The 56,111-nt window shown below is 68.9% G+C and carries 55 protein-coding genes and 2 pseudogenes; 13 read left to right on the forward strand and 44 right to left on the reverse strand.

Annotated features, from left to right (window positions below):
• Positions 1-144 precede the first annotated feature (144 nt).
• The 8 genes from ACFWP7_RS29880 to ACFWP7_RS29915 all read right to left on the reverse strand — a co-directional run bounded on the left by ACFWP7_RS29880 (position 145) and on the right by ACFWP7_RS29915 (position 9,949).
• Positions 145-678: an alkyl hydroperoxide reductase gene (locus ACFWP7_RS29880; RefSeq protein WP_384387453.1), complete on the reverse strand. Its 534-nt coding sequence runs from the start codon at positions 676-678 to the stop codon at positions 145-147.
• Between the two features lie 176 nt (positions 679-854).
• Positions 855-3,200 (reverse strand): ABC transporter permease, encoded by a 2,346-nt coding sequence (locus ACFWP7_RS29885; RefSeq protein WP_384387455.1) that lies wholly within the window; start codon positions 3,198-3,200, stop codon positions 855-857.
• Positions 3,197-3,895: an ABC transporter ATP-binding protein gene (locus ACFWP7_RS29890; RefSeq protein ID WP_384387458.1), complete on the reverse strand. Its 699-nt coding sequence runs from the start codon at positions 3,893-3,895 to the stop codon at positions 3,197-3,199. The genes ACFWP7_RS29885 and ACFWP7_RS29890 overlap by 4 nt, the downstream gene beginning before the upstream one ends.
• Before the next feature lie 41 nt (positions 3,896-3,936).
• Positions 3,937-4,464, reverse strand: coding sequence for a PadR family transcriptional regulator (locus tag ACFWP7_RS29895; RefSeq protein WP_384387461.1), 528 nt, complete (start codon positions 4,462-4,464; stop codon positions 3,937-3,939).
• 275 nt (positions 4,465-4,739) lie between these two features.
• Positions 4,740-6,263, reverse strand: a complete 1,524-nt coding sequence (locus ACFWP7_RS29900; protein ID WP_384387464.1) for an AI-2E family transporter — start codon at positions 6,261-6,263, stop codon at positions 4,740-4,742.
• A gap of 143 nt (positions 6,264-6,406) precedes the next feature.
• Positions 6,407-7,105: a transglycosylase SLT domain-containing protein gene (locus ACFWP7_RS29905; RefSeq protein WP_384387468.1), complete on the reverse strand. Its 699-nt coding sequence runs from the start codon at positions 7,103-7,105 to the stop codon at positions 6,407-6,409.
• Positions 7,106-7,539: 434 nt separating this feature from the next.
• Entirely contained in the window at positions 7,540-8,865 is a 1,326-nt protein-coding gene (locus ACFWP7_RS29910; RefSeq protein ID WP_384387471.1) for a PhoH family protein, read from the reverse strand.
• Positions 8,866-9,175: 310 nt separating this feature from the next.
• Positions 9,176-9,949 (reverse strand): isoprenyl transferase, encoded by a 774-nt coding sequence (locus tag ACFWP7_RS29915; protein WP_384387474.1) that lies wholly within the window; start codon positions 9,947-9,949, stop codon positions 9,176-9,178.
• A gap of 153 nt (positions 9,950-10,102) precedes the next feature.
• On the opposite strand from ACFWP7_RS29915, the gene mgrA reads away from it, so the two are divergent.
• The 3 genes from mgrA to ACFWP7_RS29930 all read left to right on the forward strand — a co-directional run bounded on the left by mgrA (position 10,103) and on the right by ACFWP7_RS29930 (position 13,472).
• A complete protein-coding gene (mgrA, locus tag ACFWP7_RS29920) occupies positions 10,103-11,143 on the forward strand; it encodes an L-glyceraldehyde 3-phosphate reductase (protein ID WP_384387477.1) in 1,041 nt (346 codons plus the stop codon).
• A 408-nt stretch (positions 11,144-11,551) separates the two neighbouring features.
• Positions 11,552-11,887: a DUF192 domain-containing protein gene (locus tag ACFWP7_RS29925; RefSeq protein ID WP_384387480.1), complete on the forward strand. Its 336-nt coding sequence runs from the start codon at positions 11,552-11,554 to the stop codon at positions 11,885-11,887.
• A 433-nt stretch (positions 11,888-12,320) separates the two neighbouring features.
• Entirely contained in the window at positions 12,321-13,472 is a 1,152-nt protein-coding gene (locus tag ACFWP7_RS29930; RefSeq protein WP_384387483.1) for a winged helix DNA-binding domain-containing protein, read from the forward strand.
• Between the two features lie 61 nt (positions 13,473-13,533).
• Here ACFWP7_RS29930 and ACFWP7_RS29935 read toward each other — a convergent pair.
• From ACFWP7_RS29935 to ACFWP7_RS29960, 6 genes and pseudogenes are all read right to left on the reverse strand, one after another.
• Positions 13,534-13,778 (reverse strand): annotated as a pseudogene (locus tag ACFWP7_RS29935) (SAM-dependent methyltransferase); the annotation flags it as partial.
• A 29-nt stretch (positions 13,779-13,807) separates the two neighbouring features.
• Positions 13,808-14,329, reverse strand: coding sequence for a GNAT family N-acetyltransferase (locus tag ACFWP7_RS29940; protein ID WP_384387487.1), 522 nt, complete (start codon positions 14,327-14,329; stop codon positions 13,808-13,810).
• A 52-nt stretch (positions 14,330-14,381) separates the two neighbouring features.
• Positions 14,382-15,254, reverse strand: a complete 873-nt coding sequence (locus tag ACFWP7_RS29945) for an LLM class flavin-dependent oxidoreductase (protein WP_384387489.1) — start codon at positions 15,252-15,254, stop codon at positions 14,382-14,384.
• Between the two features lie 255 nt (positions 15,255-15,509).
• Positions 15,510-15,734, reverse strand: coding sequence for a DUF397 domain-containing protein (locus ACFWP7_RS29950; protein WP_384387492.1), 225 nt, complete (start codon positions 15,732-15,734; stop codon positions 15,510-15,512).
• The gene (locus tag ACFWP7_RS29955) at positions 15,731-16,378 is read right to left on the reverse strand and encodes a DUF5753 domain-containing protein (RefSeq protein ID WP_384387643.1); all 648 of its coding nucleotides are present in this window, start codon (positions 16,376-16,378) and stop codon (positions 15,731-15,733) included. Before ACFWP7_RS29955 ends, ACFWP7_RS29950 begins: the two co-directional genes overlap by 4 nt.
• Positions 16,379-16,387: 9 nt before the next feature.
• Positions 16,388-16,573, reverse strand: a pseudogene (locus tag ACFWP7_RS29960) (helix-turn-helix transcriptional regulator); the annotation flags it as partial.
• A gap of 288 nt (positions 16,574-16,861) precedes the next feature.
• Here ACFWP7_RS29960 and ACFWP7_RS29965 point away from each other — a divergent pair.
• The gene (locus ACFWP7_RS29965; RefSeq protein ID WP_384387495.1) at positions 16,862-17,188 is read left to right on the forward strand and encodes a hypothetical protein; all 327 of its coding nucleotides are present in this window, start codon (positions 16,862-16,864) and stop codon (positions 17,186-17,188) included.
• Positions 17,188-18,045: an ATP-binding protein gene (locus ACFWP7_RS29970; RefSeq protein WP_384387498.1), complete on the forward strand. Its 858-nt coding sequence runs from the start codon at positions 17,188-17,190 to the stop codon at positions 18,043-18,045. Before ACFWP7_RS29965 ends, ACFWP7_RS29970 begins: the two co-directional genes overlap by 1 nt.
• A gap of 181 nt (positions 18,046-18,226) precedes the next feature.
• Here the strand turns inward: ACFWP7_RS29970 and ACFWP7_RS29975 are convergent, their stop codons facing one another.
• The 7 genes from ACFWP7_RS29975 to ACFWP7_RS30005 are packed head-to-tail and all read right to left on the reverse strand — an operon-like array spanning position 18,227 to position 23,433.
• Positions 18,227-18,802 (reverse strand): hypothetical protein, encoded by a 576-nt coding sequence (locus tag ACFWP7_RS29975; protein ID WP_384387501.1) that lies wholly within the window; start codon positions 18,800-18,802, stop codon positions 18,227-18,229.
• On the reverse strand, positions 18,799-19,497 hold the full coding sequence (locus ACFWP7_RS29980) for a hypothetical protein (RefSeq protein ID WP_384387504.1): 699 nt from the start codon (positions 19,495-19,497) through the stop codon (positions 18,799-18,801). Before ACFWP7_RS29980 ends, ACFWP7_RS29975 begins: the two co-directional genes overlap by 4 nt.
• A complete protein-coding gene (locus tag ACFWP7_RS29985; RefSeq protein ID WP_384387507.1) occupies positions 19,497-20,069 on the reverse strand; it encodes a hypothetical protein in 573 nt (190 codons plus the stop codon). The genes ACFWP7_RS29980 and ACFWP7_RS29985 overlap by 1 nt, the downstream gene beginning before the upstream one ends.
• Positions 20,070-20,080: 11 nt before the next feature.
• Positions 20,081-21,361, reverse strand: a complete 1,281-nt coding sequence (locus ACFWP7_RS29990; RefSeq protein ID WP_384387510.1) for a putative T7SS-secreted protein — start codon at positions 21,359-21,361, stop codon at positions 20,081-20,083.
• 2 nt (positions 21,362-21,363) lie between these two features.
• Positions 21,364-21,675 (reverse strand): hypothetical protein, encoded by a 312-nt coding sequence (locus tag ACFWP7_RS29995; RefSeq protein WP_384387513.1) that lies wholly within the window; start codon positions 21,673-21,675, stop codon positions 21,364-21,366.
• Between the two features lie 43 nt (positions 21,676-21,718).
• On the reverse strand, positions 21,719-22,804 hold the full coding sequence (locus tag ACFWP7_RS30000) for a hypothetical protein (protein ID WP_384387516.1): 1,086 nt from the start codon (positions 22,802-22,804) through the stop codon (positions 21,719-21,721).
• Complete coding sequence (locus ACFWP7_RS30005) at positions 22,795-23,433, reverse strand: hypothetical protein (RefSeq protein ID WP_384387519.1); 639 nt, start codon at positions 23,431-23,433, stop codon at positions 22,795-22,797. The genes ACFWP7_RS30000 and ACFWP7_RS30005 overlap by 10 nt, the downstream gene beginning before the upstream one ends.
• Before the next feature lie 677 nt (positions 23,434-24,110).
• Between ACFWP7_RS30005 and ACFWP7_RS30010 the strand changes: the two genes are divergently transcribed.
• Together ACFWP7_RS30010 and ACFWP7_RS30015 are read left to right on the forward strand one after the other, a co-directional pair.
• Positions 24,111-24,446 (forward strand): hypothetical protein, encoded by a 336-nt coding sequence (locus ACFWP7_RS30010; RefSeq protein ID WP_384387522.1) that lies wholly within the window; start codon positions 24,111-24,113, stop codon positions 24,444-24,446.
• Positions 24,422-24,838, forward strand: a complete 417-nt coding sequence (locus tag ACFWP7_RS30015; RefSeq protein ID WP_384387524.1) for a PIN domain-containing protein — start codon at positions 24,422-24,424, stop codon at positions 24,836-24,838. Before ACFWP7_RS30010 ends, ACFWP7_RS30015 begins: the two co-directional genes overlap by 25 nt.
• Positions 24,839-24,869: 31 nt before the next feature.
• On the opposite strand, the gene ACFWP7_RS30020 is transcribed toward ACFWP7_RS30015, so the two are convergent.
• From ACFWP7_RS30020 to ACFWP7_RS30080, 13 genes are all read right to left on the reverse strand, one after another.
• The gene (locus ACFWP7_RS30020) at positions 24,870-25,526 is read right to left on the reverse strand and encodes an OmpA family protein (protein ID WP_384387527.1); all 657 of its coding nucleotides are present in this window, start codon (positions 25,524-25,526) and stop codon (positions 24,870-24,872) included.
• Between the two features lie 2 nt (positions 25,527-25,528).
• Positions 25,529-26,128, reverse strand: a complete 600-nt coding sequence (locus tag ACFWP7_RS30025; protein ID WP_384387530.1) for a hypothetical protein — start codon at positions 26,126-26,128, stop codon at positions 25,529-25,531.
• Positions 26,129-26,143: 15 nt separating this feature from the next.
• Positions 26,144-26,752 (reverse strand): pilus assembly protein TadG-related protein, encoded by a 609-nt coding sequence (locus ACFWP7_RS30030; protein WP_384387646.1) that lies wholly within the window; start codon positions 26,750-26,752, stop codon positions 26,144-26,146.
• The gene (locus ACFWP7_RS30035) at positions 26,749-27,033 is read right to left on the reverse strand and encodes a hypothetical protein (protein WP_384387652.1); all 285 of its coding nucleotides are present in this window, start codon (positions 27,031-27,033) and stop codon (positions 26,749-26,751) included. The genes ACFWP7_RS30030 and ACFWP7_RS30035 overlap by 4 nt, the downstream gene beginning before the upstream one ends.
• Positions 27,034-27,069: 36 nt before the next feature.
• Positions 27,070-27,804, reverse strand: a complete 735-nt coding sequence (locus ACFWP7_RS30040) for a response regulator (RefSeq protein WP_384387533.1) — start codon at positions 27,802-27,804, stop codon at positions 27,070-27,072.
• Positions 27,797-29,371, reverse strand: a complete 1,575-nt coding sequence (locus ACFWP7_RS30045) for a sensor histidine kinase (RefSeq protein ID WP_384387535.1) — start codon at positions 29,369-29,371, stop codon at positions 27,797-27,799. The genes ACFWP7_RS30040 and ACFWP7_RS30045 overlap by 8 nt, the downstream gene beginning before the upstream one ends.
• Entirely contained in the window at positions 29,371-30,267 is an 897-nt protein-coding gene (locus tag ACFWP7_RS30050; RefSeq protein WP_384387538.1) for a DUF5936 domain-containing protein, read from the reverse strand. Before ACFWP7_RS30050 ends, ACFWP7_RS30045 begins: the two co-directional genes overlap by 1 nt.
• Positions 30,268-30,274: 7 nt before the next feature.
• Positions 30,275-31,216, reverse strand: a complete 942-nt coding sequence (locus ACFWP7_RS30055) for a type II secretion system F family protein (RefSeq protein WP_384387541.1) — start codon at positions 31,214-31,216, stop codon at positions 30,275-30,277.
• A gap of 49 nt (positions 31,217-31,265) precedes the next feature.
• Complete coding sequence (locus ACFWP7_RS30060) at positions 31,266-32,609, reverse strand: CpaF family protein (RefSeq protein ID WP_384387544.1); 1,344 nt, start codon at positions 32,607-32,609, stop codon at positions 31,266-31,268.
• 26 nt (positions 32,610-32,635) lie between these two features.
• A complete protein-coding gene (locus tag ACFWP7_RS30065; RefSeq protein ID WP_384387547.1) occupies positions 32,636-33,031 on the reverse strand; it encodes a TadE/TadG family type IV pilus assembly protein in 396 nt (131 codons plus the stop codon).
• Positions 33,028-34,647 carry a CpaE family protein gene (locus ACFWP7_RS30070; RefSeq protein ID WP_384387550.1) on the reverse strand — a complete coding sequence of 540 codons (1,620 nt, stop codon included), beginning with the start codon at positions 34,645-34,647 and terminating at the stop codon, positions 33,028-33,030. Before ACFWP7_RS30070 ends, ACFWP7_RS30065 begins: the two co-directional genes overlap by 4 nt.
• 372 nt (positions 34,648-35,019) lie before the next feature.
• On the reverse strand, positions 35,020-35,733 hold the full coding sequence (gene cpaB, locus ACFWP7_RS30075; RefSeq protein WP_384387553.1) for a Flp pilus assembly protein CpaB: 714 nt from the start codon (positions 35,731-35,733) through the stop codon (positions 35,020-35,022).
• Positions 35,734-35,877: 144 nt separating this feature from the next.
• On the reverse strand, positions 35,878-36,822 hold the full coding sequence (locus ACFWP7_RS30080; protein WP_384387556.1) for a hypothetical protein: 945 nt from the start codon (positions 36,820-36,822) through the stop codon (positions 35,878-35,880).
• Between the two features lie 411 nt (positions 36,823-37,233).
• Between ACFWP7_RS30080 and ACFWP7_RS30085 the strand changes: the two genes are divergently transcribed.
• Complete coding sequence (locus ACFWP7_RS30085; protein ID WP_384387559.1) at positions 37,234-38,928, forward strand: chitinase; 1,695 nt, start codon at positions 37,234-37,236, stop codon at positions 38,926-38,928.
• A 31-nt stretch (positions 38,929-38,959) separates the two neighbouring features.
• Here ACFWP7_RS30085 and ACFWP7_RS30090 read toward each other — a convergent pair whose 3' ends face one another.
• Complete coding sequence (locus tag ACFWP7_RS30090) at positions 38,960-39,418, reverse strand: hypothetical protein (protein WP_384387561.1); 459 nt, start codon at positions 39,416-39,418, stop codon at positions 38,960-38,962.
• Positions 39,419-39,422: 4 nt separating this feature from the next.
• A complete protein-coding gene (locus tag ACFWP7_RS30095; RefSeq protein WP_384387564.1) occupies positions 39,423-40,007 on the reverse strand; it encodes a hypothetical protein in 585 nt (194 codons plus the stop codon).
• A gap of 955 nt (positions 40,008-40,962) precedes the next feature.
• Here ACFWP7_RS30095 and ACFWP7_RS30100 point away from each other — a divergent pair.
• Entirely contained in the window at positions 40,963-42,327 is a 1,365-nt protein-coding gene (locus ACFWP7_RS30100) for a M14 family metallopeptidase (protein WP_384387567.1), read from the forward strand.
• An 81-nt stretch (positions 42,328-42,408) separates the two neighbouring features.
• Here the strand turns inward: ACFWP7_RS30100 and ACFWP7_RS30105 are convergent, their stop codons facing one another.
• From ACFWP7_RS30105 to ACFWP7_RS30125, 5 genes are all read right to left on the reverse strand, one after another.
• The gene (locus ACFWP7_RS30105) at positions 42,409-43,071 is read right to left on the reverse strand and encodes a hypothetical protein (RefSeq protein ID WP_384387570.1); all 663 of its coding nucleotides are present in this window, start codon (positions 43,069-43,071) and stop codon (positions 42,409-42,411) included.
• A gap of 81 nt (positions 43,072-43,152) precedes the next feature.
• The gene (locus ACFWP7_RS30110) at positions 43,153-44,637 is read right to left on the reverse strand and encodes a GntP family permease (RefSeq protein WP_384387573.1); all 1,485 of its coding nucleotides are present in this window, start codon (positions 44,635-44,637) and stop codon (positions 43,153-43,155) included.
• A 124-nt stretch (positions 44,638-44,761) separates the two neighbouring features.
• Positions 44,762-45,181, reverse strand: a complete 420-nt coding sequence (locus ACFWP7_RS30115; protein WP_384387576.1) for a RidA family protein — start codon at positions 45,179-45,181, stop codon at positions 44,762-44,764.
• A gap of 7 nt (positions 45,182-45,188) precedes the next feature.
• Positions 45,189-45,956, reverse strand: coding sequence for an IclR family transcriptional regulator (locus ACFWP7_RS30120; protein ID WP_384387579.1), 768 nt, complete (start codon positions 45,954-45,956; stop codon positions 45,189-45,191).
• Complete coding sequence (locus tag ACFWP7_RS30125; RefSeq protein ID WP_384387582.1) at positions 45,953-47,032, reverse strand: sugar kinase; 1,080 nt, start codon at positions 47,030-47,032, stop codon at positions 45,953-45,955. Before ACFWP7_RS30125 ends, ACFWP7_RS30120 begins: the two co-directional genes overlap by 4 nt.
• 128 nt (positions 47,033-47,160) lie before the next feature.
• On the opposite strand from ACFWP7_RS30125, the gene ACFWP7_RS30130 reads away from it, so the two are divergent.
• Both ACFWP7_RS30130 and ACFWP7_RS30135 read left to right on the forward strand, forming a co-directional pair.
• Positions 47,161-48,438, forward strand: coding sequence for an amino acid deaminase (locus ACFWP7_RS30130; protein WP_384387585.1), 1,278 nt, complete (start codon positions 47,161-47,163; stop codon positions 48,436-48,438).
• 115 nt (positions 48,439-48,553) lie between these two features.
• Entirely contained in the window at positions 48,554-50,161 is a 1,608-nt protein-coding gene (locus ACFWP7_RS30135; RefSeq protein ID WP_384387588.1) for an amidohydrolase family protein, read from the forward strand.
• Positions 50,162-50,180: 19 nt separating this feature from the next.
• Here ACFWP7_RS30135 and ACFWP7_RS30140 read toward each other — a convergent pair whose 3' ends face one another.
• Positions 50,181-51,062: a serine protease gene (locus tag ACFWP7_RS30140; RefSeq protein WP_384387590.1), complete on the reverse strand. Its 882-nt coding sequence runs from the start codon at positions 51,060-51,062 to the stop codon at positions 50,181-50,183.
• A gap of 224 nt (positions 51,063-51,286) precedes the next feature.
• Between ACFWP7_RS30140 and ACFWP7_RS30145 the strand changes: the two genes are divergently transcribed.
• A complete protein-coding gene (locus ACFWP7_RS30145; protein WP_384387593.1) occupies positions 51,287-52,498 on the forward strand; it encodes a pyridoxal phosphate-dependent aminotransferase in 1,212 nt (403 codons plus the stop codon).
• Positions 52,499-52,624: 126 nt separating this feature from the next.
• Complete coding sequence (locus tag ACFWP7_RS30150; RefSeq protein WP_384387595.1) at positions 52,625-53,044, forward strand: hypothetical protein; 420 nt, start codon at positions 52,625-52,627, stop codon at positions 53,042-53,044.
• A 284-nt stretch (positions 53,045-53,328) separates the two neighbouring features.
• Here ACFWP7_RS30150 and ACFWP7_RS30155 read toward each other — a convergent pair whose 3' ends face one another.
• Together ACFWP7_RS30155 and ACFWP7_RS30160 are read right to left on the reverse strand one after the other, a co-directional pair.
• Positions 53,329-53,739, reverse strand: coding sequence for a hypothetical protein (locus ACFWP7_RS30155; protein ID WP_384387598.1), 411 nt, complete (start codon positions 53,737-53,739; stop codon positions 53,329-53,331).
• A 382-nt stretch (positions 53,740-54,121) separates the two neighbouring features.
• Entirely contained in the window at positions 54,122-55,954 is a 1,833-nt protein-coding gene (locus ACFWP7_RS30160) for a phosphoenolpyruvate carboxykinase (GTP) (protein ID WP_384387601.1), read from the reverse strand.
• Positions 55,955-56,111: the final 157 nt, after the last annotated feature.

Consider the following 56,111-nt stretch of genomic DNA (forward strand, 5'->3'; position numbering starts at 1 on the left):
TTTACTTTTTTTTGGCGGGGTAACAGCCGTTTTCCTTGGCGTGGTACCCAAACTCGGGGCGCGGTCGGGCGGGGTGGGGCCGGCGCCCCGGGGGGCAGGGGGCCCACCCCGCGCTGAACATGTCCGCCCCCGCACAACGTGCGACTACTCCGCGAGAACCGCCTCGGCGTCCAGCGTCGTACCCACGGCCTGGAGGACCGACGCGATCTTGAACGCCTCCTGGATCGTCTCGCGGTCCGCCCCGGCCCTGCGGAGCGCCTGCTCGTGGGAGTCGAGGCACGCACCGCAGCCGTTGATGGCGGAGACGGCGACCGACCACAGCTCGAAGTCGACCTTCTCGACACCCGGGTTGCCGATCACGTTCATCCGCAGACCGGCGCGCAGCTTCCCGTACTCCGGGTCGGAGAGCAGATGGCGCGTGCGGTGGAAGACGTTGCTCAGCGCCATGACGGCGGCAGCCGACTTGGCGGCGGTGTACGCCTCCGCGGACAGGTTGGCCCTGGCCTCGGGCGCCAACTCCCGCAGTACGCGAGGGGAACGGGAAGCGATGGCGCACGCCAGCACCGTCCCCCACAGCTGCTGCTGGGTGAGGGCGGAGTTGTCGATGACCAGGTCGAGGTTGAGGCGCAGGTCCTTCGCGTAGTCCGGTACGGCGGACTTCAGTTCATCGAGTGACATGACCGCATGAAGCTCCGTTGCAGCGAAGGAACGCCCGTCTTCGGGGGCGCTTCCCATGGGCTGGACGATGCCGATGCTGCCACAGACTGCTGCCCGGGGCGCTGCGGCCATGGCCCGTACGCGTCCGAGCGGGCCCGTGCGGACCCGCTCGGACGCCTACGGGCCCGCTCCGTGCCCTACTCCGTCCGCAACCCGTCCGCCCGCATCAGCCGCAGCAGCGGTGGCAGGCTGAGCAGCGTCACCAGGACCACGACTCCCGCGCCGATGCCGATCATCGACAGGACACTCGCCCAGTCCACCCGTACCGGAGTGGTCGACATCTTCAGCAGGACCGTTCCCAGGGTCAGGCCCACCGCCGAGGCCAGGGCCAGGCCGAGGGCGATCGGGATCGCGGTCTGCCAGAGGACCGACAGGCTCAGTGTGCGGCGCCGGGTGCCGAAGGCGACCAGGGCCGACAACAGCTTCTTGCGTTCGCGCAGTTGCTCCAGCTGGGAGACCAGCAGGCTCGCGCCGATGAGGAAGAGGACGCAGGTGGCGCCGACGAACAGGCCGGTGCGGATGGAGGTGTACTGCTCGGACTGATCGCTGGACGACCACAGGAAGGGGTTGGAGAACCGGCTGATGCTCGTCGCCGTGTTCCGCACGTACTCGTTCACGTCCGGCACGGACTCGTCGACGCTGAGATAGATCTGCCCGTAGACGACCGGCGCGGCCTTCGCCGGCAGGGCGCTCGGCGTGAACAGGAACCCGCCGCGGTACGAACCGGTCTGGTCCTCGACCGCCTTGGCCTGCTTCAGGTCCTGCGGCACGGTCCAGGCGACCTCCTGGGACCGCGGGAGGTCCGTGAACGACGGGTCGATGTAGAGCGTCTTGCCCGGCTTGGCCAGCTCTTCCGTGTCGGTGTCGTAGTCGGCGCCCTTGACGGCGAAGACGTCGCCGTCATGGCACGAGGGCAGAGTCGCCACCTCGCGCAGGGAAGCGCAGTCGGCGACCGTGATCCCGTTGGAGAACTCGGGGTCCTTCCTGAGGTCGCCGAGGTAGCCCTCGGAGGACGCCGAGACCCTCGTGACGCCTTTGGTCCGCTCGAACTTCTCGGCGGCCGGGTCGAGCGGGACCCCGTTCGGCACGGACACCTGAATCTGTGCCCGCGTCAGATCGTTCTTGGAAGCCTCGGTGTAGTCGCTCTCGACGCCGGCGAACAGCATCTGCAGGGCGATCGCCCCGGCCACCGCCACCGCGATGCCGTTGACCATGCGAGCCGCCGCACCGCTGCTCAACTGGAGCCTGCGGACGGCAAGTTGCCAGGCGACGCCACCGGAGCCGAGCCGCGCGACGACGGCCTCGACGATCCATGGCAGCAGCGCGGTGACGCCGACGAGCAGCAGGATGACGCCGCCGATCACGAGGTACTGGTTGAAGTCCCCGTTCTCCCGGCCCTGCCCGATCATCGGGTAGAGCATCGCGAGCCCGCCCAGCGGCAGCAGCAGCCGCCACCACAGCCGGCGCCGCGCCGACCGTGCCGAGCGCACCACACCGAGCGGCTCGATGACCACACCGCGCAGCGCGAGCAGGGTGACCAGCACCGCCGCCGCCGGGACCACGAGAGCGACCAGCGCGGCCAGGGCGGGCGAGGGGTTCAGATAGCTGGGGAACACGCTGACGTCCAGGACCTCGACGGAGCCCGCGATCTCACGGCCGATCAGGAAGAAGACCATGCCGAAGCCGAGCCCGACCACAGCGCCCGCGAGCGCCTCACCGGCGGCGATCCGCCGGGTCATCCGGCTGTCGGAGCCGACCAGGCGCAGCGCGGCAAGCCTGCGGTCGCGCCGCTCACCGCCGAACCGTACGGCCGCGGCGATGAAGACACCGACCGGCGTCAGCAGCACCACGAACATGACGAGGACCATCAGGATCAGTACGGGATCCATCGCGTCGGACGACGGCTGCGGATTCCCGAATCGGTCGATGCGGGTCACCCGGCCGCTGCCGTCGATCCGCGGTGCCAGCCCCTCTCCGCCCATGTAGAAGGCGAGTTCGGCCGAACCGATGAGACCGGGTTCGGCGATGGTGCCGACGGTGCGCATCGGCAACCGCTCCCGCAGCAGCTTCCCGCTGTCCGACTTCAGCAGTTCGTCGAGCGCCGCGGAGACCACCATCTCGCCGGGCGCCGGGAACTTCTCCACCCCGGGCGGGAGCGGTGCCCCGGGCCCCTCGGGCTCCAACTCCCGCCCTCGGACGTTCTTTTCGCGAAAGGTGGTGCTGACGTTCGCGACAATCAGCGTGTTATCGGCCTTCGGCTTCCGTACGTCGCTGAACGTGATGTCCGTACGCGCGTTCTCGCGGTCGTGCCGGGCGGTCAGCGCGCTCGGTATCGCGGCGGTGAGCAGCAGCAGCGCCACGCCAAGTCCGACGCCGACGGCCGTCAGCAGGACCCGGCCCCACCCCTCGCGTCCGCCGGTGAAAGCGAACCTGGTCCCCATGGCCAGGTCTCTGGCCCACTGACGGGCCCATCGTGCCTTCATACGGCCCGCTCCATGTCCCGGGACTTTCCGTCGCGTACGACGATCTCGCGGTCGGAGTACGCCGCCACCCGTGCCTCGTGCGTGACGAGCACGATGGCCGCGTTGGTGGACCGGGCGGCCTCCGTGAGCAGTTCCATCACGCGCTCGCCGTTGAGCGAGTCGAGCGCGCCGGTCGGCTCGTCGGCGAACAGCACACGGGGGTCGGTGACCAGCGAACGGGCCACCGCCACGCGCTGCCCCTGGCCGCCGGAGACCTCGCCGGGCCGCTTGCCCCTGAGGTCGTCGACCTCCAGCTGCTCCATCCGCGCCAGGGCGGCGCGCTCGGCCTCCTTGCGGCCGGTGCCGTTGAGCCGCAGGGGCAGCGCGACGTTCTCGACGCAGGTCAGCTCGGGTACGAGCTGTCCGAACTGGAAGACGAACCCGAACTCGGTGCGCCGCAGAGCACTGCGCTGCGTGTCGTTCATCGTCGCCATCTCGCGGCCGTTGTACATGATCGATCCCGAGTCGGGCGTCACGATTCCGGCGAGGCAGTGCAGCAGCGTGGACTTGCCGGAGCCGGAGGGACCCATCACCGCGACGACCTCGCCGGGGTGGATGGAGAACTCGGCGCCGTCCAGCGCGGTCGTCGTTCCGTACGTCTTACGAAGGTCCGCCGCGGTCAGCAGGGAACCGGGAGGTGCAGTCGGCTGGCTCATCGCGCTCATCGAAGTCGTAGGGGTGGTCGGAGTGGTCGGGGTCATCGAGTCGTCACCGCCTCGGCGAGTCTGTCGAGGCGCGCGGCGGTCAGCTCCAGCCAGCGCAGGTCGGCCTCCAGATGGAAGAGGGCGTGGTCGCAGATCAGCTGGTCCGCGAGATCACCCCTGCGCTTGCGGTCGGTGAGGATGCGCATCATGCGCAGGTGTTCCGAGCGCTGCGTGTCGAGGATCCCGCTCGCATCGCGGTGGGTGAGCAGCGCGAGGACGATCTTCGTGTAGAGGGTCGACTGCAGATACGGCTCGGGCTTCTCCGGAGTCGCAAGCCACTGCTGTACGTCGGTGATCCCGGCCTCGGTGATCGCGTACCGCTTGCGCTCGGGACCGTCGCCCGCCTCTATCCCGTCGACCTCCACGAGACCGTTCTTCAGGAGGCGCGACATCGTCGAGTAGACCTGGCCGTAGTGCAGCGGCCGGTCGTGACCGAACTTCTCGTCAAAGGCCCGCTTCAGGTCGTAACCATGACGGGGCCCGGACTCAAGGAGTCCCAGGAGGGTGTGACCGATGGACATGGGGAGGACTCTACACACGGCGTATACATGGCGTGTATACCCACTGCGTATAGAGGGGCAGTGGGGAGGGCGGAAGCGCAGGTCAGGCCCCATTGTCACGGTTCTGTCACCGGGGGCAGTGCCCTTCAACTCCGGCCAGGGCCAGGGATCTTCAGCCCGTCCGGCGATTGAGGACGAGCGCGCCCAGCGCGACGCGGGGGTCTGGGGGCGTGCCCCCAGGAACAAGGGACGGGCAGAGGCGGAGGGGGCGAAAAACCCAGACCCGCGCCCACGCGCTACGGCACCGGCCGCCGCACCGGCGCCACTTCCACCGCCGTGGCTCCGCCGGGCTCGTCGGAGGCATAGGACCGGAGATAGCCCACCACCGTGTTGGTGACGGCCACCAGCGGCACGGCCACCACCGCCCCGCCGATCCCGGCGACCATCCCACCCGCGGCGACCGACAGGACGACCGCCAGCGGATGGACCCGTACCGCCCGCCCGAGAATGAACGGCTGCAGGATGTGCCCCTCGATCTGCTGCACGGCGAGCACCACGGCCAGCACCATGACGGCCGTGAAGGGCCCCTGTGTCACCAGCGCGACGACCACCGCCAGCGCCCCCGAGATCACCGCCCCCACGAGCGGGATGAACGCGCCCAGGAAGATGAAGACGGCGAGCGGTACGGCCATCGGGACGTCGAGGAAGTAGATGCCGAGGCCAATGAAGATCGCGTCGATCAACGCCACCACGACCGTGCCCCGGACGTAGGCGGTCAGCGTGCGCCAGGCCCGCGGGCCCGCGCCCGCGACGCCCGGACGGGCCGCCGCCGGCACCAGTTTGAGCGTCCACTCCCAGATCTGCTTGCCGTCGTAGAGAAGGAAGAGCGTCGAGAACATCGTCAGCAGGATGCCGGTCAGGGCCTCGACGATGACGGTGACGCCTTCGAGGCCGGCCGACGTGATCTGATCCGTGTTCGTGCCGATCGCGTCCCGCAGGTTCTTGGCGATCTCGTTGATCTGCTTGTCCGTCACATGGAAGGGGCTGTTGAGGAGCCAGTTCCGCAACTCGTCGACACCGTCCTGGATCTGGTCGGAGAGGGTGTCGATGTTCTCCTGGACCTGCCAGACCACGAACCAGCCGATCAGCCCGATGACGACGAAGCCGAGGATCGCGGTGAGCGCGGTGGCCAGCCCTCGCGGCACCCCGTAGTCCTTCAGACGGGCGACGGCGGGTTGCAGTATCGCGGTGATGAGCAGCGCGGCCACGAAGGCGAACACCACCAGCTGTACGGCGCCGATGACCCGCATCAACACCCAGACGGTGCCCGCGAGTACGAGCAGCCGCCAGCCGGCCTCGGCAGCGACCCGTACGCCCCACGGCACGGCCACGGCGGGGTCGGGGCGGGCGGCCACGGCGGTCACGTAAGCGGGAGGGGCGGGAGCGGGGGCAGAGGCGGGCTCGACAGGGGCGCCGGAGAGATCGGAGACGCCCGATGCACCCGATGCGCCCGAGGTACCTGAAGCCGCTGCCGCGTCGTCGTGGGAACCCCGCGCGTCCGGGCCGGCGTCCGACGAGGACCGAGCACTCGACAGGGGCGGGACATCACCTGGGGCCCCGGGATCGCGCGAGGCCCCGGCCGCTTCGGAAGACGGGGTGTCCGCCGGGGAGGTGCCGCGTGACCCTGCATCCCGTGCCGGCTGTTCGTCCGGTCCGGACTGCGACTCCCGCTCCACCTCCGCCCGCCGCTCGTCCAACCGTCTGCCCAGTTCGGTCAGTCCGGCCCCGGCCCGGCCGATCCATCCTGGTACGCGCGACATGATCCGTCCTCTTCCGCCGCCCCCGTTGCTCCCCACCACTCCCCCCTGGAGTCGTCGGGTCCGACCGTACATGGCCGAAGCCCCTCACCGTAGGACGGGGAGGGGCTCCGAAAGGTTGAGCGGCCGGCGTGCTGAGCGCGGGCTCAGTACCAGTTGTTGGCCTGCCAGAACGACCAGGCCTCACAGGGACTGCCGTAGCGGTCGTTCATGTAGTTGAGGCCCCACTTGATCTGCGTGGCGGGGTTGGTCTGCCAGTCGGAACCGACGGACGACATCTTGGAGCCGGGCAGGGCCTGGAAGAGACCGTAGGCACCGGAGGAGGCGTTGACGGCCGTGTAGTTCCAGCTCGACTCGTGGTCCACGATGTTGCTGAAACACTGGTACTGGCCGCTCGGCACCATGGACTGGGCCATCGCCTGGATCTGCGCGGTGGTGTACGAGGACTGGACGGCGAAGCTGCTGGCGTCACGCGTCGCGTCGCGGCTGGCCGCTTCCTCGGCTTCCTTGCGCTCCTTGGCGTCCTGCTCGGCCTTCTCCGCGGCCTTCTGCTTCGCGACGGCGTCGTCGGCGGCCTTCTTACGGGCAGCCTCCTCGGCGTCCTTCTTGGCGCTCGCGTCGGCCTGGATGGCTTGAGCGGTGGCCTGCTGCGTCAGGGATGCGGTCTGCACCTGGGCCTGCTGGCCGACAGGTATGTCCGCGAGGAGAGTCGCGTCGCTTGCCGTCGCCTCGGCGTCGTTCGAGGGCACAGCGGTGCTGCCCGAGGCAACTCCGACGACGCTTCCGACAGCGGTGACCGCGGTGGCCGAGGCCACTGCGAATCCCCGGACCGAAATCCGGCTCACACGGTTTCCTTCCAGCATCGACCGCTTAGGTGACCCTCGCGGACGCAATCGTGCCCCTCGGCGCTGGCCTCCCAACTGCGGGGTCACGGGAGGCGCGGGCCCGGTGGGCAACTCCCTTGCGGGGATTGCCACGTGGTGCGCGGGCGGCATACGACGGCTCTATGGAGTTCTGAGGTTCCTGTGGTGCCGTACCGCTGGGGGTACAGGTGTGTCGTATGCGGGGCCTGACAGGAGTGAGACTCTGCCGTACCTCGACGCCACAGGGCAATTCCGAGTTGCGTGTGAAAGCTCACACCTTGTTTGCCCCAGGAGTTTTGCGGAAACGAGCGCGCAGCAGGACGCCGCCCGGCTAAGGTTTTCGCCTTCGCCGGACGGCGCCAACTACTGTGCATCCGCCACCCATTGCCGGAACGGGGCCAGGTGGGTCAGACGGTTCAGATCTGCCCTTCCTCCAGCATTTCGGTCACCAGTGCCGCGATCTGGGACCTCTCGGACCGGTTCAGGGTCACGTGCGCGAAGAGCGGATGGCCCTTCAACTTCTCGACCACGGCGACCACACCGTCGTACCGGCCGACTCGCAGATTGTCCCTTTGTGCCACGTCATGGGTCAGAACGACCCGTGAATTGGCGCCGATCCGGGACAGCACGGTCAGCAGCACATTCCGCTCCAGTGACTGCGCCTCGTCGACGATCACGAACGCGTCGTGGAGGGAGCGGCCGCGGATGTGGGTGAGCGGCAGGACCTCCAGCATGCCGCGTGCGGTGACCTCTTCGATGACCTCCCGCGAGGTGACGGCCGACAGGGTGTCGAAGACCGCCTGCGCCCACGGGCTCATCTTCTCCGACTCGGAGCCGGGCAGATAGCCGAGCTCCTGCCCGCCCACCGCGTACAGCGGCCGGAAGACCATCACCTTCTGGTGCTGGCGCCGCTCCAGGACGGCCTCCAGACCCGCGCAGAGCGCGAGTGCGGACTTGCCGGTACCGGCCCGGCCGCCCATCGACACGATCCCGATGTCCGGGTCCAGGAGCAGATCGAGCGCGATGCGCTGCTCGGCGCTGCGGCCCTTGATGCCGAAGGCCTCGCGATCACCGCGGACGAGCCGGACATTGCCCTCGGCCGTGACGCGCCCCAGTGCCTTGCCGCGCTCCGACTGGATCGTCAGGCCCGTGTGCACCGGCAGGTCGGCCGCCTCGGGGACGTAGGCGTGGCCTTCGTCGAAGAGGATGTCCACCTGCTCGCCCGCGAGGGTCAGTTCGGACATTCCGGTCCAGCCGGAGTTGCCCGTGATGGCGAGCTCCGCGCGGTACTCCTCGGCGAGGAGTCCGACGGAGGATGCCTTGATCCTGAGCGGCAGGTCCTTCGACACGACCGTGACGTCGTACCCCTCGGCCTGCAGATTGCGGGCCACCGCGAGGATGCGGGAGTCGTTGTCCCCCAGGCGGTAGCCGCTGGGCAGCACGCTGGGATCCGAGTGGTTGAGCTCGACGCGCAGGGTCCCTCCGAGATCCCCGATCGGGAGAGGGGCGTCGAGGCGGCCGAACCGCACCCGGAACTCGTCGAGCAGGCGCAGGGCCTGCCTGGCGAAGTAGCCGAGTTCGGGATGGTGCCTCTTGGCCTCCAACTCCGTGACCACGACGATCGGCAGCACTACCTCGTGCTCGTCGAAGCGGTTCAGGGCGTTCGGGTCGGCCAGCAGGACGCTGGTGTCGATTACATATGTGCGCCGGTCTGGCATACGGCGCTTTGTGCTGGTCACCACGGAAGGACGTACCCCCTCGGATGAGGTCGGGGAGCGACGAAGGAGATCTGGACCGGTCTGCGGCGCCGATGCGCGGGCCGAAAACCGGCCCTCCGCTTCGTCCGTACTGACCGCACGGTCGGGCTGGTGCAAAGGGCCTCCCGGGCGGACGGCCCCGTGCCGCCCGCTGAGATCCGATGCCCGTGGTTCGGGCATCGACCTGGAAGGCTTATGCCCTCGAACGCGCGATGCCATGCCAAGCCGGATGACGGCGCGTTCGTTAACTCCAGATGACGCGTGTCCCGTACGGCGTCCTGAATGGACCCGCGGGTCAGCCGCCGTAGCGGCGGTGTCGCGCCGCGTAGTCACGCAGGGCGCGCAGGAAGTCGACTTTGCGGAAGGCCGGCCAGAAGACTTCACAGAAGTAGTACTCGGAGTGGGCCGTCTGCCAGAGCATGAATCCGGACAGCCGCTGCTCGCCACTCGTACGGATCACCAGGTCGGGGAAGGGCTGGCCGCTGGTGTAGAGGTGCTTGCCGATGAGGTCGATGTCGACGGACTCGGCGACGTCCTCGATCGAGGAGCCCTTGTCGGCGGCGTCGAGGAGCATCGAGCGCACGGCGTCGGCGATCTCCTGGCGGCCGCCGTAGCCGATGGCGACGTTGACCACTATCCCCTGGACGTGCGCGGTGGACTCCTCGGCCTCCTTGAGGGCGTTCTGCATCTGCCCGGGCAGCAGGTCGGGCGTGCCTACGTGATGGACGCGCCAGCGGCCGTCGGCGGCGAGGGTGCGGACGACGTTCTCGATGATCCCGAGGAGCGGGACCAGCTCGTCCGCGGGACGGTCGAAGTTGTCCGTCGACAGGAGCCACAGGGTGACGACCTCGACGTCGGTCTCGGAGCACCAGCCGAGGAACTCCTCGATCTTCTCGGCTCCGGCCCGGTGCCCGTGGGCGGCCGTGGAACCCGCCGCCTTCGCCCAGCGCCGGTTGCCGTCCATGATGACGCCGATGTGCTTGGGCACCTGATCGTGATCGAGATGACCTTCCACCCTGCGTGCATAGAACCTGACCAGCAGTCGGCGCAGGTTGTCGCGCAGGTTCACGTGTTGTCAGCCCCTCCATGCAGATGACGATCCCCCAGGGCCGACAGCCTACCCCTGTGGGAACGCAGTGTTCCCTTGGGGTACGGGGCTCTCCTGCGACGGGGTGCGAGGCCCTCCGGTGAGTTGTCGGTGGGCTGCCGTAGCTTCGTATTCATGAACGACATTTCTGTATACGGCGCCGCGGCGGAGCGGTACGACTCGATGGAGTACCGGCGTACGGGGCGCAGCGGACTGAAGCTGCCCGCCGTCTCGCTCGGCCTGTGGCACAACTTCGGTGACGACCGGGGCCTGGAATCCCAGCGGGCGATCCTGCGCCGCGCCTTCGATCTGGGCGTCACGCACTTCGACCTGGCGAACAACTACGGGCCGCCGCCCGGCTCGGCCGAGCTCAACTTCGGCAAGCTGCTGAAGCAGGACTTCGCGCCGTACCGGGACGAGCTGGTCCTGTCGACCAAGGCCGGCTACCTCATGCACCCCGGCCCGTACGGCGAGTGGGGTTCCCGCAAGTACCTGCTGTCGTCGCTGGACGCCTCGCTGAAGCGGATGGGTGTCGAGTACGTGGACATCTTCTACTCGCACCGCTTCGATCCGGACACTCCACTGGAGGAGACGATGGGCGCGCTCGCGTCCGCGGTCCAGCAGGGCAAGGCGCTGTATGTGGGGGTGTCCTCGTACACCGCCGAGCAGACGGCCGAGGCGGTCCGCATCCTGACCGGGCTGGGGGTGCGTCCGCTCATCCACCAGCCCTCGTACTCGATGATCAACCGCTGGATCGAGGACGACGGCCTGCTCGACACGCTGGAGTCGGCCGGCATGGGCTGTATCTCCTTCGCGCCGCTCGCGCAGGGCCTGCTGACGGGCAAGTACCTCAAGGGCATCCCGGAGGGCTCGCGCGCCACCCAGGGCAAGTCGCTCGACCCGGGCCTGGCGGGCGACGCGGATGTCGTACGCCGGCTGAACGGACTGAACGACATCGCGGCCCGCCGCGGTCAGTCCCTCGCCCAGCTCGCGCTCACCTGGGTGCTGCGGGACGCGCGGATGACCTCCGCCCTCATCGGTGCGTCCAGCGTGCGGCAGCTGGAGGAGAACCTGGCGGCGCTGTCCGCGCCGGGGCTGACGGCCGAGGAGCTGAAGGAGATCGACGCGTTCGCGGTGTCGACGCCGGGGACGAACATCTGGGCCGGTCGGCGCTGAGTCACCGGGGCTTCGGTTCGCGGAACCGGGGGGCGCACGGGGGCGCCCGTCGGGCGGGCCGGGTGCGGGGACAAAAAACGGGCCGGTCCGTGGGGGGGAGACGGACCGGCCCGAGGGGGGGTTTCCACCATAACCCTTCGTAAGTGATGCTGCGTGCATCGGCGTGCCACAACTACTCTCCGGAGTTGCCCGACGACGCCACGGTGGGTGCGGAAGCCCGGATTCAGGGCGTGATCATGGCCGAATAGCAGCGGAATCAAAGGGATTCTCCGGCTATCGCGGAGGATTCGGAAAGATCCAGTGGATTTACCCACCAGTGTGCCCTTCCCCGGCGACTCACCCGGACGTACCCCGAGAGAGTGACCGCCTCAGGAACGTCCGCTTGACGCCACCGCTAACTTCGCAGCCATGGCCACGTTCACCACCCCTGAGACGTCCGAGCCGGTACCGCTGGAGCGCGCCGAGTCGGCGCGAACCCGTGGGCGCGGACTACTCGGCCGGGACGGGATCGAGGGGGCGCTGCTGCTGAGTCCGGCGAACTCGGTGCACACCTTGGGGATGCGGTTCGCGATCGACGTCGCGCATCTGGACCGGGAGTTCCGGGTTCTGGCGGTACGGACGATGCGTCCGGGACGGGTGGGGCTGCCGCGGCCGCGCGCCAGGCATGTCCTGGAGGCGGAGGCCGGGGCGATGGAGCGGTGGGGCGTACGGCGCGGGGTGCGCCTCGCGATCCAGGCACCGTGACATGAACCGAGGCCTGCCGGTGGTCCATAAACCGAGGACAGTGGCGCTGCCACAGGCCGGTGACATCACGTCAGGTCGCGTCGGGCCATCTCAGGGAGTGGACCCGGCACCGCGCAGCCCCCTCCACTGCGCGGTGCCACACGCGCAGCTTTGCTCACGCGAATTACCTTGGTCTGAACTTACGTGAGGCAAACAGCCGAGGCGAGCCGGTCTCGATAACGATGTGGAAAATCTGTGCGTTGTCCGCCACACCCCGAACACGGGTCGGGCCAGGCAGCGCAGGCCGCCCATCTCCCGCCGCGCGTCCGCCATACGGACGGACATCTCACGCAGACCGGCCCGCATCGGCATGTTTTCGGTCAATCGGCCGGACGGTCGGCCCGTGCCCTCTCAGAGGACAGAATCTGACCTCTTTCGGCTCTACCGTCGGCCCATGACAGTGAAAATCACTTGGGCCGAAGCAAGCGCACGGCGGCTGGAACGGCAGTTCCTCGCCGCGCCGGCGGAGACCGGCACCCCCGTCGCCGAGATCGTCGGCGCGATGCTCGGCGCGCACGCGCAAGTGCTGTCGGCGGCCGAGGTGTCGGTGGGCGTCCGCACGGACGGGGTGACGCGGGCGGACGTACGCGCGGCGCTGTGGGAGCACCGGTCGCTGGTGAAGACGTACGGTCCGCGGGGCACCGTGCATTTGCTGCCCGCCGCCGAACTCCCCTTCTGGACGGCCGCGTTGGCGGCGATGCCGACCGGCCGGAGCCCGTTCGCACGAGACGCAGGACTCGGTGAGGCACGGGCGGAGGAGGTGATCGCGGCGATCGGGGACGCGCTGGACGGGGCGTATCTGACCATCGACGAGCTGGGCGACGCGGTCGTGGCGCGCACCGGGCCGTGGGCCGGGGACCTGGTGATGCCCGCGTTCCAGACCATGTGGCCGCGCTGGCGTCAGGTGATGCACCGGGCGGGGCAGCGGGGTGCGTTGTCCTTCGGACCGAACCGGGGCCGCAAGGTGACGTACACCCGGCCTCCGCGCTTCGAACCGCTCGCGGCGGACGCGGCGCTCTCCACCCTCGTACGACGCTATCTGCGCGCCTACGGACCGGCGACGCCGGTCCACTTCGCCAAGTGGGCCGCGGCGCCACGGGGTTGGGTGGGTGAGCTGTTCGCCTCGCGCGCCTCCGCCGGTGAGATCGAGGAGGTCGGCTTCGCGGGAGGACCGGCCTGGGTGGCGGCGGGCGACACGGAGTTCCCCACGGCGCCCGTGCGCGGGGTGCGGCTGCTCCCGTACTTCGACGCGTACGGCATCGCCGCCCAGCCGCGCGAGACGCTGTTCCCCGGGGCAGCGTACGAGCGTGCCCTCGCGGGCGGTCAGGCCGGGAACTACCCGGTGCTCCTGGTCGACGGCGTGGTCGCCGGGGTCTGGCACCAGCGGCGCCAGGGACGGCGTACGACGGTCGCTGTGGAGCCGCTGGGGCGGCTGACGGCGGCGCGGGAACGGGAGTTGGCGGCGCAGGTGGCGCGGGTGGGGGACGTGCTGGAGGCGAAGGCCGAGTTGGTGATCGGGAGAGTGACGGCGGGGGCGCACGCGTGAGCGCGCTGTCCGCGCTTCCGGGCCGCTGCGCGAGGGCACGCCGACCCGACTTCCGAGCGCGCTACGCCGGCTTCCGGGCCTCGATCAGGAAGCGGGTGCTGTGGGCTACGAACGGGCCCTCGGCCTCGATCTGCTCGTGCAGGGCGTGGAGTTGGGGGCGGCGGTACTGGTCGACTGTGAAGCCGGGGACCATCCAGATCACCTTGCGCAGGAAGTGGACGACGGCTCCGATGTCGTGGAACTCGATACGGAGGCGCGCTCCGAGCGGAGGTCCCCGTGGTCGAGACCGGCGGCCCGGGCGGCGGCGACGGGTGTGGACACCTGCTGAGCCCTGCCTAGTGTCGCCCCCCGAAGATTCCCTCGTGGAGTACGAGCATGGCGTGCTCGTCCTCGCCGTGGTGGACCGTCCCGGTGTGCTGGAAACCGTGCTTCTCCAGGAGGCGTACCGAGGCGGTGTTGCCGACGAAGGGATCGGCATACAGGGGGCGGGTCTTTTCGAGTGCCAGGAAGAGGGCGAGGGCCTGGGTGCCGATGCCGCGGCCCCAGTAGGGGCGACCGAACCAGTAGCCGATGAAGCGCCGTGGGGCGCGGCGTGGGTCCTGTGGCGCCTGGGTCTGGTGGTCCTGTTCGTCCTCCCACCAGGCGACGATGTTGCCGGCCGGTTCGCCGGCGACAGTGATCGTCTGGACGAAGTTGGCGCTGTCGCCGAGAACCTTCGTGGTCCAGTGGGTCATGAAGACCTCCCGTTCCCGGGAGGGGAACCTCGACCGCCGCACCGCCTCCGGGTCCAGCTGCTGCTCGTAGAACAGCTCCAGATCGGCGACCTGTACGTCCCTGATCCCCACGTCGTCGCTCATGCTCAGGGAGTGTGGCACCGGGCACTGACAACCGGGGTGCCCTCAGGACCTCTCAGGGGACCAGCGGCCGTACGTCGCCGGCCACGAACCGTACGAAGCCCTCGGGATCGGGTTCGTCGGCGGTCGGCTGGAGGATCACGGTGTCGGCTCCGGCGTCCGCGAGGCGCTGGACGGCCTTGGCGACCGCACCCGCGTCACCGGCGACTCCGTGCTCGGGCAGCGAAGCCTCGCCATTGGCCTCGATCTCGGCGCGCAGGCGGGCCTCGGCGTCGGGCCCGGTGGCCGCGTGGAGGTAGACGACCACCCGGTGGTGATCGGTCCGCTGGGCTTGTGCCCGCCCCTCGTCGATGAGCAGGCGTGCCTGTCGTACGCCCTCGGGTGTGGTCGTGGCGGTGAGGATGGTGCCGTCCGCCGCCGCACCGGAGAGCCGGAGCGTACGGGGCCCGGTGGCACCGGTGAGAACCTCCGGAACCTCGGTCGGCGGCCAGTCGAGGGCGACACCGTCGAGCTTCACGTACCGCCCGTCCGTGCTGACCCGCTCCCCGCGCAGCAGCGCGCGCAAGGCGTCGAGGTACTCACGCAGCAGGGTCACGGGCGACTCGGCCCGCGCCCCGACCTGTCCCATCCAGTCCTGAACGCCATGGCCGACGCCCAGGATCGCGCGACCCGGGAACAGCCGGTGCAGCGTGGCGGTCTCCATCGCGGTGACGGCGACGTTGCGCAGCGGGACGGGGAGCAGACCGACGCCGACCCGCACCTGGTCGGTCCAGGCGAGTGCGGCCGTCGCGGCCGAGATCCCGCCCTCCAGAAAGCAGTCCTCCCAGAACCAGAGTTCCTCAAGGCCCGCCTCGTCCGCCGTGCGCGCCATGGCACGCAGACGTTCGGGGGGCAGTTGAGGCCGGAACACCGCGCCGAGTCCAGTCATAGGGCCTTCTTACCTGCGGTGGTCACGGCGGACAACCGCTTTACGTGGTGGTGATGTCAACCAGGCCGTCGGGGCGTCGGTCCGGCTCCCTACGGAGTGCGGGCAGCAGGTCGGACCGGCGACGCCCCATTGGCGCTCCCTCCTCCCGTTGCAGCCTCGCGCGATCCCGCAGAATCAACTCTCCTACCTCTCAAGGGGGTTGGAGATGAGACGGATACGAAGACCGCAGTCATTCCCGGCTGTACACGCGCGGACTCAGCGGATGTCTTCGATCCCGTCCATGACCTTCACTCCGCCGACAAATGCAGCGAAGGCATCAGCCCCTACGGTGAGCGCCCCTCGACCGGGGGCCTTGGAGTCGCGGACTCCTACCCACCGCTGGGCGTTGGCGATCTCGACGCATTCGTTGTCAACTGCGCTGTAGCTGCTCTTGAACCAGCCCGCTATCGGGGGCTGCGCGGCGGTCTGCGCCTCGTTCATCCGGTGAGCTCCTGTCGTGCTGCGGCCAGCAGAGCGAGGCTGACCGACGTGTCGGCCGCCTGCGATCGCAGGTAGTCAAACATGAGCTTGTAGCTCTGCACTTCGGCGGGGGCATCGAGATAGAGCCCACGCTTGTGGAGTTCGAGATAGACCACGTTCATGCTGCCGAGCGGGTCACCCTCGTCGTCACGACCGAGGATCAGGAAGTGGCCGCCGGAGCCGGCCGAGTGAGCGCCCGCGGTGAACTGGAGAACCTGAATGTCCACATTGGGGCTCTGCGCAATGGCGTGCAGATGGCCGATCTGTTCCGCCATCACATCCACGCCGCCGACTGACCGCTGGAGTACAGCCTCATCGAGGACCACCCACAGGTGCAACGAAGGGGAGCGGTCCAGGATCGCCTGGCGCTTGACCCGTGCGTCCACCTTACTCGCGATCACGTCCGCCTCTGTGCGGACATCCAGCGCTTCGTGCATCGCGAGTGCATAGCGCGGAGTTTGGAGCAACCCAGGAACCAGTGCGTTCGCGAAAACGTGCTCATACGCGGCAACATCCTCGAACGACAGCAACGGGTCCATGACTTCCGGCACGGCAGGATGATCCATCCACCAGCCGTTCTCCTGGTCCCGGACAAGCTGGATCAAAGTGTCCCGCTCCTGGGTTGTAGCACCGCAGATGTCGGCAAGCGCCCTCACTGTAGGAACTCGGAGCTTGGCACGGTCCTGCCACATCTCGTACCGGTTCACGGTCCCGACGGAAACTCCAGCCCGTTTGGCCACCTCGGCCTGCGTGAGGTCGGCCCGAGCACGAAGGGCCCTGAGTCCACGGGCAATCTGCATGCGCCCAGCGGGTCCCGCTGATCCTCGTACGGTCACCGTCTCGTCTCCAACTCGGCCGCCATTGGCACTCGTCTCTTCCGCAGGGAGCCAGTACGCACGCAGAGCGTACGCAGCACCGGCAGCGTCGGCTCCACCCGTGAAGTTCACCTTGTTGAGGGAGAGTCGAGCCAACCGACTATCAACAATTGAAATTCAATGGCATCGTACTCAATGACCGCGCCACGCGTTGAAGCGATCACCAATCGCAGTGATCTACGGCACGTGTCGGCGCCTTCAGGAGGAGCGGCCATGCGACGACTGATCAGACAACTCGCCAACTGGACAAGGGTGTTCATCGCGCCAATCGGCCGTCACCGTGCGGGATACCCATTACCGCGGGTCCCATCGCAGACATCCCCGCCCGAACCTCACCACACATCCATCGCGGCGACCGTACGCGCCTGGTACGACCCCATCGACGGCGCGGCCACCCAACTCGTCCGCCCCTACCTCCACGCGTACGAGCGCGACGAGAAGGCCCGGCTCCAGCGGCTGCGCCGCGACACACTCTGGTGGGCCACCTACGGGATCGACCTCGACAACCGCGACATCCACGGTTGGTTGGAGGCGGCGTAGTGGACGATGACAACTGCCGACACGTACGCCTGCCCTGGACCGGCGCCGACGGCAAGAGGTGCTATCTACTCGGCGACGGCTCGGGGGCCGGAGTGCTGTCACGGCACGCGGACCGCGTCGAGGCCGTACAGCTCGGATTGGCGGGCAGGTTGCTCGACCGCGCTCGACAGTTGATCGAAGTACCAGACGCAATCACCCAGCCTGATCAACTAGGTCTGCTGGCAGCCCAGTTGACCCTCGCCCTTCATGACGCGCTCCTCATTGCCGAAAGCCGCGGCGCCCGCCTGGCTAACCGGCTTCCGGAGGCCGCGGTCAACGCCGTGGGACGTGGGATGCACGACACAGACGACCCGGCGGCGACAAACCTTACGAGAGGCCTCAACGATCCCGCCGGGGACTCGGACATACCGCAGCTCATCGAGATCGTCCGCCATGCGGCAACGGACAGCCCCGCCGCCCCGCACGCCCTGGGCTTGCTCAGGCTCCCCGGCGGGGACCTCGCCTCGGCCGGAGCCGCCCGCCACTACGTCCGGGACACGGCCCGGTCATGGGGACTGCCCCCGGACACCGTGGACACCCTTGAGACGATCACCGGTGAACTCGCCGCAAACGCACTGGAACACAGCCACAGCAGGTCAGTCACCGTAACCCTGTCCCTCGCCACTCAGACCGCCACGGTCAGCGTGACCGATGAGGGGCGGGGACGGATCACCGTGCCGGAGACGGCAGGGCCCGGACAGGAACGCGGACGGGGCCTGCTGATCGCCGACACGCTCGCCAACCGCTGGGGCCAGCGGCGCACCGGCGCCGGCGTGACCGTCTGGGCCGAGGTCACCACCGACGCGACACCGGGCTGACCCGCCCGCGCACATCACACCAGCCACTCGGTCAGCCCCGCCTGCCTTCTGCGTTCCCCGCGATCGCCCGTAGGCTGCTCCGCTCGCACCAACTCGCCCTGGACAGTGAGTACGAGAGCCGAGAGCTCGTTGCGACGAGGCCCGGGGGACGATCCTCAAGCGCACCAACCGCCCCGTCCGGTCACCCGGTTGACGGGGCGACGGCAACGGTAATCCATCGCAGCGAGTGCGCGATGGCGTCACACAGCTCCCGCATCGGCCCCTCGGTACCGCTCAGCGGTACCGAGAAAGCCAAGTTCAGGTAGCCCACGCCGCCGGGCATGTGTACGTGGAACTCAACGGTGGTCTCGGTGATGGCGCGAACCGCCCGGCCGGCCGGTAGCTCAATCACGTCCACCTCGACGCACCGACCAGTGCGCTGGGCCAGTGCCTGGGCGAACTCACCCGGTATCGGGGCCAGTCCGCGGGGTGTCGGTGCCAGCGAGATGAGGAGCGAAGCGGGCAGGACCGACTCGCCTGGTGACTCCGTCTTGAGGAAGAACTCCAACGCGCCCTGCGCCAAGCCGCTTTCGGCGGTGTTGCGCAAAGTCGTCCAGACGCTTCGGGCCGACTCCGCGGGTACCCCGCTTCCCGCGGACTCCTTGTCCACGAAGGTCTTCAACTGGCGGCGCCAGCGCTCGTGAGTGAGATCGACCCGAAACCAGTCGCGGGGGACGAGGAGGCGGTAGTCCGAGGGCGGGGTCTCGTACGCGGTCACACCGGGGTCCCGGAGGTGATCAGCGGCGATCCGTCGGCGTTGAAGAGGCGGATGCTGCTGACCGTATTGCCGAACATTGTGGAGAAGGTGTCCCAGCCGGCCTCGGTGGGGGTGGCCATCTCCATGACCAGGGTGGTGCCGTTGGGGAGGGGCACGTAGACGCGTATGAACGAGGTCGGGAACGTGAAGCTTTCGCCGGACTCGGTCAGCTCGCCGGTGAACTGCGACTCCCGGACACCGATGTACGACACGGCAGGTCCGCAGGGAAGCTCGATCCTGGAAGCCTCACCGGCGCCCAGGCGGCCGAGGCTCGACGAGATCTCCCGTACCGCTCCCGAAACGCCTCCGTCGACCTCTGGGCTGTCCACCAGAGATGCGAACAGCGTTGCGGTACAGGGTGTCTCCTCAACTGCACTCACACAGATGGCGGCGTACTCGGCGCCGGCGGCCAGCAGGTCGTCGAACCCGAGCGCGCAGACAGCCCCGAACCTGGTCTTGTCGTCCTCGCCCGCTCCCGGGAGGACCTTGTTCGCAAGCTCCTCCAGCAGCCGTATCGCCTCGTCGTCATCGGTCTGGTGAATGGGGAGATCATGGTAGATCTCTGGCATCACCCAACGGACCTGGATGTCGTCGGAGCGGAGGACAGGCGGTGCGGTGTGGGTGGGGACGAACGCTGACAGCTTGAGCTCGGCCATCACGGAGTCTGGTCTCTTTCGGGTATGGGGCGCTCAGGAGCCTCGGGGAAGTACTTCCGGGAGGTGGCATACATTCCGTAGTAGGGGTAAAGGCCGGGGATGTCGGCGCCGCCTTGGCGTGCGATGCCGACGATCTTGCGGTAGAGACGAGCCCTGCAGCGCACGTTTCGGTTGGTCTGGTCGAGCAGGCTGCGGCGACGCACCAGGTACGTCCCCACCAATGAGGCACAGACAATCAGCGCGTCGACGCCGATGAACGCGATCTGGAACTGCTGGGACTTCTGCGAGGCGACCAGATCCCAGAACGGCCACGCACCGAACCCGAAGACGAAAATCGGCAGTGCTAGGAGACAGCCGAGGACGCTGGCCTTCTCGGTATCTTCGCGCCGCTGGAACAGCATCCAGTGCATGGCCTGGTCATCAAGAAAGTCGAAGCGCACCTCGCGTCCATAGCGCTCCGCTGCCGCCTTTGCGGCGGGGACGGCCGCGATAACCGACGAGGAGACCATGTTGTGCACGGTCCCCTGATCATCGACGAACCTTCCAAACTCCAGCGTTTGGTAGTCACCCATGAATGGTCTCCTTACCCGACGGGCGCCAACGCGCCATGGAACGAGGCCGGTGACGGGCTCGGTTGCGGCGTCGGCGAGGGGGTCCTCGCCCCGCCGGAGGACGGGCTGGGAGGCGTGCTGGGCGTGGGGGTAGGCGTACCGGGCGGAGGGCTCACCGTGTTCGGCTTGTCGTCCGGGGAGATGTAGTGGCCCAGCCTTCGAATGCTCTGCACGTACGCGTTGCCGAGCGCAGCGCCCTTGATGTAACGCGTAACGGCCACTGGGTCGAATCCTCCTTCAGGAAGCTTCACCTTGGTGATGCCGCGTTTGGTGAGGAACTTCGAGGCAAGACCGACACCCTTGTTGATGTTCTTCACCGCGAAGCCGTTGGTGAAGCCCGCCCAGACGGCCTCCTGCGCGACCAGCAATCTCGACCCCTTGGCCGCGGCGGTGAGCCCCCTCACGGCCCCAAGTCCCGGGATAATACCGAGGACATCGAAGGTGATCTTCAACCAGTCGAACTTCCCGCCGCGCGCGAAGTAATCGTACAGACGGCCCGACAGAGCGGTGGCACTGAGCGCGCCCGCCACAACGACAAGGAAGACGGCGAGCGTGCCTCCCGACAGCACCACCGCTGCAACCAGGGCCGCCACCGCCAGAACCGTGGCCGCGGTCGATATCCAGTCCGCATGGTCCGCGATCCAGTTCATGATCCCGCCGGGGTCCTTGACCCCGTCATGGTGGATCACGTTCTTGATTTTCCTGGCGGCCTTCCTCGCGGCCTCGTCGCGGATACTCGTCGCCTTGAGTATCTTGCCTTCCGCCTTGACCATGAGGTCGGCGGCATCATCCTGCTTCTTCTGCTGCTTACTGTGCTGCACCGCGTCGTCACCGGTGAGGACTTTCCCCGTCAACGGCTCCAGCACCTTGGCCGCGGCCTTGTAGTCGACCTCGGCCTCGCGGTATTCCTCCAGGCCCTTGTCCGCCATCCGCTGCGCCCGATGCAGCTCACCGGCGTACTCGTCCGACTCCCCGTCGTTCACCTTGGTGCCGAGCGCCGACGCAGCCTCGTCGTAGCGGTCGTACGCCTTCTTCAGCCGCCCGGACGTGTCACCCGCGATCTCGTGGAAGGCACGACCCGCGTCGCTGTCCCACCCGTCGACCGACGCCAACGCCTTGATGTTCCGGGCCTGTTTGTCGATCTCCTCGGCCATGCCACGGAGTTTCTTGCCGAGCCGTGCCACCTCGTACGGATCACCGGGCACCGGATCGGAGTCGTACATCGGTGTCCAGTCCCTTGGACGCGCTGTCACGGCTACTTCCCCTTCTTGTCGCTCTTCTTGGCATCCCGGAGAGCTTCCGCGAGTTCGTGGTCGATGTCCTCGTACGCCTTGGCCGCGTTGTCCGTGTACTTGGCCAGGTTCTCGATGTCCTTCATCAGCTTCTTGCGGTTCTTCTTCCACGTTTCGGAGAAGTCGTCGAAGATGTCGCGCAGTTTGTCGCTGCCGAGATCGTCGCCATAGCCGTCTGCCGGGTTGCCGTTCTCCTTGAACTCGCGGTGGATGCGGTAGAGCGATTCCGAGCAGTCCTTGATCATGTCGAGGTCGTATCGAGTCTTGTCCGCCACGATTCAGGCTTCCTGTCAAAGGGGCAAGGGTACGGCTTCACGATCACCGGTTGATCGACTGGATCTCCTGGACTGCCATGTCCTGAGTGGTCTCGAAAGTGCCGTTCGGTAGGTCGCCCTTCGAGCCGCCGGAACCCTCCCAGGAGATCTCCCAGGTGATCGACGTCTTGAGCTGGTACGGCTCCCCGCTGCTTGCACGGAGGTACTTGATGCCGCACGGCGGAGTTTCGTCAGCGTCACCCTCGGCGTACGGGGTGCCGATGGAGCCGCCGTCGTCGATCTCGCAGTTGCCTGAGGCAGAGTAGGTCTCGGCGTCGTCGGTGCCGGGCTCCAGGTGCAGGGCGATCGGCTTGGCGGTGGTCTCCGCCCACAGACCGGTGCCGGGCAGCTCGGCGCGGACCTTGACCTCCTGGAAGGTGCCCTTGTCCAGCCACGCCCAAGTCGGCAGGTTCACCGTGGACCTGGTCTCCGGCTTCATCTCGACCTTCGTATCCGGGACGCGGATCTTGTCGTACGCATAGGCAGCCAGGACGTCCGGAGTGGGCGCGTTGGGGTCGTCGGGAACGGTGCCGGCGTCCTGCCAGAACATGACCCTCTCGCAGTCCCACGCCTCGATGTCGTCTTCATGACCTTCGCGCACGACGCTGCGCCAGAAGTAGCCGTCCTCGCCGAGGTTGTAGTTCTTGTAGCCATCCTCGGCCTTGCCCGTCTCGTACTGGTCGACGAATAGGTCACTGTTCCAGAAGAGGTGGGCGTTCACCGCGCCCAGCCCAGTGGATTTCTTCAGCCGGTCGACACCGGCCTTGAGCTGCTCCGGGGTCATGACCGGCTCGTACCAGCAGGCCGGAGGCTCCCAGTTGGGGTCGACGGACGCGAGCTCCCCGGTGGATACCGTGGATGTCCCTCCGCCGGAGTGCGTGATGGTGATCCTGGACTGCGAGACGTTCGCCATGAGCTCTTTACCGCTGGCGGAGCCGCTGGTGTCGCTGCCCGAGGACCCTCCCGGCTCTCCGGTACCCTCGCCGTCGTCATCACCCCAGGCAAACGCCGAAGACGGCGTGAGCAGAACCAGTGCCAACGCCCCCGCGGCCAGGCCGACTACGGAACGAATGTGGCGCTTCACTGGCACCCACCCCGGGTCGACTCGACCGTCGTGGTCCTCCAGACACCGTCGTCGGACTTGCTCAACTTGGTCTGGTACAGCACGTACGCCTCGTCAGACGGCGTGTCCGTAACCTCGCCGGTCTTCAGGTTCTTCGTGGACCCCTCGCCCTCGTCCACGCAGTAGAAGAGCGTGCCCGAGCCATCCGCGCTGATGCGCACCTGCGGGTCGAACACCTGCCCCTTACCGATGAGCGTCAAGTCCTCGTCCACGAGTCCCTTGACCCACTCCTGCGCGCTGGTCAGCGCGGCGCCCTCGTTGTAGAAGGTGACCGCATCCGCCTGCGGATCCTGCTTGATGATCGCTGCGTAGGTTCCGAGGAGCCGCGCCTTGCCGTCGTCCATGACGGCCTGCAGCTTCGCGTCGCTGTTCGTCCAGCCGTCGAAGGTCACCTGGAAGGACGTGGGGAGCGTGATCTCCGGACGCTCGGCATCGGACGCCGCCGAAGCCGATACGGCAGGGCTGCTGCTCGGGCCCTGGTCCGCTCCCTCGATCTTGTCCGAGTTGCCCTCACCTCCTCCCGAGCCGCAGGCGGTCAGCAACAGAGCCGCGGATGCGGTGAGAGCTGCTGTCACGAGCCGGGTGGGGCGGTTCACTCGGGACTCCTGGTGAGGTGGGGGTGATGAGCGAACCAAAGTTATCCAGGAGGTATGTACGACGCCAGGGCGAGTTCCGTCAAGGAGAACCAACTAGCCAGGCGAACTCAATCGGTTTACGCAGCTTTGTCCTACGCGGCGCGTAGCTAGATGGTGTGCCACATGTGGCTCAAGGCACTCCATTCGATTGCCGACAGTGGCCAGAACGCGCCGCAGCCGTGGCCAGAGTGCACTGAGTCTCCCGGTCCAGAGCCCCGCCGACCTGTTAACCGCAGGCCATCCGACGTACATGTTCGCCGGAGGCGGGTCCTCCTCCGGCGCGTTACCACTATGGATGGGCCACCGGGCCCCGGGAGCTCAGGTGCGTCCGGGGGTGGCGGGCATCGGCTGGCCGACCTCGCGAGCACGGGTTACCCCGGGCTGCGGGGGCACCCCCGCAGCCCAGGCAGGTGCACGGCGGGTCATCCGGAAGGGCTTCGCGACAGCGGATTGATCGTCACCGTGCACCGCAAGGGCACGTTCGTCGCCGATCCACGGCCTGACGGGTCCACCGGTGACGACCAGACCCCGGCACCGCAGTGGCGGTCAGCGCGATCTGCCGAGTGGCCCGAACACCTCCTCACCCTCCGAGAGGCATATTGCTACTTGCTTTACTACTTCGATGCTAGCCTGGCGACATGACCGACATCGAGCAGTACGGCAAGGACGAGGGACCGGCCCAGAAGGTCAGCGTGTCCATGCCCGCCGGCCGCATCGCGGCGGTCAAGCAGCGGGTGGGCGCGCGCGGCTTCTCGGCGTATGTCAGCGCAGCGGTGGAGCGACAGATACAACGCGATCTGCTGGAGGAGCTGCTCCGGACGAAGGAAGCGGAGATCGGCTCGCCGTCCCCCGAGATTCAGAAGTGGGCCGCGGAGATCTTCCGCGAGGCCGAGACGCTGGCTGCGAACGAGCCGTCGGCAGAGACCGGCGAGGGGGACAAGAGCCCCGAATGGCACGCGCACAAGGCCAGTTGAGCAACGGCGTCCTACTCCTCGACAGCGAGGGACTCGGCAGGTTCATGGCCAACGACCCGCGCATCACGGGATTGATCCGTACCGCACAGGCCAAGGACACCCTCGTCGCCGTGAGCAACCTGACGCTTATCGAGGCATGGCACTCGAAGGTCCGCATGGACCGCCTCCGCCGGCATGTTTCGCGGCTGGAGGTTCTCCCCGTCACGGACGCCGTCACATGGCGCGCCATCGACCTGCTGCGGAACGCGGGCCTGCACGGCCACAAGTACGCGATCGACTCAGTCGTGGCTGCGACAGCCCTGGGCTACGCAGGGCCTCGCATCATCATCACTTCCGACGCGGACGACATGAACAAGCTCTGCGGGGACAGGGTCCGCGCCGTGGGGGTGTGAAGACGGACGGCGCGTTGGACCTCTCGGCGTCTCAGCTGCTGGTGGTCGCGCCGGTCCCATCGGCCTCACCCCTCGGGAACGTGACCTCCACCCGGCGGTTCTTCCTGCGGCCCTGTTCCGAGGTGTTGTCGGCGATCGGGTAGTCCTCGCTGTAGCCGCGTACCTCGAAGGTCACGTCCAACGAGCCGAGATAGGAGGCCAGTTGGTCGTGGACCACTTCGGCGCGGTTCTTGGAGAGGGTGAGGCCGTGGGTGTACGAGCCGAGGTTGTCGGTGAAGCCGAAGACCCGGACGGTTGTCGCGTTCTGGGCCTTGATCTCGTCCGCGATCGCCTGGATACGGGAACGGGCCTCCGGGTTCAGTTTCGAGCTGTCCTTGGGGAAAAGGACCTCGGCCTGCAGGGCGAAGGTCACGTCCGAGTTCGTGTCCTCGCGGCGCTCTTCGCCGCCGAGGTCTTCTACGACGGACTTGATGTCCAGCACCTTGGCGGGGGCGAGCGTCCCGCCGTCGGAGAGCTTCAGACCGGGGCTGTTGGCGTCGATTTCGGGGGGCGGTGAAGTGGTCACACTGCCCGGCGGAGCGCTGGGGTCTTCGTCATCGGCGTGCGCCAGGCTCCCGGTGAGGCTCAGGGCGGCCAGTACGGCGAGCGCGGTGAACGCCGAGGCGGCAGTGCGGGATTGGAGGGCCATGGTCACTCGCCCTCGGTGAGCTGGATGGAGGCGGGAGGCATTCCACCGACCTGGAAGTCCACTTCGGTGGTGTCCACGGGCGGTGCGGGGAACTGGGCGAACCACTGGGCGGTCGCGCCCTGTTGTACGCCGCCGGTGAACTGCGTGCACAGGCAGCGGCCGGAGGTGTCGCGGAGGATGAGGTACTTCTTCTTGCCCTTCTGGTCGATGAGGCTGGCGCCGGCGATGGAACCGCCGTTCCTGGCCAACTCACTCTCGTCGCCACGCCATTCCGCCGCGACCCACAGGGCGCCCGTGTTGTTCGTGACCGTCCCCTCGACTGTCACAAACCCGCCCTCGTCGCGCTTGGCGGACGTGACCGCCAGCACCAGACCGTTCTCACCCTTGACCTCGGCAAGTACCGTTTCGGGCTCCGGCGTCTTCGATTCCGAGTTGCCACCGTCGCTGCTGCTGCTCGTCGTGGAAGCCGACGAGGTCGGGGCTCCCTCGTCGGAGTTCCCGTCGTCTCCCCCACCGCAGCCGGCCACCGTGAGGAGCAGCCCAGTCGTGATCGCCAGCGCGCTCAGCGCCCTGCGGCCCTTCATGGTGTGCCGAATGCCCATCGGTACGACTTCCTCTCACTCGGCCAGATGCACTGAGAACAGCACGGACGCGTCCGGAAGGTCGATCGGATCGAAGTCTCCGGGATCGATGTCCACGATCTCGCCGTCACAGTCCAGTTGGACGGAATTCTCGGGATCCGCGTCCAGATCGAAATCGCACCGCGGCTGGATGACGGCAACGGCGTCGGCGCTGGCCTGCATGCCCTCTGTCCCGGGAATGATCGAGTCACCGACCGTGTAGTTGGTCTGGATGTCGGCTTCGAACCCGGGAAAGCCGTTCGCCGTGACGAACTGGATGCCCTGAAGGGTCGAGTCGTTTTCGGCGGCCAACTGCTGGGCCGCGGCGGCCGCTCCAGCACCCGCGGGGTCGAGATCGCCGTCGAGCCAGTCCAGCCAGTTGTCCTCCTTGCCGATGGCTACGCCCAATTCGTCGACTATCTCGTCCCGCGCGTCCTGCGCGGCCGCCAACGCCGCAGCGTCCGCCGCGGATTGAGCTCCATTGCGGGCGGACGCTGCTTGGGCGAACACGAAGAAGGCCAACGCGGCGAAGAGCAGGATCGTCGTCAGCCAGATGTAGATGGGGAGGGTCTGCCCTCGGTCGTTGCGCAGGTGTACGGCGGTCAGCCGCCGCCGATGACGTTGTTGACCGCAGTCATGATTGCCCCAGAGATCGCGCCGTCCAGGCCTAGCCCGTCGATCATTGTGAAAATCCCCGCAATAATGATCATCAGGCCCGCATACTCCACGAACCCGGCCCCCGCGTCTCGCTCCGCGCCCCGCATCCGGGAGGCAACGGTCCGCGTCCACGTCTCGAACCTGCTCATTGTCTCTGCCTTCCCAGCCGACGCCATCAACACCAACCCGAGCACCGTACGTGAGAACACGCCTACTGCGAGTGGGTCCATGGGCCCAACTTCCCCGTACCGGCGTCCGTCTTGGAATCACCGGGTCCACCCCTCGCGCGCGGTGCCCAGCCAGTGGGCGATCGCTTCGCTGCGCGAGGAACTGTGCAGTTTTGCGAAGATACGGTTGATGTGGTTCTTGACGGTCTTCTCGCTGATGAAGCAGGTGGCGGCGATCTGGCGGTTGCTCATGCCGGTTGCGATGAGGTCCATTACCTCCACCTCCCTTGAACTCAGGCCGAAGTCGGGCCGGTTGGGGATGCGGCGGTGAAGAGCCGCCGCGTATGTGAGCCGAGCCTTTGAAGACTGTGCCACAGATGGTTGCAGATGCGAAGAAGTTTTGTTCGGTTCGTAGGAAACACCGAGTGAATTCGTGAAAGTCGGTGTGGCGTGCCTCAAGTTCCGTACGGCTGTGATCAGTTCGGCGGCGGTGAACTCGCCGTGGACGAGGTAGCCGGTGGCGCCGCGGCGCAGGGCCTCGGCCACGACCTCGGGTTCGCGGCTGTACGTCAGCATCATCACGGGGGCGAGACGGGCCAGGCCCGGCAGGGCGGTCAGGCCGTCGGTGCCGGGCATGCGGACGTCGAGGAGTACGAGGTCCGGGGTGAGGTGGGCGGCGAGGGTGAGGGCCTCGTCGCCGTCGGCCGCCGCCGCCACGACCTCGATGTCCGGGTGGCCGCCGAGCAGCGCGGTGAGGCCGGCCCGGACGACCGGGTTGTCGTCGGCCACGAGTACGCGTAGCGGTGGCGGGCCGGGAACTGCCTGGTCAGGCATGTGCGGCCTCCTGTTGAGGGGGGTGGGGAGCGCCGGGCGGAGCAGGGAGGGTGACAGGGAGCGTTACGGCTACCTCTGTGCCGCCCTGTGGGGACTGGCCCAGGTGAATGCGGGCGTTGAGGGTGGCGGCCCGTTCTGTCATGCCCAGCAGGCCGAAGTGGCCGGTTTTCGTTGCGTCTTGGAGCGTGGTGGCGCCCGGAAGGCCTCGTCCGTCGTCCTGGACGCGGACTGTGAGGGCGGTGTCGGAGGCTTCCAGTTCGATCGTGACCCGCTTCGCGCCCGCGTGGCGGTGGGTGTTCTCCAGGGCCTCGGACACGATCGCCAGGACATGGTGGGCCGTGGTGTCGGGGAGGGACGGGCAGCGGCCGCCCTTGTGGTTCAGGGAGGTTCTGATGTGCGTGTGCGACTCGAAGTCCGCTGTGCGGAGAATCAGTTCGGAGACGAGGTCCGTGTGATGGCGCAGGTCCGAGAGGAGTGCGCGTGACTCCGCCGCCGCTCTGCGCGCCGCACCCGCCACCGTCGTCGCCTGGCCTTTGAGTGCCTTGAGCCCGTCAAGTGCGTTGAGCGCCTTCGGGTCCGACGGGTCCGAGGCGTCGGTGCTGCCCGAGGCCTCTGCCGCTGCCGCCAGCGCCTCCGCCGCCAACGCCAGGCCGTGGAGGGTCTTCGCGACGGAGTCGTGCATCTCGCGTGCCAGGCGGGCTCGTTCGGACTCCACGGCTTCCGCCACGGCCAGGCGGGAGGTCGCCTCCGACAGTGCCTCGCTGGCCGCGCCGAAGCGGAACATCAGGTTGCGGAGGGTGACGCCGATGATGCCGGCGCCGACGCAGAAGCCCGCGATGAGGAGGGTGTTGGCACCTGTTCCCGGGTGGTGTGCCCAGGCCCTGTACACGGTGAGCAGGACGATCAGTTGCAGGCCGGTGAAGACTCCCGAGCCGCGCCAGCCGTACAGGAGGCCTGCCAGGAGCGGGGTGCAGACCGTCGCGTAGGCGAGGGGGGAGGCCGGGGACGCGGTCAGGAGGAGGATCGCGCCGAAGGCGAGGTCCACGGCCATGAGGGTGGGGTGGGCCAGGAGGCGGGGGCCGAAGCGGTCCCAGTCGCGGAGCATGGCGTACGAGCCCATGACGCCGAGGACCGCCGCGGCGAGTACGGCGTAGCGGGGTGGGCCGTCTGTCGCGTTGGCCATCGCGACGGGGGCGCCTATCGCGATGGCTGCGAGGCGTACGGCGAAGGCCTGGCGGCAGAGGGCCTGTAGGGCGTTCAGTTGGAGGCGGATGCTGCCGGGGGCGGGGGCGTCGTCCGCGAGGTAGCCGGCGTCAGCCTTGGGCCAGCTTGCGTCGACCGCCGGGTGCTCGGCGCCGGGGGGCCGACGTGTACTGGTGCTCGCCCCGTCCTTCTCGTGCCCGGCGTGCTGGTGGACCGCGGGTTGGGTGCGCTGCTCGGCGCCGGCGAGGTGCCGCTCGCTCTGGGACGGGTGCCGCCCTTGGCGGCACGCATGCCCACAGCTATGACGGCTGCGACGGCCCCCGGCGCGCACGGCCCACAGCGAAGTCAGTCGGCGGGTGGTCATCAGCGGCCCAGGATCGAGCCGAAGTCGGTGCCCGAGCCGAGGAACATGCCTGTGGCGATGAGGATCATGGTCGCGGGGAGCATGAAGACGAGGGTGACCATGGTCGCCTTGGGGATGGTTTTCGCGGCGCGGCGGCGGGCGTTCTGGGCGTCGGTCCGGCGCATGTCGTTGGCGAGCTGGATGAGGGTGTCGGCGATCGGGGAGCCGAGTTCCTCGCCCTGCTGCAGCGCGGAGACGAACTGGGCGACCTGCTCGGAGGAGTTGCGCCTGCGCAGTTCGTCGAAGGCCTGGCGGCGGCTGACGCCCACGTCCATCTGGCGGAGCGTGATGCGCAGTTCGTCCGCCCAGGGGCCCTCGTATTTCTCGGCGACGCGGTCCAGTGCCTGGCGGAAGCCGAGGCCCGCCGAGACGACGACCGCGAGGACGTCGAGGAAGTCGGGAAGGGTGCGGTCGATGACCTCCTTGCGTTCGCGGACGGCCTGCCAGATGAGGGCGTCGGCGGCGACCAAGCCGAAGGCCAGGGTCAGGGCGGCGAAGAGGAGTTGGCCGTTGGAGAGGAAGACGAGGCCGAGTACGACGCCGAAGACGCCGTACACCGCCCGGCGGGCCGCGTAGCGGTTGAGGGTCAGGCCGCCGGGGTTGCCCGCCATGTCGATGCGGCGGCGTTTGGCGTCGACGCGGCGGGGGCCCATCAGTCGCAGGACCATGGGGGCGAAGCGCATGCCGAGACGGTCGACGGCCGAGTCCGCCTTGGAGACGCGGGTTCCGCCGACCTCAAGGGCGAGCACGAGGTCGGAGGGCAGTTTGGCCTCGGCCCGGATCATGCGGATGCCCAGCAGGACGCCCGCGATCGAGGCGGCCATGAGGAGAGCAAGCAGCAGAGGCAGCAAGGTCATCCCTTCCTCATACGTCGATCTTGCCGAGGCGGCGGATGACGAAGAAGCCGACGGTGTAGAGGCCCAGGGAGAGGAGGACCAGGCCCTGGCCGAGTGGGGAGCCGGTGACACGGGCGAGGGCTCCTTCGTTCGAGGAGTTGATCAGCACGAGTGAGCCGATGCCCAGGAACGGGACCGTGAAGGCGGTGGCGTTGACCTCGGAGAGCATCGTGCGGACCTCGCGGCGGGTCTCCTTGCGGTCCTCCAGGGTCTGGGTGAGGTTGCGCAGCGAGCTGACGACCGAGCCGCCCGCCTTGTTGGCGAGCACCAGGGTCGTCACCAACACGATCAGTTCGCGGGAAGGGAGGCGTTCGGAGAGCTCGGCGAGGGCGTCCTCGACCGTCCGGCCCATCGTCAACTGGTCGGCCACATGCGCGAGTTCCTCGCCCGCCGGGGCTTCGAGCTCCTCCGCCGCCATCGCCAGGGCGGTCCGCAGCGCGAGTCCCGCCGCCGTCGCGTTGGCCAGCAGGCGTGCCACGTCGGGGAGTTGGCCGATGAAGGCCTCGATGCGTTTCTGGCGCTGCCAGTTGAGGAAGACGGCGGCGCCCCAGACACCCATGAGGGCGGCGATCGGGCCGAAGAAGGGGGCCAGCGCCGCCGCCGCGATCAGCCAGAGCGCCACGACCACGGCGGTGACGTACGTGAAGAACTCCCCCGCCGTCACGTCGAGTCCGGTCGCCGAGAGCCGCAGGTGGATACCGCGGCCGATGCGGGTGCGGCGCAGCCGCCGGTCGACGCCGGCGAAGCGGCGTACGCGGCCGGCCGCGGTGCGCAGGGGGCCGGCGCCGGAGAGGCGGTCGACCAGTGCCTGGCGCTGGGCGCGTCCGGAGGCGTAGGCGTGGACGCCCGCGACGGCGAATGTGCCGCACAGGACCGTCGCGCCGAGGGCGAGCAGGGCGGGGCTGTTCATGGCTCACACCTCCCCGGCATAGGGGGCGTCCGACTCTCCGGCCCGGGGGTCATCCGATGGCCTGCCTTGTGTTCAGTACGTCGACGGGGGCCTCGGTCACGCCGAAGGCCGGCGGGAGCGGTTCGCCCGCGACGTACAGCTTCTCCGCGACCGCGCGCGGGAGCGGGAGGTGCTCGAAGTAGCCGCGGACTACCCGGTCGGGGCCGACGGGACGGGATATGAAACGAGTGACGGGCGCGATACGGAACTCTTCGCGGCCGTGCGAGACGAGCAGCGCGATCTCCGTGACCTTGCGAGAGCCGTCGGCGTGCCGGGAGAGCTGCACGACGACCTCGACGGCCGAGTTGATCTGGTCCTTGAGCGCCTCGAAGGGGATCTGGACCTCGGACATCGAGCCGAGGGTCTGCAGGCGCATCAACGCGTCCTCGGCGGAGTTGGAGTGGACCGTGGCGAGGGAGCCGTCGTGGCCCGTCGACATCGCCTGGAGCATGTCGAGTGTCTCGCCGCCGCGGACCTCACCGACGATGATGCGGTCGGGGCGCATCCGGAGGGAGTTGCGGACCAGGTCCCGGATGGTGACCTGGCCCTTGCCCTCCACGTTCGGGGGGCGGGATTCGAGGCGGATGACGTGCTCCTGCTGGAGCTGGAGTTCCGCCGAGTCCTCGATGGTGATGATGCGTTCGTGGGACGGGATGAGCCCGGAGAGGGCGTTCAGCAGGGTCGTCTTGCCGCTGCCGGTGCCGCCGCTGACGATGACGTTGAAGCGGGCCCGGACGAACGCCGCGAGGAGCATCAGCATCTGCTCGTCGAGGGTGCCGAGGCCGATCAGCTCCGGGAGGGTGTACGCGCGGGGGAAGCGGCGGATCGTGAGGGTCGGGCCGGTGAGCGCGAGCGGGGGGATGATGACGTTGACCCGCTCGCCGGTGGGGAGGCGTGCGTCGACCATGGGGTTCGACTCGTCGACCCGCCTGTTGACGGTGGAGACGATGCGTTCGATCGTCTGCATCAACTGCTCGTTCGAGGCGAAACGGAGGGGGAGCTGCTCCACTCGTCCCGCTCGCTCCACGAAGATCGAGTCCGGGCCGTTGACCATGATCTCGGTGATCGACGCGTCGGCGAGGAGTGGTTCCAGGACGCCGAGTCCGAGGGCCTCGTCGACGACTCGGCGGATCAGCTGGGAGCGTTCCGCGGAGGAGAGGACCGGGCCCTCTCGGCTGATGATGTGGCCGAGTACGCGTTCCAGGCGCAGTCGGCGTTCGGCCGCCGCCAGGCTCGACATCTCGGCGAGGTCGATCTCTTCGAGCAGTTTGGTGCGGTACAGGGCGACGAGGTGTCCGTCCTCACGGGCGGGTCCCCCCTCGTCGGGGGCGGCGATGCGGGAACGCAGGCTCATGGATTCGGCTCCTCTCGTACGGGCGGTCAGTCGTCGGTGGGCATGGTGGCGCGGCGTACCACGGTCACGTCGTCGAAGAGCGGGATGACTGCGGGGACTTGGACGGTGACGGTGGCGGTGGTGAGGTCAGGGCCCTCGGGTGCCGAGACGTCCGGGTCCAGCCACCCGCTCACGGCGGCCTGACCGGCCGCGTTGCCATCCCCTCCCTGCGACGCGACCCGTGCCGCGGCTCGCGCCCCCGTGCCGGCCTGGTTGATGCCGTACCCGATCAGGCCCAGCTGGATGGCGGCCATCCCGACGACGAGCAGGATGGGCAGGAAGCCGGTGAACTCCAGGATGGAGACGCCCCGGTCGTCGCGGAGCCGGTGCCGCAGGCCTCGGAGCCGACGCCTGAGTCTCTGGGAGACCTGGGAGATCCTCATCCGCCCTCCCCCTCCAGCGCCGCGCCCGCTTCTCCGTTCACGGTCCACCCCGCGTCGAACCCGGGGAAGAAGAGCGGCACTTGGACGCTGACGTTGGCCGTCATCAGCGAGCCGGCCGGAGCGCAACCGATCTCGGCGCCGCTCCAGGCCCCCGGCAGATGCTCACTCCCCGCGGCCTGGCACGCCCCGCCCACATCGCCATTCACGGCGTACGCCGCCGTTGCCGCGCGAGCCGCCTCGTCCGCCGCGTTCCCGGCGAGGGAGTACGAGTAGCCGTACAGCACGCACTGCCAGAGGATGGTCATCACGACGAGCAACAGCGGGAACATCCCGGCGAATTCGAGGGTCACGGCGCCTCGGTCGCCGCCCCTTCGCCGGAGTGCCAGCGCGCCCCGGTCCGAGGACGGTGCCTTGCGTCGCCTGCCGCCGCCTCCGCCCTCCTGGGCGATCACCAGTCCCAGCTCACCCGCGAGCGCCCACAGGGCCTGTTTCACCGTCGAGCGGGCGTCCAGGTCCTGGAGCCGGCCCGCGTCGACGACGGACTGGAGTTCCTTGAAGGCGGCGGGTATCGCGGAGCGGGCGACCTTGGTGCCGGTGACCTTCTCGACGAGGGACGGCTGGATCTCCGTACCGCGAGCGAAGCGGTTGACGACGGTCGTCGTCTCCTCGGCCTTGCGGATCTGGAGGCGGTCCCACATGCGGATCATGCGTTTGGCGGCGCGTACGGCGATGACGTCGGGGGTGACCAGCAGCAGGGCGTGGTCCGCCATCTCGATGGCGGCCGCGGTCGCGGAGTTCAGCTGGGAGCCGCAGTCGACGATCACGACGTCGTTGCGGGAGCGCAGGGTGGCGAGGACCTGGCGGGCCACCCGGTCGGTGACCTCTTCACCGCGTTCGCCCTCGGAGGGGGCGAGGAGCAGGCCGAGGCCGGTGTCGTGGGTGTAGACGGCGTCCTGGAGCACCCGGGGATTGATGTCGCTGATGCCGGCGAGGTCGGCGACCGACCTGCGGAACTGGACGTCGAGGTAGGAGGCCACGTCGCCGGACTGGAGGTCCAGGTCGACCAGGGCCACGTCGCGGCCCGACGCCCGCGCGGCGAGGGCGAGTTGGACGGCCGTCACCGTCGCGCCGACGCCGCCCTTGGCGCCGGTCACCGTGACGAGGGTGCCGCCGGGCCCCGCGTACAACTCCGGCGTACCGCTGACCAGATGGCGGCGCATGCCGCGCGACCAGGCGGCGGCCGCCTGGACGCGTTCCGCGAGGGAGTCGTAGCCCAGCGGCAGTCCGACAATGCCGCGGGCGCCGGAGTCCATGGCCGCGGTGAGTACGCCGTTGCCGGTGTCGGCGGTGATGAGGACGATGCCGACCACCGGGAAGCGCATCACCAGGTCCCGGATCAGGTCCAAGGCCGGGACGGGACCTATTCGTTCGTGGACGAGGACGACCTCCGGCAGCTCGTCCAGCGACTCCCCGGCGAGCCGAGCGAGGGTGTCGAGCAGGGCGGTCGAGTCGGGGACCGGTGGGGCCGGTTCGGCATCCGCGAGCTGACTCAGCAGCGTGGTCAGCGCGCGAGCCGAGTCGATGTCCCCGACGGCCGGGAGAATACGGATGGTCATCGGACGCACCTACGGGTCGTCACGACCGGCTTCGCGATCACCACGGGCGACTCGGCGGTCGTCGTACGCCACCTCGCGACCGTCACAGCCGACTCCGCGGCCGCCGCACGCGACCTACCGGCCACCGCTCGCCGCCTCACGACCGTCACAGCCGACACAGCGGCCGCCACACGCGACCTACCGGCCACCGCTCGCCGCCTCACGACTGCCACAACCAACTCCGCGGCCGCCACACGCGGCCCCGCCGGTATCACAACCGGCACCGCCGTCGCCCCGCGCCGCCCCGCCGGAGGCATGCCCGGAACAGTCACGCCCTGAACAGTCACACCCGGCCTCGTCATGCCCGGCCTCCTGGTCGTCATGCCCGGCCTCCTACTTGTCCTCGTCGAGGGTGTATGTGCGGTCGCCGGGGGCGACGGGAGTGTTCGAGCCGCCTGCCACCAGGGCCAGGCGGACGTGTTCGGCGAAGGACTCGGCGAACGCGACGCGTTGGGCGTCCGCGGTGTCGAGGGCGAAGGTGATGGGGACGGCCTGGGTGGCGGTCCGGCTGCGCTCGGCGGTGGACTGGCCGGGGTCGAGGGCGGTGAGCTTGCCGACGTCGATGACGCGGGCGTTCTCGACGATGACCTTGGACTGGTTGACGCTCGTGTCGCCCTCGGCCTTGAAGGTGGCGTAGATGTTCACCCGTGAACCCGGGTTGATCTTGCCCGCGACCCCCGTCGACGCGTCGATCATGATCGCGATCTCCTGCTGGCCCGCCTCCAGTGCGGGCCGGTCCACGATCATGTCGGTCTGGAGCAGGGAGCCCTTCTCCAGCTGGGTGACCGCGATCTTGCCGCGGATCTGGGAGAGGTCGGTGACGGCCGTGGACGACAGCCACCGCTCGGGCATCTCGACCTTCTCGAACTGGTCGGCCGACAGCTCCTTGTAGGGCGCGATGTCGCCCTTCAGACGGTACGCGGCCACCTCCGGGCCGACCTTGGAGTTCACGTCACGGATCACCGAGAGCACTCCGGCGAAGGCACCCATGGCGCACAGGGCCGAGAGGACCAGCAGGATGACGCCGCGGCGCTGGCGTGAGTTCATGATCCGGACAACCTCGATCGTGGGGCGGAGACGGCGGGGTCGAGCGGTCGTACCTGGTGTTGGCGAGCGGTCGTACTTGGTGTTGGTCGAGCGGTCGTACCTGCTGGTGGTCGAGCGGTCGTATCTGCTGGTGGTCGGTGGTGCTTATGTGGCGCCCGGGGGCAGGGCGCGTACAGAAGAGGCTGCCCGTACGGCGGCAGCCGGAAGCTCCGATGACGATGCCGGTGCGGACAGTGACCGCGACGGCGAGGTCTGTGACGACGCCGGCTGCGGCGTGGACGACGGCGGTGGCAGTGGAGCCGCACAGAACCCGCAGCGGTCACCGATGAGTTCGAGCCCGCACCAGTGGCACTGCTCCCGCCGGACGGACGACACGAGCTGGTAGAGCACGGACACGTCGTACAGCCCTGCGGCGAACTCGACGAGCTTCCCGGTCCCCCACCAGCGCGCCGATGCCTCCGGCAGCGGAACGGTCGCGACGCCCTGCACACGCCAGGCGGGCGCGAGCGTCGCGGTGACCCAGTCGGAGGGTGCCTGACCTGCGGCGGCGAGCAGCCGGGTGCCGAACTCCGGCCCGGCGAGCTCCTCCTGGCCGACCCGCACGAGCTGTGGCCGCGGATTGGCCAGTACGGCGAACTGGGCGCCCGGCACCCACGACTTGGCGTGGGACTTCAGGGACACCGGGACCTGGTCGAGCTTGGTGACCGAGCCGAGCAGCGCGCCGGCGTAGATGTAGTGGGCGAGCAGGCGGGCGGCGGAGGCGAGTACGCCCGGACTGAAGTCGCAGACCGACAGCTGCCTCAACTGCTGGGCCAGCAGCGCCACTCCGAGCGGCGGGAGGTCGATGCCGAGCAGCGCGATGCGGTCGCTCTCCAGGACGGAGCGGACGGTGCGCAGCCGTTGCGTCACGGCGTCGGAGACCGAGGCGGGGTAGAGCGAGATGACGTACCCGTGCTGCTCGATGAGCGCGTGCATCCCCAGGAGGGAGCTTTCGAGGGTGTCGAGGGGCTGGACGACGGCGGGCGGGGTCTGCCGGTCGTGCGGCGGGAGCACCAGATCGGGACTGGTGACGGCTATCGCGGTCGGCACGCTGCACACACCCCGTTCGCTGCGGCGGGCCCTTCACTGCGGCGGAGTGGTCAACCACCGCCCCAGATCGCCCCTGTTTCGCCATGGACTGTCACATATGGCCACGGATCGCCACTGTGACGCCCTTCTGCAACAGCACCTTATCCACGGCATGCCCCCCTCAACACCGACTTCGCGAGATCAACTCACTGAAGGTGCGGGCGTGATCAACGGAGAGTGAGCCGCATATGCCACAACTCGGCGTGCCGGTAAGGGCGTTGAGGGGTCCAACAGCCGCCAGAGGTCTTGACAACCTAATTGGTCTGGACCACCTTGGACCCCAACAACGGTGACCACCGTTCCGTACGCCCTCCCCAGCTCTCCCCCATTCCGTCCCCCTCACCGGAGGTCCCAGTGGACCGCGTACCTGGCATGCCCGGACGCAGACGTACTTGGGCGGGGCTCCTCGCCGCCGCCGTCACCGCTTCCTTCCTCACCGTCGCCGGCCTCGCCACCGATGCCTCGGCCGCGGACATCAACAACGTCAAGAACGCCGGCTACGAGTCGGGCCTGGCCAACTGGACGTGTACCGCGGGCAGCGGTTCGACCGTCTCCTCTCCGGTGCACGGCGGGGCGGCCGCACTGAAGGGCACGCCGGCCGGCCAGGACAACGCCAAGTGCACGCAGGCCGTCGCCGTGAAGCCCAACTCGACGTACACGCTGAGCGCCTGGGTGCAGGGCGGCTACACCTACCTCGGGGTGACCGGCACGGGTACGACGGACGTGTCGACCTGGACGCCCGACTCCGCCGCCTGGAAGCAGCTGACGACCACCTTCACCACCGGCGCCTCGACGACCTCGGTGACGGCCTACACGAACGGCTGGTACGGACAGGCCCCCTACTACGCCGACGACATCTCGGTGTTCGGTCCCGACGGCGGCGGTGGCAGCGACCCGGCGCCGACCATCCCGGCGGCCCCGGCCGGTCTGGCCGTCTCCTCCACCTCGTCGTCCTCCGTCTCCCTCGCCTGGAACACGGTGTCGGGCGCGACCGGCTACAACGTCTACCAGGGCGCCACGAAGGTCCAGTCGGTGACGGGGACCTCGGCGACCGTCTCCTCGCTGGCCGCCTCGACCTCGTACACCTTCCAGGTCACGGCGACGAACTCGGCCGGTGAGTCGGCGAAGTCGGCGACGGTCACGGGCACGACGACCGCGTCCGGCAGCGGCGGTGGCAGCACGCTGCCGAAGCACGCCGTGACGGGTTACTGGCAGAACTTCAACAACGGCGCGACGGTCCAGAAGATCTCCGCCGTCCAGGCCCAGTACGACATCATCGCGGTCGCCTTCGCCTCCGCCACCACGACACCGGGCGCGGTGACCTTCAGCCTCGACTCGGCCGGGCTCGGCGGCTACACCGTCGACCAGTTCAAGGCGGACATCGCGGCCAAGAAGGCGGCGGGCAAGAAGGTCATCATCTCCATCGGCGGCGAGACCGGCACGGTGTCCGTGAACAACTCGACGTCCGCGACGAACTTCGCCAACTCCGTCTACTCCCTGATGACGACGTACGGCTTCGACGGCGTCGACATCGACCTGGAGAACGGTCTCAACGCGACGTACATGACGCAGGCGCTGCGGTCCCTCTCCAGCAAGGCGGGCTCGTCGCTGATCATCACGATGGCGCCGCAGACGATCGACATGCAGTCCACGTCCAACACCTACTTCCAGACGGCGCTGAACATCAAGGACATCCTCACCGTCGTCAACATGCAGTACTACAACAGCGGTTCGATGCTCGGCTGCGACGGCCAGGTGTACTCGCAGGGCACGGTGAACTTCCTGACCGCGCTCGCCTGCATCCAGTTGCAGGGCGGCCTCGCCGCGTCCCAGGTGGGCCTCGGCCTTCCCGCCTCCACCAGCGGCGCGGGCAGCGGCTACGTCTCCCCGACGATCGTGAACAACGCCCTCGACTGCCTCACCGTGGGCACCAACTGCGGCACGTTCAAGCCGTCGAAGACCTACCCGGACCTGCGCGGCGCGATGACCTGGTCGACGAACTGGGACGCCACGGCGGGCAACGCCTGGTCCAACTCGGTGGGGCCGAAGGTCCACGCACTGCCGTAGTACCTCCGTTTCCTCCAGTGGGCCGCACTCCTTACGGGGGTGCGGCCCTCGGCGTCGTCTCGGCCACCTGGCCGTTGCCGTCGGCGGGGTGCGGGAAGCGGTTGGTCGCGAAGAGGTAGGTGGCGCCGGCCTTCAGCGGGGGGCCGCCGTGTTCCACGGCCACCTGCACCGTGCCCGTGCGGTCACCTTTCCTTCTTTCGCCGACCCGGACCCGGTAGAGGTCCCAGTCGATCTCGTCGATGGTCCTGCGGCCCGCGGTGTCGAGGACGTCGGCGATGAAGACATCGTCGGCGGTGGCGGCGACCTGGCGGGGGTCGGCGGGGTCATAGCGGGTGAGGGATTCCGCCGACCCCGCCGGTCCTGCCGACCCCGTTCCCACCGACCCCGTCGGCCCCGTCGCCCTGTTGACGTTCTGGCCGCCGGTCCAGCCGCCACCGGCCAGGGCCAGCGCGACGACGGCCGAGGCAGCGGCGGTACGGGCTCTCCGCATTCCGTCAGCCCCAGAGGCGGTGATAGTTCCGGCGGTCACCCTTCGTCGGCCTGCCGTCCTCGGGGAGGCGCCCGAAGTCCGCGTCCATCAACGTCGCGTACCGGTCGGCCGACTTGTGGCAGAAGCCGAGGGCGTGGCCCAGCTCGTGGGCGGCCACCACCCGGCGGGCCCTGGTGTCGCCCCGCCGCCTGCCGTCGCCCAGGTAGGCCCGGTTGAGGTGGACGGTGTCGGCTCCCGGCCCCGACGACCACTTGCCGTAGACGTTCTTCCAACCCGGCCCGGTCCGGTTCACGTCGCGCCAGCGCAGGTCGGCGGCCGAGTTCGAGGCGGCGGACCTGATCCGGACCTGGGCGAGCCCGTCGGTGGACCAGACCCTGTTCGCCCGGGCGAGCGCGTCGTCGAACCCGGTCTCGTCCTTCCAGCGGATCTCCCCCTCGTGGACGGAGGAGCGGTCCCGGGAATCCTCACCGCCCTCGGCGCACCCGGCCGGGGCCGCCCGGTGCGCGGGATCCGCGGCCGCAACCGGCTGGGGAACGGCGAGGAGGACGGTCGCCACCACGGCGGCGCCCAGTCCGAAGTCTGACCTCATGACCATCAACCCTAGGCACAGCGAGGCGGCTTCATGCCGCGTGCTACACCATGGGGTGATCTCGAATACGCGTCCCAACTCCCGGTCGGCCGCCGGACTGGCGGCGACAGCCTGTCGAGCGCAGACAAGACCACAATCCACAGTTGTGGCACAGCGCGAAGAAGCAGGAAGCCACGGAATCCGACCCGGAGCCCCTGCCGCGTAACGGCACAGCACCGGACCGGAAGGCCAGAATCTCCCCGCTTCAGCAGGGAGAGCAGGTCAATGGGAGGACCGCTGCACGACCCCGCCGTCGTGGACGGTGTCGCCGGGTCCCGCTGTGGGACTGCGCGCAGGCGTGTGGTGGTCAGCGCGTTCGACTCCGGCGGTCAGGAGAGCGACGCGTGCGGCTCCGGCGGTCACGATCGAGCAGTTGAAGGCGATCGCCACGAGCTCGAAGTGGCTGACGGCCGGCTGAGACTCTCCTACTGGGACCGGCCGCCGTGGGAACTCCCAGGCACGGCACCCCTGTTCAGGTCACGGGTGGCGGTATTTCCTGACCTTAGGGCCGTCCGCGGCGCGTTGGATCTGTTCGATCGCCTCGGCGGAGTTGATGCGGCCCGCCGCCGTCTCGCCGATGATCCCGGCTGCCAGATCGCGGTTGAGCCTCTGGTACCAGTCGGTCCATGACCTCGCGGTTGAGCGTCGGGGGCCTGACCTTCGCCATCGCGCCGGCTTCGTAAGAGCGCGGATACATCTGTCCGGTCCGGCGCTTCGTAAGAGCCTCGGATACACCTGTCCGGCTGAATTTCGGCCGATTCCCGCCACCAACCCTTGGGGAATACTTGACCTGACCATGCCAGACCTCCACGATGAGCGCCACACCCGCACCAGCACGTCGCACTGATCCACCCCCCACCGCTCCACTCCCCTCGTTCCGGAGATCCCGGAGCGCCCGGAGAAACAAGGAGATTTCATGCGACTTCGCATTCGCGGCAGCGGCACCGGCACGGGAAGCAGACGCCGTCGCCGTACCGCCGCCTTCGCCACCCTGGTGGCGCTCGCGCTCGCGGCCCCTCTCATGGCCACGGCCACCAACGCCACCGCCGACGGGGCGAAGGCCCCCGCGGCCGAGACGGACCCCGTCCGCCAGTACGAGGTGCACATGCACTCGGACTCCAAGTCCCGGACGGCGATCCAGCAGGCCGGCGTGACCGTGGACGAGGCCGACTCGGAGACCGTCGTCGTCTCGGGCCGCGCGGACCAGATCAAGAAGCTGCGCTCGCAGGGCTACGAGGTCTCACTGCTCGGCTCGGCGCCGGACCGTTCGAGCGCGGCCGACGTGGGGATCCTCGACTTCCCCACGGCCGACTCGACGTACCACAACTACGCGGAGATGACGACCGACATCAGCTCCGTCGTCGCCGCCTACCCGAGCCTCGTGAGCCAGCGCGTCATCGGCACCACGTACCAGGGCCGGAACATCGTCGCCCTCAAGATCAGCGACAACGTCGCCACGGACGAGGCCGAGCCCGAGGTGCTGTTCACCCACCACCAGCACGCCCGCGAGCACCTCACCGTCGAGATGGCGCTCTATCTGCTGAAGGAGCTGACCTCCAAGTACGCCACGGACTCCCGTGTCTCAAGTCTGGTCAACTCCCGCGAGATCTGGATCATCCCGGACCTCAACCCGGACGGCGGCGAGTACGACATCGCGACCGGCGCGTACCGCTCGTGGCGCAAGAACCGCCAGCCCAACACCGGTTCGTCGTACGTCGGTACGGACCTGAACCGCAACTGGGCCTACCAGTTCGGCTGCTGCGGCGGCTCCTCCGGGACGACCTCTTCGGAGACCTACCGCGGTACGTCGGCCGAGTCCGCCCCCGAGGTCAAGGTGGTCGCCAACTTCGTGCGCAGCCGGGTCGTCGGCGGCGCCCAGCAGATCAAGGCGGGCATCGACTTCCACACGTACAGCGAACTGGTGCTGTGGCCCTACGGCTACACGACCGCCAACACCGCGACCGGTATGACGCTGGACGACCGCAACGCCTTCGCCGCGGTCGGCGGGAAGATGGCCGCCAGCAACGGCTACACGGCCGAGCAGGCCAGTGATCTCTACATCACCGACGGCTCGATCGACGACTGGCTGTGGGGCAACCAGAAGATCTTCTCGTACACCTTCGAGATGTACCCGACATCCAGCTCCGGCGGCGGCTTCTACCCGCCCGACGAGGTCATCGTCCGGGAGACGTCCCGCAACCGGGACGCGGTGCTGCAACTCCTGGAGAACGCCGACTGCATGTACCGCTCGATCGGGAAAGAGGCGCAGTACTGCGCGTGAACTCTCCGCCGGTGAGCTGAGGACAGGTGAGCGGGGAACTGCGGGCCGTACGTAGCCGGCCGCGCAGTTCCCCGCGCCCCTTTACGAGGTGCTGTCCTCGTCGTCCGCCTCGACATCCGCCTCGACGTCTTCCTCGACATCCTCCTCGAAGTAGGCGTCGAGGACGGCGTCGAGCTGGTCCTCCCACTCCTTGAAGCGTGCCCGGGCCGACGCCTCGATCTCGATCGGGTACCAGCGGCGGTCCGGCGTGTGCACCGTGATGGTGAACCGCTTCCCGAAGCGGGGCGACTCCGTCTCGACCGCGCCGATCTCCTCCCAGCGGAACTCCGCCTGCTGGTCGTCCAGGCGCAGCTGTACGCCGCTGTGATCGGCCCTGATCGAGGCGCGCCGGTCGGAGGCCTCGAAGACGGGACCGTCGGCGTCCGCCGCGGCCTCCTCGGCTTCGTCGGAAGCCTCGGTCTCGTCCTCGTCGCCGTCCTCGTCGTCGGCGGCTTCCTCGTCGTCGCCGGCGGCTTCCTCGGAAACCGCCTCCTCGGAGGCGACCTCCTCAGCCTCTGCGTCCTCGGCCGTCTCGGTCGCCTCGACGTCGGCGTCCTCGACCTCCGAGTCCTCGACCTCCGCGTCTTCGGCGTCCGCTTTCGCGTCCGGTTCCGCGGGCACGGGTGCCGTGAGCCCGGGGATGTACGCCGGGTCGACCGCGGCGGCATCCAGGGGCTGGCTCTTCGAACCTATGCGCTGCTCCACAGCGGGCAGTATGGTCGACGATCCTGTGTCAGGAACAGCCAGCCCCTACATAGCTGCACGGCCGTTATGACAAACCGGCCGTTATACGAAAAGGCTCAGCACCGCCGCCACCGCGAACCCGGCGACCGACAGCACGGACTCCAGAACCGTCCAGGACTTGAGGGTGTCCCGCTCGCTGATGCCGAAGTACTTCGCCACCATCCAGAAGCCGCCGTCGTTGACGTGCGAGGCGAAGATCGAGCCCGCCGAGATCGCCATGATGACGAGGGCGACGAAGGCCTGGGAGTGGTCGCCCTCGGCGAGCAGCGGCGCGACGATACCGGCCGTCGTGACGATGGCGACGGTCGCCGAGCCCTGGGCGACGCGCAGGACCAGCGAGATCAGGTAGGCGAGGACGAGCACCGGCAGACCGACGTCGTTGAAGGTGTCCGAGAGTGCCTGGGCGACCCCGCTGGCCTTCAGTACGGCGCCGAAGATCCCGCCTGCGCCGACCACCAGCAGGATGTTGCCGACCGGCTTGAGCGACGAGGTCGACACCGTCTCAAGAGACTTGCGGGACCAGCCGCGCCGGATGCCGAGCAGGTAGTACGCGAGCAGCAGGGCGATGGTGAGGGCGACGAAGGGGCTGCCGAAGAACTCGATCACGGAACGGAGGGTCGAGGGGTCGAGCGCGATCGAGGAGAACGTCGCCGCCAGGATCAGCACCAGCGGCGTACCGATGATGCCGAGGACCGTGCCGAACGGTACCGGGCTCTCGCGCGGCTCGACACCCGACGCCCGCTGCTCCTCCCGCACGGCCAGCTTCGCCTCCGCGGCGGCCTCGACCATGTCCTGCGGTACGGCGACGAAGATCCGCTTGCCGATCCAGGCGGCGTAGACCCAGGCGGCGGCCACGGCGGGAAGTCCGCAGATCACGCCCATGAGGATGACCCAGCCGAGATCCACGTGCAGGAGTCCGGCGGCGGCCACCGGACCCGGGTGCGGCGGCAGGAACGCATGTGTCACGGACAGGCCGGCGAGCAGCGGCAGGCAGTACAGCAGGATCGATTTGCCGGAGCGCTTGGCGGCGGCGTACACGATCGGTGCGAGGACGAAGATGCCGACGTCGAAGAAGACCGGGATGCCGAAGATCAGGCCGGTCAGGCCCATGGCCAGTGGGGCCCGCTTCTCACCGAAGAGGTTCAGCAGCCGGGAGGCCAACACCTCGGCGCCGCCGCTGACTTCGAGGATCGCGCCGAGCATGGTGCCCAGGCCGATGATGATCGCGACATGGCCGAGGATGCCGCCCATGCCGGACTCGATGACCGAGACGGCCGTGGACCGCTGGACCGTGCCGAAGAGTTCCGTCACCGAAAGACCGGCCGCCAGGCCGACGGCTATGGAGACGGCGAGCAGCGCCACGAAGGGCTGGAGCCTGAGCTTGATGATCAGGACGAGCAGGAGGGCGATGCCGAGGGCGGCGACCGTGAGCAGCCCGGCGGTGCCGTCGACGAGGAGGAGCAGACCGCCGGTGTGAGGTGGGGTCTCGGGGGCGGGGGGCGTTGCTGCGAGCGGGTACGAGAGCAAGGGGGACCTCTTCTTAAGTGCATGGTGCTTTCAGGGCGTGGGGGATCGCGGCACGGCGCCCACGGGGTGACGGGCGCCGCACCGTGATGGCGTACGGGGTGCGGGAGTTGTGTGGAGAGAGACGTCAGCCGAGTACGGCCAGCGCGTCGATCTCGATGAGGAGTCCGGCCGGCAGACCTACGTAGACCGTCGTGCGGGCGGCGGGGGGCGCGGTGAGGCCCTGCTCCTCGAAGTAGGTGTTGTAGATGCCGTTCAGTTCGGCGAAGTGGTCGACGTCGGTGAGGTAGACGCGGATCATCACCGCGTCGTCCCAGCTCGCGCCGCCCTCTTCGAGGATCGCCTTGACGTTGGCGAGGGTCTGGAGGGTCTGCTCGCGCAGGCCGGGTCCCGCGGGCGTGGGCGACTGGCCCTCGACGGCCGGGAGGAAGCCGACCTGTCCGGCGACCTGGAGGATGTTCCCCTTCTTCACGCCGTGCGAGAACTTGGCGGGCGGGGTGGTGTGGGTCTTCGGGGTGAGGGCGATCTTCTCGGTCTTCTCAGTCATGCCGTGCTCATTCCTTCGGGGCTTCCAAGTCGTGCGACTTGCCGGAGTACTCGCGGCTGATGGCGTCCGTCGTACGGCGTACCAGCGGGAGCAGGGTGAGGAGTTCGTCGGCGGTGACGACGACGTTCGGGGCGGAGACGGACATCGCGGCGACGACCCGTCCGTCGGCGCCGCGGATGGGTGCGGCCACGCAGTTGATGGACTCCTCGTGGCCGCCGAGGTCGGTGGCCCAGCCCTGTTCGCGCACCGCCGTCAGTTCCTTGAGGAAGGCGGCGGCGCCCGGGATCGAACGAGCCGTGTACATGGGGTAGTCGAGCTTGTCGGCGATCGCGCGACGCTCGGCCTCGGGCAGGTCGGCGAGGAGCAGCTTCGCGACGGCCGCGACGGTGATGGCGACGGGCTTGCCGATCCGCGAGTACATCCGGACCGGGTACCGGCTCTCCACCTTGTCGATGTAGAGGACCTCGTTCTCCTCGTGGACGGCGAGGTGGACGGTGTGCCCGCACTGCTCGTTCAGCCGTACGAGGTGGGGGTGGGCGATCTCCCGGATGTCGAGGTTCTCCACCGCCTCCTGGGCGAGGGCGAAGAGGCGGGCGCCGAGGCGGTAGCGCTGGTCGGACTGGCGGTAGACCAGCCCGTGCTCGTGGAGCGTGCGCAGCAGGCGGAGCGCGGTGGACTTGTGCACGCCGAGCCGGTCGGCGACCTTCCCGAGGTCGGCGGGTCCCTCGGCGAGCAGCGGCAGGATGCTCAGCGCTCGGTCGACGGTCTGGCTCATGGGGTACGTACCTCCTCGTCGGCCCGCGTGACGGCTTCGGTCCAGCCGGGGCCGAGTCGAAGTGTCTCCCACGCCTGGTCGTCCAGGGCGGCCAGCCGGTCGGCGTGGTCGCGGGAGGGCGGCGCGGCGAGGTCCCCCGGCACGGTGAGGGCGGCGGCGGCCATGAGGTGGCCGTGCCGGAGCCGGTCCTTGGCGGGGAGTCCGCGCAGGGTCGCGGAGAGGAAACCGGCGGCGAAGGCGTCACCGGCGCCGACGGCCGCGACGACGTCCACGCGCAGGGCGCCGACGAGCGTGGCGGTGCCGTCCGCGTCCTCGGTCCCCTCGACGTCCCTGTCGAACATGACGGCTCCGCCCTTGCCGTACTTGACGACCAGGACGTCCGGCTCCGGCAGCGCGTCACGGATCGCCCCTGCGCCGCGCAGCCCCCAGGCGTCCCGCGCCTCGTCCTCGCCGACGAACACGATGTCGGCGCCGCGCGCGAGGTCGAGCAGGACGCGCGGTCCGGCTGTGTCGCGCCACAGCCCGGGGCGGTGGTTGACGTCGAAGGAGACCAGCGGGCGGCCGGGCCGGCGCGCGGTGAGCGCGCGCATCAGGCCGAGGCAGTCGGCGGAGAGCGCGGCGGTGATCCCGGACAGGTGCAGCACGCGTCCCGCGCGGACGGCGTCCAGGTCCACGTTGTCCACCGCCATCGCTGAGGCGGCCGACCCGGCCCGGTAGTACGCCACCTCGTGCGCGTCGGTCGCCCGGTCGCCCGCCGTACGGAAGTAGATGCCGGTCGGACGCGCGGGATCCCTTCGTACGGCGGAGGTGTCCACGCCATACGCGGTGATCGCGTCGACGAGATGGTCACCGAAGCCGTCGGCGCCGACCCGGCTGACCCACTGCACGGAGTGGCCGGCGGCGGCGAGCACGCAGGCGACGTTCGACTCCGCGCCGCCGATCCCCCGGGTGAAGGAGGGGACGTCGGCGAGGCGCCCGGGCCGGGAAGGCAGGAACGTGACCATGGACTCGCCGAGCGCTACGACGTCGAAGGCGGTCACGATGGTGGGGCCCCTTGCTCTCCCGGGCAACGGCATCGGCACCGTTGACCCTGCATTGGCTGGGATGTTAGACAGCAGTAAGCGTCATACGCAATGAGCGTTGCAGGGAATGCAACACAGCACCTCGTCCGGGAACACGCTCGTCAGAACACCAGGGAGGCCCCATGGGCGCCGACACCGCCGCCGCACAACTCACCGCTCTCACGGCGGACCGCGTCGACCTCCGCTTCAAGGGCCTCCCCCCGGACGCCGCGGGCCTGACCGTCGGCGAACTCGCCGCGCAGCGCCGCAACCTCTTCACGGACGGCTTCACCACCCCCGTCCTCGCCCTCTCCGCCGAGCGTCTGAACCACAACCTCGGGCTGATGGAGACGTACGCGACCCGCCACGGCCTCGCCTTCGCCCCGCACGGCAAGACCTCGATGGCCCCACAGCTGTTCTGGAAGCAGATCGAGCACGGCGCGTGGGGCATCACCCTCGCGGTCCCCCACCAGGTGCGGGTGGCAAGGGAGTTCGGCATCGAGCGGGTCTTCCTCGCGAACGAACTCGTCGACGCCTCCGCCCTGCGCTGGATCGCTTCCGAACTCGCGACGGACCCGGACTTCCGCTTCATCTGTTACGTCGACTCCGTGCGCGGCGTGGAGTTGATGGACGCCGCGCTCTTCGGAGCCCCCCGCCCCGTGGACGTGGTCGTCGAGCTCGCCGCCGGTGAGGGCGCCCGCACCGGCGTCCGTTCGGAGGCGGAGTGCGCGGCGGTCGCGGACGCGGTGGCCGGGGCGGCGACGCTGCGGCTGGTGGGCGTGGCGGGCTACGAGGGCGAGGTGCCGGGGGCCGACCCCGACCGGGTGCACGCGTGGCTGCGCCGGCTCACGGCCCTGGCGGCGGACTTCGACAAGGCGAGCCGGTTCACGGGCCTTGCGGAGATCGTCGTCAGCGCGGGCGGCAGCGCCTGGTTCGACGCGGTGGCCGACGTGTTCGCGGAGATCCCCGAACTCTCCCTGCCCGTACTGAAGTTGCTCCGCTCCGGCGCGTACGTCTCGCACGACGACGGCCACTACCGCAAGCTCACCCCCTTCACCCGCGTCCCTGAGGAGGGCGCCCTGCACCCCGCCTTCCGGCTGTGGGCGCAGGTCGTCTCCCGCCCCTCCCCCGACCAGGCCTTCGTCAACGCGGGCAAGCGGGACGCGGCGTACGACCTGGATCTGCCGGAGGCCCAGGTGATCCGCCGCGACGGCACCGACCGTCCGGCCACCGGCGTCACGGTCACCGGCCTCTCCGACCAGCACGGCTGGCTCCGTACGGCCCCGGACGCGGACATCCAGGTCGGCGACTGGGTGGGGATGGGGCTGTCGCATCCGTGCACGTCGTTCGACAAGTGGCAGCTGATCCCGCTGGTGGAGGGGGACGGGACGGTTGTGGATTACGTGCGGACGTTCTTCTGAGACGTCTTCCGGCGAAGCCGGCTGGGCGGAGCGAGTCGGGTGGCCGTCGGTGGGCAACACCGCGTGGAGCGCGGGAAACGAACAGCGCGGGCGAAGCCCGGAAAGGCGGCACCAGGTGGACCTCGCGATCAGGAACGTACGCGTGGTGGACGGCACCGGCCAGGCCTCGTACCAGGCCGACGTGGGCGTCGAGGGCGGCCGGATCGCCGTGATCCGGAAAGACGGCCCACCCCTCGGCGGACGCCGGACCCTGAACGCCCAAGGCCTCGCGCTAGCGCCCGGTTTCATCGACATGCACGCGCACAGCGACCTCGCACTGCTCCGCGACCCGGACCACAGCGCGAAGGCCGCGCAGGGGGTCACCCTCGAAGTCATCGGCCAGGACGGCCTGTCGTACGCCCCGGTCGACGACCGCACGCTCGCCGAGGTCCGCCGGACGATCACCGGCTGGAACGGCAACGGCGACGACATCGACTTCAACTGGCGCTCCGTGGGCGAGTACCTGGACCGGCTCGACCACGGCTTCGGCGGTGAGGGCATCGCGGTGAACGCCGCCTATCTCATCCCGCAGGGCACCCTGCGGATGCTCGCCGTCGGCTGGGAGGACCGGGCGGCGACTCCCGAAGAGCTGGACCGTATGCGGGAGTTGGTGGCCACCGGAATGCGCGAGGGCGCCGTCGGCATGTCCTCCGGACTGACGTACACGCCCGGCATGTACGCCAAGGACGCCGAACTCGCCGAACTGTGCCGGGTGGTGGCCGGGCACGGCGGCTACTACTGCCCACACCACCGCTCCTACGGCGCGGGCGCCCTGACGGCGTACGAGGAGATGGTCGCCCTCACCCGCGAGGCCGGCTGCCCGCTCCATCTCGCCCACGCCACCATGAACTTCGGCGTGAACGAGGGGAAGGCCCCGGATCTGCTGGCCCTCCTGGACAAGGCGCTGGCGGAGGGCGCCGACATCACCCTCGACACGTATCCGTACACCCCCGGCTGCACCACCCTGGTGGCGATGCTGCCGAGTTGGGCGGGCGAGGGCGGCCCGGAGGCGATCCTCGCCCGTCTGAGGGACGACGGGACGGCGGAACGTATCCGGCACCGCATGGAGGTCGTCGGCGCCGACGGCTGCCACGGCGTCCCCATCGAGTGGGACACGATCGAGATCTCGGGAGTGACCGACCCCGCGCTCGCGCCGTACGTGGGCAGCACCGTCCAGGCGTCCGCGGACCGGCACGGCGAGGCTCCCTGGGTCACCGCCCGCCGCCTGCTGATCGCCGACAGCCTCGGCTCGACGATCCTCCAGCACGTCGGGCACGAGGAGAACGTCCGCGCGATCATGCGGCACCCGGTGCACACCGGCGGCTCGGACGGCATCCTGCGGGGCGACAAGCCGCATCCGCGCGCGTACGGCACCTTCCCGCACTATCTGGGCCAGTACGTAAGGGAGTTGGGCGTCCTCTCCCTGGAGGAGTGCGTCGCCCACCTCACCGGCCGCCCGGCGGCGCGGCTGCGGCTGCCGGACCGCGGCCTCGTCCGCGAGGGCTACCGAGCCGACCTGGTGCTCTTCGACCCGGCCACGGTCGCGGCGGGCTCCACCTTCGACGCCCCCCGCACCCTGCCCACCGGCATCCCGCACGTCCTCATCGACGGCCGCTTCGTGATCGAGGACGGGCGCAGGACGGACGTACTGGCGGGGCGGGCGGTCCGCGGGACTCCCGTGTGACCGCCCGCTCTCTCCGCCGCTACGGCTGGGGCAGGGTGCACCCGGCGCGGCTCAGGTCGAGCTTGTTGTCCAGCCCGAAGCACGGGACGATCTGGTAGGTCTCCTGGGCGTAGTTGATGCCCTGGCGGACGGTGACGGTGCCGTTCGCGTCGACCTCACAGGGGTTGTTGACGGTGCAGCTCGCGCCGTCCTCGTTGCCGGTGTTGTTGACGGCGACGACCTTGCCGGTGGTGTTGTCGATGACGGGCGAACCCGACGTACCGCCGATGGTGTTGCAGGCGGAGGTGTAGCGGAGCGAGTCCTTCCAGGTCCAGGACCCCTCCTTCAGGCGGTAGACGAACCCGTCGGCGTTGCAGGTGTAGATCCGCTTCCAGTACCCGGAGACGACCTTGATGGCCGTACCGGCCGTCGGGTGCGCGTCGTCCAGCGTCAGCGCGCTGATGCCGTACGTGCTCTGGATCTGCGCGTACGTGCTGGTGAGCTGGTAGATCGAGATGTCCGTGTCGGTCATCGTGCCGTACGCGATCTTGCTGGCGCGCAGGGTCGCGACCTTCGTACCCGCGGAGTTGAGCAGGCTGAAGGTGCGGGTGGAGGCGCGGTCGACGATGACCTGGCCGGCTGTCGGCATGCCGGTCTCCAGGCAGTGGCCGTTGGACAGCACGAGGGCCGGGTCGTCGGCCTCGGAGGCGGGCATGCGGATGACCGAGCCGGAACAGTTGCTGAGCGCGACGGTGCCGGCGAAGTCGACGGCCTGGATCGCGGGAGCGGCGGCGCTTTGCGGTTCCGCGGACACGGACGCGGACTTCGGCTCGGGTGCCGGTGCCGGTGCCGCGACCGCGGGTGCCGCGCCCGCCCCGGCGATCACCAGGGCGAAGAGCGCGGCGACGAGAGGCTTTCTCATGTGGGGTCCCCTCTTGCGACGTGGGTGACCGAAGGTTCTCCGGTCACCTTCTGTTTTGTCATGCGCATTGTGAGGGGATCAGCCAGGGGCGACAAGGAGCGGTTTCCGGCCTGACCGGCCGATCGGCTCTCGCCACGACAGGGAAGAAAAGAGAACAAAACATCCCGTCTCACGTGGTGGAAAACACCCGCCGCCGAGCGTTACCCGGCCGTAAGCTCACGGACATGCAGGTGATCCAGTCGACCAAGCTCGCCAATGTCTGTTACGAGATCCGGGGACCGGTACTCGAGGAGGCGATGCGGCTGGAAGCAGCCGGGCATCGGATCCTCAAGCTGAACACGGGGAATCCGGCGGCCTTCGGGTTCGAGTGCCCGCCCGAGATCCTCGAGGACATCCTGCGGAACGTCTCCTCGGCGCACGGTTACGGCGACGCCAAGGGACTGCTCGCGGCGCGCCGGGCGGTCGTGATGCACAACCAGACCCTGGGTATCGAGACGGACGTCGAGCACGTCTTCATCGGCAACGGCGTGTCCGAGCTGATCGTGATGGCCATGCAGGGGCTGCTCGACGACGGCGACGAGGTGCTCGTACCGGCGCCCGACTACCCACTGTGGACGGCGGCCGTGTCCCTGTCCGGCGGTACGGCGGTGCACTACCGCTGCGACGAGCAGTCGGACTGGATGCCCGACCTCGCGGACGTGGAGCGGAAGGTCACCGACCGCACCAAGGCCATCGTGATCATCAACCCGAACAACCCGACGGGCGCGGTGTACGACGAGGCGATGCTGCGCGGGCTGACCGACATCGCCCGCCGCCACAACCTGCTGGTCTGCTCCGACGAGATCTACGACAAGATCCTGTACGACGGTGCCACCCACACGGCGACCGCGAAGATCGCCCCGGATCTGCTGACGCTCACCTTCAACGGGATGTCGAAGGCGTACCGCGTGGCCGGGTACCGGGTCGGCTGGATGTCGATCTCGGGGCCGCGCGCGCATGCCGACTCCTACATCGAGGGCCTGACGATCCTCGCGAACATGCGCCTGTGCGCGAACATGCCGGGTCAGCACGGCGTGGTCGCCGCGCTGAGCGGGCGGCAGACCATCAACGACCTGGTGCTGCCCGGCGGGCGGCTCAGGGAACAGCGCGATGTGGCCTACGAGCTGCTGACCCAGATCCCCGGCGTGACCTGCGTGAAGCCGAAGGGGGCGCTGTATCTCTTCCCGCGCCTGGACCCGCAGGTCTTCAAGGTCAAGGACGACCGGCAGCTGGTCCTCGACCTGCTGCGTCGCGAGAAGATCATGGTCGTCCAGGGAACGGGCTTCAACTGGCCCGAACCGGACCACTTCCGCGTGGTCACCCTGCCGACCGTCGGGGACCTGACGGACGCGGTGACGAGGATCGGGAACTTCCTGGACGGCTACGGGCAACCGTGACGCTCACACCGTGCGTGTGCTGAGGGTGGCGCTGCGTACAGGCTTCGACCGGTCGCACGATCCGGCTCAACTTTAGACGTAATCCAAGCTAGGATGGGATCCTGTCAGTGCACAGGAGGCTGTCCCATGTACGAACCGATCCGCACCAAGTCGGTCCACCGGATGGCCGGCACCACCTCCGACTTTCCCCATAGGTCGCGCGAGGAGGAGCTGGACATCCAGTTGGCCGGCCATCTCGCGGCGCTGCTCGCGGTGACCGACGAGATCCGTGCGGCCGCGCCGTCCGGCGAGCTGGACACGGCGGCCGAGCGGCTCGCCGCGCAGGTGGCCCGGCTGCGGGACGGGGCGGCGCCGGTGCGGTCGTCGGTGGCCGACGCCCTCCGCGAGCCGCAGCTCGTCTCCCTGCACCAGCGTGCGCACGCCCTCGCGGGCCGCGCCCTCGTCGTCGCGGCGTCCCGCGCCGACACCGCCGCCGCGATCCTCTCCGCCGAGCGCATGGACGCCCACGCGTCCGCCACCGCCCCGCAGTCCCTCGCGGCCCACTGAGCCTCCGGGCTCCCCTTGTTCGGCCCCGGTCCGCGTATACCGCAGCGATGTGCGGGCCGGGTGCCACGGCACTGCGTTCGCTTGAGCCGGGGTCGCGCTTGCTGCGGGCTTCGGGGTGACCCCGGTGGCTTCGTTGGGCTGCGCCTGCTCGGCACCGCCGAAGAGCGCCATCGTGTCGGCACCGCCGAAAAGCGCCATCGTGTCGGCAGCGCCGAAAAGCGCCATGGTGGCTGAGCGCCGTGACGGCGCTCAGCCACCTACGCCCCTTACGCCCCCAGGACGAGCTATCCGCCGGCCCTGTCGCTCAGCACCACGATGATCAGCAGGACCAGCACCGCCAGGATCAGCAGAGCGACCTTGAGGCCGACGGGCCACGGCTGCTTCTCCTGCGGCGGCGCGACGGGCACCGGAACCGGCGGCGGCCCGTTGAACACGTCATGGCCCGTGACCGCCGCCCGTGTGCACCACGGACAGGTCGGCAGATGGGACCCGTACGCGTGCAGCGGGCGGTTCTGGCCGACCCGTACGAGCCCGCGTTCCCTGTCCAGGGCGCGCAACCACGCCTCCGCGGTGGGGCGCGCGGCGGGGGCCTGCACGCCGGGGCCGAAGGCGGCGCGGGCCAGGGTGAGGAGCTCCGGCGGCAGCACGGAGGGGTCGACGGTGCCACGCGGGATGACGACGAGCTCGGGGCGCACGACGTAGGAGCAGCTCGCGGCGATGTTCTCCTTGACGGTCGACTCGGAGGCGCTGTCGTGCGGGACACCGCCGAAGGGGTGGTTGCCGGCCCCCGTTCACCACATCGAGTGATTCAACAGCAGGGGGACACGCTTCGTCTCGGCCTCAAACACCCAGGGGTTCTCCGAAATCCTCGCAGTGGCAGAGGTGATGCCGAGAATGGGGGCCGGGATTACGTTCTACGCGCAAGAAGGCCGGGGCCGCGCACAACGGTGTGCGCGGCCCCGGCCTCCGCCGGGTTGCGCGGCCGGCCTTGACGACGTCGCAGGTCAGGGCAAGCCAGACCGGCCGCGGAGCCTTTACGGGGCGGGCTCGACCGCTGGTCGTCCGCCCCGGGTGGGACTAGCCCAGTCGCTGTACCAGCGCGTGGTACTCGTCCCACAGTTCCTTGGGTGTGTGCTCGCCGAAGGTGTTGAGGTGCTCCGGTACGAGCGCGGCCTCCTCGCGCCACACGTCCTTGTCGACGGTGAGCAGGAAGTCGAGCTCGGACTCGGACAGTTCGAGACCGTTGGTGTCGAGGGCACCCTTGGCCGGCAGAATGCCGATCGGGGTCTCGACGCCCTCGGCCCGGCCGTCCAGCCGGTCGACGATCCACTTCAGGACCCGGCTGTTCTCGCCGAAGCCCGGCCACACGAACTTGCCCGCGTCGTTCTTGCGGAACCAGTTCACGTAGTAGATCTTCGGCAGTTTCGCCTGGTCCTTGTCCTTGGCGACGTCGATCCAGTGGCCCATGTAGTCGCCCATGTTGTAGCCGCAGAACGGCAGCATGGCGAACGGGTCGCGGCGCAGCTCGCCGACCTTGCCCTCGGCGGCGGCGGTCTTCTCGCTCGCCACGTTGGCGCCGAGGAAGACGCCGTGGTTCCAGTCGAAGGACTCCGTCACCAGCGGGACCGCCGTGGCACGACGGCCGCCGAACAGGATCGCCGAGATCGGCACGCCCTTGGGGTCCTCCCACTCGGGCGCGATGATCGGGCACTGTGCGGCGGGCACGGTGAAGCGGGCGTTCGGGTGGGCGGCGGGCGTGCCGGACTCCGGCGTCCAATCGTTGCCCTTCCAGTCCGTCAGGTGGGCCGGAGTCTCCTCCGTCATGCCCTCCCACCAGATGTCGTTGTCGTCGGTCAGCGCCACGTTGGTGAAGACGGAGTTGCCCCACAGCGTCTTCATCGCGTTGGCGTTGGTGTGTTCACCGGTGCCGGGCGCGACGCCGAAGAAGCCGGCCTCGGGGTTGATGGCGTACAGCTGGCCGTCCTCGCCGAACCGCATCCACGCGATGTCGTCGCCGATCGTCTCGACGGTCCAGCCGCCGACCGTCGGCTCCAGCATGGCGAGATTCGTCTTGCCGCAGGCGCTCGGGAAGGCGGCGGCGACGTACTTCGACTCTCCCTGCGGCGGGGTCAGCTTGAGGATGAGCATGTGCTCGGCCAGCCAGCCCTCGTCGCGCGCCATCACGGAGGCGATGCGCAGCGCGTAGCACTTCTTGCCGAGCAGCGCGTTGCCGCCGTAGCCCGAGCCGTACGACCAGATCTCGCGGGACTCCGGGAAGTGCGAGATGTACTTCGTGGAGTTGCACGGCCACGGCACGTCCGCCTCGCCCGACTCCAGCGGCGCTCCGAGCGTGTGCACAGCACGCACGAAGAAGCCGTCGGTGCCGAGTTCGTCCAGGACCGGCTGTCCCATGCGGGTCATGGTGCGCATGGACACGGCGACGTAGGCCGAGTCGGTGATCTCCACGCCGATCGCGGAGAGGTCCGAGCCGAGCGGGCCCATACAGAAGGGGACGACGTACATCGTCCGGCCGCGCATCGAGCCGCGGAAGACACCGCCCCTGCCGTCCGTCCCCTGGAAGATCTCCCGCATCTCGGCAGGGGCCTTCCAGTGGTTCGTCGGACCGGCGTCGTCTGCCTTCTCGGAGCAGATGAACGTCCGGTCCTCGACCCGCGCGACGTCGGTCGGGTCGGAGACGGCGTAGTAGGAGTTGGGGCGCTTGATCGGGTCGAGCTTCCTGAAGGTGCCCTTGCGGACGAGTTCCTCGCTCAGTCGCTCGTACTCGGCTTCGGATCCGTCACACCAGACCACGCTGTCCGGCTGGGTCAGTTCGGTGATCTCGTTCACCCACGAGATCAGTGCTTTGTGGTTGGTGGGTACGACGGTGGGAGCCGCGATGTCGCGCGCCACGATTGCTCCTAAATGAGGGGTTTTGTTTGTTGTGCCCCGTGGGGGCTGCGACCCGGATGCTTCACGATGCTCATGCCCTGGCGCTCATCCGGTGCCGACCGCACTCATTTGATCATCCGACTAGACCGCGCATATGTCCAGAGGGCCTCACAGCTGA

The organism is Streptomyces sp. NPDC058470, from assembly GCF_042721055.1.
Classification (GTDB): Bacteria; Actinomycetota; Actinomycetes; order Streptomycetales; family Streptomycetaceae; genus Streptomyces.

Coding starts and splice junctions, on each gene's coding strand:
- ACFWP7_RS30070 (WP_384387550.1), bottom strand. CDS start 34,647: ATGACCATCCGTATTCTCCCGGCCGTCGGGGACATCGACTCGGCTCGC.
- ACFWP7_RS30060 (WP_384387544.1), bottom strand. CDS start 32,609: ATGAGCCTGCGTTCCCGCATCGCCGCCCCCGACGAGGGGGGACCCGCC.
- ACFWP7_RS29940 (WP_384387487.1), bottom strand. CDS start 14,329: ATGAGCGACGACGTGGGGATCAGGGACGTACAGGTCGCCGATCTGGAG.
- cpaB (WP_384387553.1), bottom strand. CDS start 35,733: ATGAACTCACGCCAGCGCCGCGGCGTCATCCTGCTGGTCCTCTCGGCC.
- ACFWP7_RS29900 (WP_384387464.1), bottom strand. CDS start 6,263: ATGTCGCGCGTACCAGGATGGATCGGCCGGGCCGGGGCCGGACTGACC.
- ACFWP7_RS29985 (WP_384387507.1), bottom strand. CDS start 20,069: ATGGGTGACTACCAAACGCTGGAGTTTGGAAGGTTCGTCGATGATCAG.
- ACFWP7_RS30035 (WP_384387652.1), bottom strand. CDS start 27,033: ATGGACCCACTCGCAGTAGGCGTGTTCTCACGTACGGTGCTCGGGTTG.
- ACFWP7_RS30045 (WP_384387535.1), bottom strand. CDS start 29,371: ATGACCACCCGCCGACTGACTTCGCTGTGGGCCGTGCGCGCCGGGGGC.
- ACFWP7_RS29980 (WP_384387504.1), bottom strand. CDS start 19,497: ATGGCCGAGCTCAAGCTGTCAGCGTTCGTCCCCACCCACACCGCACCG.
- ACFWP7_RS30010 (WP_384387522.1), top strand. CDS start 24,111: ATGACCGACATCGAGCAGTACGGCAAGGACGAGGGACCGGCCCAGAAG.
- ACFWP7_RS30015 (WP_384387524.1), top strand. CDS start 24,422: ATGGCACGCGCACAAGGCCAGTTGAGCAACGGCGTCCTACTCCTCGAC.
- ACFWP7_RS30025 (WP_384387530.1), bottom strand. CDS start 26,128: ATGGGCATTCGGCACACCATGAAGGGCCGCAGGGCGCTGAGCGCGCTG.
- ACFWP7_RS29895 (WP_384387461.1), bottom strand. CDS start 4,464: ATGTCCATCGGTCACACCCTCCTGGGACTCCTTGAGTCCGGGCCCCGT.
- ACFWP7_RS30055 (WP_384387541.1), bottom strand. CDS start 31,216: ATGAACAGCCCCGCCCTGCTCGCCCTCGGCGCGACGGTCCTGTGCGGC.
- ACFWP7_RS29925 (WP_384387480.1), top strand. CDS start 11,552: ATGGCCACGTTCACCACCCCTGAGACGTCCGAGCCGGTACCGCTGGAG.
- ACFWP7_RS29885 (WP_384387455.1), bottom strand. CDS start 3,200: ATGAAGGCACGATGGGCCCGTCAGTGGGCCAGAGACCTGGCCATGGGG.
- ACFWP7_RS30115 (WP_384387576.1), bottom strand. CDS start 45,181: ATGACTGAGAAGACCGAGAAGATCGCCCTCACCCCGAAGACCCACACC.
- mgrA (WP_384387477.1), top strand. CDS start 10,103: ATGAACGACATTTCTGTATACGGCGCCGCGGCGGAGCGGTACGACTCG.
- ACFWP7_RS29890 (WP_384387458.1), bottom strand. CDS start 3,895: ATGAGCCAGCCGACTGCACCTCCCGGTTCCCTGCTGACCGCGGCGGAC.
- ACFWP7_RS30125 (WP_384387582.1), bottom strand. CDS start 47,032: ATGCCGTTGCCCGGGAGAGCAAGGGGCCCCACCATCGTGACCGCCTTC.
- ACFWP7_RS29930 (WP_384387483.1), top strand. CDS start 12,321: ATGACAGTGAAAATCACTTGGGCCGAAGCAAGCGCACGGCGGCTGGAA.
- ACFWP7_RS30050 (WP_384387538.1), bottom strand. CDS start 30,267: ATGACCTTGCTGCCTCTGCTGCTTGCTCTCCTCATGGCCGCCTCGATC.
- ACFWP7_RS29880 (WP_384387453.1), bottom strand. CDS start 678: ATGTCACTCGATGAACTGAAGTCCGCCGTACCGGACTACGCGAAGGAC.
- ACFWP7_RS30090 (WP_384387561.1), bottom strand. CDS start 39,418: ATGCGGAGAGCCCGTACCGCCGCTGCCTCGGCCGTCGTCGCGCTGGCC.
- ACFWP7_RS29945 (WP_384387489.1), bottom strand. CDS start 15,254: ATGACTGGACTCGGCGCGGTGTTCCGGCCTCAACTGCCCCCCGAACGT.
- ACFWP7_RS30145 (WP_384387593.1), top strand. CDS start 51,287: ATGCAGGTGATCCAGTCGACCAAGCTCGCCAATGTCTGTTACGAGATC.
- ACFWP7_RS30150 (WP_384387595.1), top strand. CDS start 52,625: ATGTACGAACCGATCCGCACCAAGTCGGTCCACCGGATGGCCGGCACC.
- ACFWP7_RS30065 (WP_384387547.1), bottom strand. CDS start 33,031: ATGAGGATCTCCCAGGTCTCCCAGAGACTCAGGCGTCGGCTCCGAGGC.
- ACFWP7_RS30085 (WP_384387559.1), top strand. CDS start 37,234: ATGCCCGGACGCAGACGTACTTGGGCGGGGCTCCTCGCCGCCGCCGTC.
- ACFWP7_RS30095 (WP_384387564.1), bottom strand. CDS start 40,007: ATGAGGTCAGACTTCGGACTGGGCGCCGCCGTGGTGGCGACCGTCCTC.
- ACFWP7_RS30020 (WP_384387527.1), bottom strand. CDS start 25,526: ATGGCCCTCCAATCCCGCACTGCCGCCTCGGCGTTCACCGCGCTCGCC.
- ACFWP7_RS30100 (WP_384387567.1), top strand. CDS start 40,963: ATGCGACTTCGCATTCGCGGCAGCGGCACCGGCACGGGAAGCAGACGC.
- ACFWP7_RS29950 (WP_384387492.1), bottom strand. CDS start 15,734: ATGAACGAGGCGCAGACCGCCGCGCAGCCCCCGATAGCGGGCTGGTTC.
- ACFWP7_RS29965 (WP_384387495.1), top strand. CDS start 16,862: ATGCGACGACTGATCAGACAACTCGCCAACTGGACAAGGGTGTTCATC.
- ACFWP7_RS30120 (WP_384387579.1), bottom strand. CDS start 45,956: ATGAGCCAGACCGTCGACCGAGCGCTGAGCATCCTGCCGCTGCTCGCC.
- ACFWP7_RS30140 (WP_384387590.1), bottom strand. CDS start 51,062: ATGAGAAAGCCTCTCGTCGCCGCGCTCTTCGCCCTGGTGATCGCCGGG.
- ACFWP7_RS30130 (WP_384387585.1), top strand. CDS start 47,161: ATGGGCGCCGACACCGCCGCCGCACAACTCACCGCTCTCACGGCGGAC.
- ACFWP7_RS30040 (WP_384387533.1), bottom strand. CDS start 27,804: ATGCCTGACCAGGCAGTTCCCGGCCCGCCACCGCTACGCGTACTCGTG.